We start from the raw sequence: 57,671 nt of genomic DNA on the forward strand, positions 1-57,671 counted from the left end.
ATGGCCGCCATCGAACGCGTGGGGCTGCTGACGCAGCGCACCGGCATCGTCGTGCTGATCACCGATTGCTACGAGCGTCCTGAGGCACTCGGCCGGGCCATTGATGCGCTTCGCACGCGTGGCCATGATGTCATCGTGTTTCATATCGTCGACCCGGCGGAGCTGGAACTGCCCGGCGACTTGCCGGCCACCTTTGAAGACGCCGAGAGTGGCGCACTGCTGCCGCTCAAACCGGGAGAACTGCGCGGGAAATATCAGGCGTTGCTGACAGCCCACCATGACGCACTGACGCGACGCATCGCGGCAGCCGGCGCGGATTACGTGCGCCTGGACACCAGCGAACCGCTGGACCGTGCCCTTCACGCCTATCTCGACGCACGCCTTACGCGCAGTCGGGTGCGCTGAGGCGCCCGCCACATGGGTCTCGGATTCCTCGTTCCCGCATTTCTGGCCGGGCTGGCCGTGCTGGTCATCCCGCTGCTGGTCCACCTGCGACATCGCGACAAGGAACGGCCGTATCGCTTTCCCTCGCTGATGTTCCTGGAGCAGCTGCCGATTCGCACGGCGCGACGTCAACGCGTGACCGATTGGCCGTTGCTGCTGCTGCGCGCCTTGGCCATTGCGCTGCTGGCACTGGCCTTTGCCCGCCCGGTGTTCACGAAACGTTCGGCGGCGTCAGCGGACACGCGCACGCGCGCCGTGGTCATCGCGCTCGATCGCTCGCTCAGCATGAGTCACGCGGCCATCTGGCCGGCGGCGCTCGACTCGGCGCGCGCGGTGGTGCGCGCCCTGGGCGCTCGCGACCGGGTGGGTGTGGTGCTGTTCGACGACGCCGCCGAGATCGCGCAGCGCCTCACCGACGACAAGGCGGCCGCCGTCGCCGTGTTGTCCAGCGCGAAGACCACTGTGCGCGGTACGCGATTCGCCCCGGCCATTCGGACGGCACGCCAGATGCTGCTGGACGCCCCCTATGCGGCCGCCGAGATCGTGTTGATTTCCGATCTGCAGCGCGTGGGCACCACGGGTGTTGCAGGACTTGATCTGCCGTCGGGTGTGACCTTGCGCGCGGTCGCGGTGGTACCGCCTTCGCGCGCCAACAGCACGATACGCGCGGTGGAAGCGCGTCGGGTGGTGGAGAACAACCGGTCGATGCTGGCGGTGAAAGCGCGGGTTCTTTCGCGCGAGTTGGGCACGCCGCGCACGATCACGGCCACGCTCACGCTGAGCGGTCGCGCGGCGGGCACGCAACGCGTCACGCTCGTTGCCGATGGCGAGACGGTGGTGACCTTTGCGCCCGTCGCGGCGCCGGATGGCGCGGTGGAAGGCACCGTCACGCTGGACGCGGACGCGCTGGCCGCCGATGATCGATTTGCGTTCGTCGTGCCGCGCGACGATGTGCTGCGTGTGGCGTTGGTGCTGCCCGACGACGCCGTCAACGACGAGACTCTGTTTCTCGAACGCGCGCTGGCCATCGGACGCGCCCCCGAAGTGCGCCTTGACCGGGTGCGCGCGTCGGCGGTCACCAGTCTGGTCCTCAGGCAGCACGATGTGGTGTTCTACTGGGATGCCACGCCAACCGACGCCGCCACGGCGTTGCTTACCCCGTATGTGACGGAAGGCCGCGGCGTGATCCTGCTGGCCGGCCGTCGGACCGCATCGCGCGCGACGATGTCGGCGCTGCTGCCGGCAAAATCGAGCGGCATGGCGGACCGTCTGGTCGATCGCGGTGGCTCGTTGCGCGACTTCCGGTTTGAGCACGCGCTGTTCGCACCGTTCCGCGAAGTGGAGGATGCCTTTGCCGGTACGCGACTGCTGCGCTATGTGCGCCTCGACGCACCGCGCGATGTCGATGTCCTGGCGCGATTCGACGACGGGCTGCCGGCGGTGATGGAGCGGCGACTCGGCACGGGACATGTGCTGGCCCTGGCGGTTCCGCTTGACGCCCAGAACGGCGACTTGCCGTTGCAGCCGGCGTTCCTGCCGTTTGTGCGTCAGCTGTTGCTGCACACGTCGGGACGTGACGCGGTGCCGCTGTGGCGTACGACGGCGGAAAGCTGGTCGTTGCCCGACAGCCTGCGTGATCCGGTGGTGCGTACGCCCGATGGATCGCTGCTGCGCCCCAAGGGCGATTCGCTGGGCCGCGCGGTCCCGCTGGCCGACGCGGGACTGTATGCGGCATTCTCGGGAAGCGTGACGGGGGCGCCGGAAGCACTGGCCGCCGTCAACGTGCCGCCTGGCGAGTCCGACCTCACGCCCATTGATCCCAAGGAACTGCTGCTTGGGGTACGCGAGTCGGCCCCGTCGGCGGCCGCCGCGGCGGCGCCGCCCACACCGACCGAGCTCGAGCGTCGCCAGAATCCGTGGCGCGTGTTTTTGATCATTGTCGCTCTCGCACTTATTGGCGAGACTTTCATGGCCACTCGCGGTTGGCGCGCCATCGCCCGACGCACCCGCCCGGTTACCCCGGATCCGGCATTGCCGGACAGGAGTCCACGATGAGTCCAGATCGTCAGTTGCTCACGACACTCGGCGTGCTCCGACGCCAGTGGCGGCAGCGCGTGCTGCTGGAGTCGCTGGTGTGGATCGTCATTGCGGTCATCCTCGCGGTCCTGGCGACCATCATCGTGCTGCGGACCTTCAGCACCAACGATGCGGACAACGCCCGGGTGCTGCTGGCGGCCCGTGTCACCGGCTACGGACTCATCGTGGCGGCCATCGTTCGCGGATTGATCTTGCCCCTGTTGAAACGCGCCAGCGATGAACGATTTGCGCTGTACGTGGAGGAACACGCTCCGCAGTTGCGGCAGGCCCTGCTCACCGCGGTGCAGGAAGCGCACCGTCCGGAAGCGGAACGTGTGTCCGCATCACTGTCCGCGCGATTGATGACGCGCGCCACCGCGGCCATCCGGCCGCTGCAAGAGCGTGCGGCACTGGAACGGCCGCGCATGGCGCGCGCCGGCAAATTGCTGGGCGGACTCGGAGTCGTCGCCGCGCTGCTGTTCATACTTGGTCCGGCCGCGATTCGTGATGGGGCGCGGTTGCTGTTCGTGCCGTGGGCCACGGCCGAAGCGGCGGTTCCGCGACGGCTGGTAACCGTCGAGCCGGGAAACGCCACGGTCCCGCGAGGCGGCGCCATCGAAGTGCATGCCGCGCTGGTGGGTTTTGCCGCCGACGCGGCCGACCTGGTGTTTCGCAGCGATTCGGGGGCCGAGTGGACGCGACTGCCCATGAGCCGCGACGCGGACTCCAGCGGCTTTCGTTCACGGATATTCGACCTGACCAGTCCGACCGAGTATTACGTCGAATCAGCCGACATTCGATCACCGATGTTTCGATTGAAGGTGAGCGATTTGCCGGCGGTGTCGCACATGGCGCTCGATCTCCGCTTCCCGGCGTATAGCGGGTTGCCGACGGAGCACATCGAGGATGGTGGCGATGTCGCAGCCGTGGTCGGCACCACCGTCGTGGTGCATGCCAGCATTACCCGCGCCGTGAAGAGCGGACAACTGCATTTCGATGATGGCACGGTCGTGCCGCTCGTGGCGCAGGGCGACTCGGTGGTCAGCGGCTCGTTTGTGGTGCGCAAGAGTGGATTCTATCGCGTCGATCTCGAGACCCTCGACGGCACGATGGTTGCCGGCTCGGTGCAGTATGTCGTTGATGCCATCCCGGATCGCGCGCCATCCGTGCGTATCGAGGAGCCGGGGCGCGACACCAAGGTCTCGAACACCGATGAAGTGACGGTGGCGGTGCAGGCCAGTGACGATCTCGGAGTCACCAAGCTCGAACTGCGCTATCGCGTCAATGGCGGTGACGAGAAGCGTGTCCCGATTCAGGACAGCCCCCAGCGCCTACCGCGACACGCGCGGGGCGAGCATATGACTCTGCTGGAGGAGTTGGACCTGTCACCGGGTGATCTGTTGGCCTACCACGCGGTCGCGCGCGACGGCGCCGGGCATGAGGGCAGCAGCGACGTGTATTTCCTCGAAGTCCGCCCGTTCTCCAAGAACTACAAGCAGTCGGAACAGCAGGGTGGCGGCGGTGGCGGGGGCGGCGGACAGCAGCCCGACTCACCAGACGGATTCGTGCAGCGTCAGCGCGAGGTGGTGGCCGGCACCTTCAATTGGCTGCGTGACAGCAGCACGACGCCGGCCAAGAAGCGTCGCGAGGATGTCACCACGCTGACCATCGCCCAGGGTCGGTTGCGCGAAGACGTTGCGGCGCTGGCCAAGCGACTGGTGGATCGTGGCGTCGCGGCCACCGACACCACGTTTGCGAAGATCCAGAAGGAACTGGAGTCTGCCACCGTTGAAATGAAGGCGTCGGAAGAGCAACTCGGACGTGGACTGGGCGGAACAGCGTTGCCACCGGAGCAGCGAGCGCTGCAGCACCTGCAGCGGGCCGAAGCCATGTATCGCGACGTGCAGGTTCAGATGGGCGGCGGTGGTGGCGGCGGCGGCGGTGGCGGCGGTCAACAGGGACAGAAGCCGGAAGACCTCGCGGACCTTTTCGAACTGCAAACCGACAAGCTGCGCAATCAGTACGAGGCCGTGCAGCAACAGTCGTCGCAGGCGCAGCCGCAACGCGAAGTGGACGAGACGTTGGAACGGCTCAAGCAGTTGGCCAATCGCCAACAGCAGGAAAACGAGCGCATGCAGCGCATGGCGGAAGCGCTGCGCCAGCGCATGGGGCAGAACTCCAGCGGTGGAGCGAGCAGCGGCAGCAGTGGAAGTGCCAGCGCCGGCGGCGCAAACGGAGGAAATAGCGGCGGCAACAGCGGCGCCCAACGTGACCTTGCCAAGCAGGCCGAGGAAGAGGCGCGTCGTCTTGAGCGACTGTCCCGCGAACAGAACAATCCGGAACTCGCGGATGCGGCGCGTCAAATGCAGCAGGCAGCAGACGCGATGCGTCGCGCGGCAACGGGATCGTCAGCCCAGGGCAGCAAGGCCCTCGAGGAACTCAACCGCGCTGCACGCAACCTGGAAGGCAGCAAGACAGACGCCACCAATCAGGGCATTCAGAAACTCGCGCAGCAAGCCAAAGAGATGGAATCGCGTCAGCGCGAGATCGCCAATGATGTGGAGGCCGCGCAGGCAGCGTCCGGCGAGCAGCGCTCGCAGCAGATGCAGAAACTGATGGATCGCAAAGACGCCTTGGCGAACGACGTGGGCAAACTCGAGGCCGAAGCGGACCGCCTGTCGCGGGACGGACGTCGGGATCAGCCAAAGGCGGCGGGCAAATTGAGCGAAGCCGCCGAGGCGATACGTGACACGCGCCTCAAGGACAAGATCGATTTCTCCAAGAACGTCATGCGCGCCGGTTCCGGTGAGTATGCCAAGTCGTTCGAAGGCCAGATCTCGGAAAATCTCAAGGATGTCGCCGAGCGGATGAGTCAGGCCGCGGGTTCCATGCAAGGGGAATCGGCGTCTCGACAGCAAGAACGCGCATTGGGTCAAACGCGCGAATTGGTGCAGAATCTCGAGTCATTGCGCCAGCGTGTTGCGGACAAACAGCAGGCGGGTCAAGGGCAGCAAGGGCAGCAAGGGCAGCAAGGACAGCAGGGACAGCAGGGACAGCAGGGACAGCAGGGGCAGCAGGGGCAGCAGGGACAGCAGGGACAGCAGGGACAGCAGGGCCAGCAGGGACAACAGGGGCGGCAAGGACAGCAAGGCCAGCAAGGCCAGCAAGGCCAGCAAGGCCAGCAAGGCCAGCAAGGCCAGCAAGGCCAGCAAGGCCAGCAAGGCCAGCAAGGCCAGCAAGGCCAGCAAGGCCAGCAAGGCCAGCAAGGCCAAGGGCAGGGCCAGAATCAAGGCGGACAGCCAGGTGGTCGCGGCAACAACAGCAACACCCCTCGGCCCGGTGGCACGCCCAACAATCAGTTCGGCGGCGGCAACCCCAACGGTGCGCCCCGAGCCGGACAGCAGATGCCGGCAGGAGATATCCAACAGTTCACGCGCGAATTCCGCCTGCGGCGCGAAAACGCCGAAGGATTGCGACGTGAACTCGCGCAGCAGGGCGTGAACACGCGAGAGCTCGATCAGGCCATCGAGAACTTGCGACAGTTGGAGAATTCACGTGCGTTCAACGACCCCAAAGCTCTGACGCAGCTGCAGGGCGCGATGATCGAAGGACTCAAGACCTTCGAGTTCGGTCTCTACCGATCGCTCGGGCTAGGCAACGATGGGCGTCCCGCCCTTGGCTCCAATGCCCCCGTCCCCGCGGAATACCGCGCGATGATCGAGGAGTATTACCGGAGTCTGGCCGGCAGCACGAAGAAGAAGCCGTGACGCAGAAACGGGAAACGAGAGACGGTTCCCGTCTCCCGTCTCCCGTCTCCCGTCTCCCGTCTGCCACATCACGTCCCGCCAAACCACTCGTACCCTTTGTCGCTCCAGTAGCCACCGTTGCGCTCGGCCATGAACACCACCTTGGTCAGGTACTTGGTGTTCTTGTAGCCCAGCTTGATCGGGGAGTGCAACCGCGCCGGCGCGCCATATGCCGGCGTGAGCGCCACGCCATCCTTGGCGTACACCACCATCGTTTGCGGATGCATCGTGCTCTCGATGTCCCAGCTTTCGTGGTAGCCGTCGTCAAACGACTGGAAATCCACCACGCTCGCCCCGGGCTGCGCGCCGACCACCTTCGCAATCTCGCGCATCGACACGCCGGCAAACTGCGCCACCGCGTTCCATCCTTCCACGCAGAAATGATTCACACGCTGCTCGACCCGCGGCAGGGCCATGAGCTGGGGCAGCGTGAGCTTCACCGGGTTCCGCACCATCCCGCTGACTTCCAGGGTCCATGGTCCGCTCAGCGCCTCGTTATAACTCGGCACCACATCGGAAATGAAGTACGACGGGAATCGTCCTCCCGCCACGACTGCGCCCGGCGATCCGTGATCCATGGTCGTATGACGCAGCAGCCACTTCTCCACCGACTCGTTCTTGCGCGTCGCGTACGCCAGCGCTTTCTCCGCGCTGCGTGGTCCTGATGAGTTGCAGGCGGCCAGCCAGGCCAACGCCAATGATGACGCGCTCGCCTTGACGAACGCGCGTCGATCAACGGCGGGCGACACACCGCGCACGGCCCCATCGTCGCGACCGGATTCCAGCGCACTGACCGATTGATCGATCAGCGCAATGGCCTTGAGGCGCACTACACGCGACGTCATGATCCCGCCTCCTCGGTGGTCGTGGCGGCCACCGCGTGCACGGAGGCCGGAACCACTGCCTCGCGCACCCGCTTTGGCAGCAAGCCCTGGAACGGACGCGCATTCCGCGCAATCGGCGAGAATCGCTCGTCGTGCCCGCCGGTGATCATGCTGCGCAAACTGTAGGGGTCGACGCTGATCACCATGAACACGTGGGCCACCGACAGTGCCACCAGCGCCACCATGGCCGAGAAGTGCCAGTATCTGGCCCAGACATAGCCGCCCAGCAGGTTGGTCAGCCAGCCCAACGACACCGGCTTCCAGATGGCGATGCCGGACACGACAATCATCGCCGCCAGGATCGGCATCACGAAGTAGGTGGCCTTCTGCATGGCATTGTGCTTGCCATGCGGGGGGTGGTCTTTGCGCCGGTAGAGATAGAACCGGATCATCTCCCACGCGTCGCGCGCGTCGCCGCGACGCGGCACGAGGTCCCGCCATTCCCCATGCAGGTGGACGAAGCCGACATACACGAGCCCCGTGGCTACCAGCACCCACATCATGGCGAAATGCCAATGGCGCGCGCCGCCCAGCCATCCACCAAACGTGAGCCAATCCGGAATGCGTCGACCTTCGAACGGATAGCAACAAAAGGTCTCGCCCTTTCTCGCGAACGCCGGATAGGCGTTGAAGATGCGCAGGCCGCTTCCCACCATGATCGTAAACGCGAGCGCGTTGATCCAGTGGGTCGACCGCACAATCCAGTGGTGCCGTGGGGCGTCACTCATCTCGAGTTCCCAGGGCTCTGCAGTTCACCTTTCGTCACCAGCATCGCCACCACGTGCTCGCGCAGCGCCTGTGACTGTGCCGCATCCGGTGTCAGTGTGAGATCGCGGGCTGCGCGCACGGTTTCCAGAAAACGCCGCTCGAACTCGAAGTGCGGCGGGCAGCGATCGCAATCGGCGAGATGCGCGTCCACCGCACGCCGGTCGACTGATCCGAGTTGACCGTCGAGATAGTCCCACAGCCGCCTGACCGTCTGTTCGCAATCGAACACCGGGATGCCCGGGGGAACCGCAGGGGACGTCTCGTGCATCATGCACCTCGTGGGGCGGCGGACGGGAGCAATCCGGCGTCACGGCCGAATTGCATCAGGGATTCCTGCAGCACGCGTCGCGCGCGAAACAGCCGCGAACGGACTGTGCCAATGGGGACCTGCATGATCTCGGCGGCGTCCGCATAGTCGTAACCCTCGAGATCAACCAGCACGACGGCCATCCGCAAAGGCAGACTCAACGCGGTCAGCGCGGTCGCCACCGCGGGGGCCAGATCGAGGCGGTCGAGCAACTGGACATCGTCCGACGCGACCAGCTGATTGTGCAGCCGCACCGCGGCCAGCGTTTCGTCCGTCGGATCGCCGTCCAGGGAAACCATCTCACGCGCGTTCCGCTCACGATCGCGCAGGAACGCGTGCTTGCAGATGGTGAAGAGCCAACGACGCATATCCCCGTCGGGTTGGAACGTGTGTCGACTGCGGAACGCACGGAGATACGTCTCCTGCACGAGATCATCCGCATCCGACTCGTCACGGGCGAGCGACCTGGCGAACCGCGCGACATGGTCGAGGCACGCCAGCGCGGCCGTGTCGAACTGGGAGCCTGCTTCGGCATCGGTCACGTCACGAAACTCCGTCCATGGGCTATCGCGGTGACCGAATTCGAGGGGTTGGCCTGCGGGTCGCCCAAGCGGTGAAGCCGTTAGGGGGCCGGTGAGGGACGTATCCGTGGCGAGGGAAATCAGTTCCCGGGTTCACTCCCCCAATCCGCTGTCGCGCCGCCAGTCGGCGACGAGTTCCAGCCACCCCTCAAGTCCGCAGTGGGCCAATCCGAACCTTAATACTCGGACGTCTGCCGACCTCGAAGCCGGGGATGGCCGTCCAGGCCCGAAAGGTCGCGTCATGTCCCTCGAGACCACCACCCGGATGCTGGCACCCTTCCTCGACCGATTCTCGGACGAGGAACTGGACGCGATCCCCTACGGAGTGGTCCAGTTGGACCCCGAGGGGCGGGTGCTCTCGTTCAACCTCGCCGAGGCGTACGAACTGGGGTGGGCGGAGGGGCGTCCCATCGGACGCGACTTCTTCAATGAGGTGGCGCCGTCGGCGTTCGTGGCCGACGTCTACGGGCGATATGTCGAGGCGTTGGCCTCGCGTCATCTCGACGACGTATTCCGGTTCACGTTCTCGCACCTGTTCATGCCGCGCACGGTGTTGATGCGCATGTACTACTCCATCCGCACCGGCACGGTGTGGATCTTCACCGCCAACCCAGACGGTTCGGCCATTGGCACCAATGCGCCGGTGTGCGACGTACGCGACGGGCCGCAACACCGGGTGGCCTGACACACAGCCCCTGCGGTACGTCGGTGGTCCGGTCATGAATCACGACGCGTAGCAAAGCACTTCGCGTACGCGCTCGCCCCACCCGTCGACGGTCGTCCACCTGGCCACCACGGCCGCATCAATGGCGTCGGGCGTTGACTCGAAGACCGCACGGATATCGCGCCGCCCGACCAGCCGTTCGAAGTGCCCGGTGCCGCCGGGATTGGCGGCAGTCGGATACGCAGCCCACTGAAACTGCCCGTCGTGAGTGCTGGCGATTGCCGCCATCAGCAACAGACCCAGCGCCACAATGCCAGGCCTACTCGCCGTCGCCCGGTTGACCTGAATGCTCTGGCACAATTCGCCCTTGTACGGTGCCATGGTCGGCGTGAAGTGCTGCGCGGTGCACCCAGTGTTCGGCGACAACCGGGCAATTGCCTGCAGCACACGTGCGCTATCCAGCCACGGGGCACCCACCCACTGAAACGGTCCATCGGTGCCGCGACCAACGCTGAGGTTCGTGGCCTCGAAAAGACACAGTCCGGGGTAGCATCGGGCGCTGTCGTACGTGGGCATGGCCGGGGACGTCGGCACCCAGGTCAATCCGGTGTCCGTCCAGTGCATCGCCCGACGCCAGCCAGCACATCGCACCACGGTGAGCGCGACCGCCGGAAACCGTTCGCGTTGCCACAATCGCGCGAGTTCCCCGAGCGTGAGTTGATGTCGCACGGGGATGACGTCCTCGCCGACGAATGAGCGGGTGGCGAGATCCAGCATCGGCCCCTCCGCCTGCGACAGCTCACCACCCAGCGGATTTGGCCGATCAAGCACCACCACTGGCACACCGGCGTCTTCGCAGGCCGCCAGCACGTGGTACAGCGTCCAGGTATAGGTATAGAACCGGGCACCGACGTCCGGAATGTCATAGAGCACGGCATCCACGTCACGGAGCGATTCTGCAGTAGGGCGCATATGGTGGCCGTACAACGACACCACCGGAAGCCCGGTGCGTGTGTCGAAGTCATCAGGCACCGCCGCGCCATCGGCGGCCGTTGCCGACAGCCCGTGCTCCGGACCGAAGAGTCGCACCAGCGGAACGCCGGCGTCGAGCATGGCCACGCGCGACAGCGCCGTCGTGTCGGCGGCCAGGCGGGCGGCGTCGTTGGTCACCAGTGCGACCCGTCGCGCGCCGGCCAAAAGCGACGGGTTACCGCACAGTCGATCGACCCCGAATTGGACGTGAGTGGACACGTGACAATGTTGTTCACATCCGATCGCCCTCGCCATGCCGCCGTCCGCAGTCCTCCTTGCCGGAACCGTCCGGGCACCGCACGTTCTCCTTGCGTGAGCGAAACTCCCCGCGCGTCGGGTTGGCGCGTCCTAATTGGCCGAGGATGAATCCATGGGTCTCATTTGGACACTGTGCATCGGTTTGGTCGCGGGTGCGATTGCCAAGTTCCTCATGCCGGGGAAGGATCCCGGCGGCTTCATCATCACGATTGTCCTCGGTGTGGCCGGTGCGTTTGTCGGCACCTGGCTGGGTCAGATGCTGGGGTGGTATGACCAGGGCGCGCAGGCGGGGCTGATCGCCAGCGTCATCGGCGCCATGATCCTGCTGTTCGTGTACCGACTGATCAAAGGCAAGCAGACCCCGTAGCGATCTCGGCACCGAACTGGGCCAGGCGCAGCGGTGGTACGGCTACACAATCAAGGGCATTATCTGGGACCTCAGTGACCAGATAATGCCCTTGTATGCGGCGCTGTTCTTCACGTTTTTTCGCGTCAAGCGGCTGATGTGACCGCCGTATACTGAATGGTGTAGAACATGACCCCCTGCGGTGAGATGATCCCGCAGAAGCGACCAACGCCTGGAATGTCGCGCACCGGCACGCAGATCGAACCACCGCGTGCCACCGCGTCGCCTGCGGTCGCGTCGATGTCGTTCACGGTGAAGTACACTGCCCAGTGCGGCGGCATGGAACCCATTTCCGGCGTGATCTGCATCATGCCCGCGACCGCCTCGTTCCCCAGCTTGAAACTCGTATAGGGCGCGCCCGGCATGGACATGACCTCGGTGGTCCAACCGAACAGCTGTGTATAGAACGCGGCCGCACCGTCGACATTGGTGGTCCTGGCTTCAAACCAGCTTGGCGCGCCGTGGAGCGTGCTGTCCGCCTCCATACCCGGTGACTGGCTGGGCTGCCACAGGTCGATATTGGCCCCGTTTGGGTCGCGACAGTCGGCCATGCGGCCTTGGGGGCCAATGTCGAAGGCCGGTTGCGCCGTCCCGCCGAGGGCATTGACGCTGGCCACCATCGCGTCGGCGTTGTCGACCCTGACCATGACGCCGATCCCGGGCGGCGTGCCGGGAGGCGTATTGGGGCCGTCCAGGTCGAACATGCCCCCAATGTCTCGCCCACTCACCTGGACGCGGTGTCCCATGCCTGGGATCTCAAGGTAGGTCCAACCGAGCAGTGCACCGAAGAACTCGCGCGCGGCGCCTGGGTGCGGCGTGAGGATATTGATCCAGCAGAAATCGCCCGTCTTTCGAGCGCCCGTCGTCATGTCGTCCTCCTCCATGTGGAAGGGGGAAATCGTCGCCTTGCCCAACGATGGCGTCAAGGCGCGCCAATCACGCGAGCTGCCCGACGTAGATGGTGTGTCGGGGACCCGATGTCGCATGGGCCCGCACCTTGGTCTCCGACACCGTGAGGCCCGCGTCACGGAGCGATTCCGCGAACGTCGGGTCGTCGTTGGACGACCAGTAGGCCAACCGACCTCCCTGCCGGAGGGCCGCCACGGCCTGGAAGATCCCCACCGACCGATACAAATGGGCGTTGCCGGCGGTCGTGAGGGGTTCGGCGCCATTGTCCACGTCCAGCATGATGGCGTCGAAGGCGCCGCGATGGCGCTTGAGCACGCGGGCCACGTCGTCGTGCAGCAACTCCACCCGCGGATCACGCAGCGCGGTGTCGGCCAGGGGATAGTCCGGGTTGCGATTCCAGTCGATCACCGCGTCCAGCAGCTCAACCACAACCACCTGCGCATCACCAGCCAGGACGCTCAGGGCCTTTTTGAGGGTGAAACCCAACCCCAGGCCACCAATCAGCACCCGCGCGCGGCGCTGAGCGGCCAGCGGTGCGCACACCAGCTCAGCCAAGGCGTCCTCGGAATGATGTCGCCGAGTGGACATGAGCTCGACGCCGTTGACGCGAATCACATAGGCGCCATCGTGCTCGAACAGCGCGAGCACGGTGCCATCGGGGGCGGTTGCTTCCCCCAAACGCCGGAAGGGTTTCATGCCGCAAGCTAGCGCGGGAGCGCGCGTCGGCGGAGGAGAATTCCGCCACAATCGATTGCTCTCGCAACCCCGGCTTGCCGCGCCGCGTTCTCTTAGCGATCCTTGCTTAAACCATTCCAGGAACCATCGCATCATGGCCGTTACAGACGTCTCAGATCCGCGGTATTACCACAAGGTGGTGGACTGTCAGTGGGCGTGTCCGGCTCACACCAACGTCCCCGGCTACCTCCGCCTGATCGCCCAAGGGCGGTACGATGATTCGTACCTGCTCAACCGCGAGTCGAACGTCTTTCCGGGCATCCTCGGGCGGACTTGCGACCGTCCCTGCGAGCCGGCCTGCCGGCGTGGGCGAGTCGAGGACACACCGGTCGCCATTTGTCGGCTCAAGCGCGTGGCCGCCGACCATCGCGGCGACATCTCCGACCGCCTGCCCAAGGCTCCGCTGATCAAGAACGGCAAGCGGGTGGCGCTGGTGGGTGCCGGGCCGTCGGCGCTGACCGTGGCCAACGACCTGCTGCCGTTGGGCTACGACGTCACCATCTACGAGAAGAACGTCCAGCCGGGCGGGCTGATGCGGGTGAACATCCCGGCGTTTCGCCTGCCGGCCCAGGTGCTGGACGAAGAGTGCGGCTATATCATCGACATGGGTGCCACGGTGAAGTACGGCACCACGGTCGAGAGCCTGTCGTCACTGCTGGGCGAAGGCTACGACGCGGTGTACGTGGGCAGTGGCGCCCCCAAGGGGAAGGAGCTCGATATCCCGGGCCGCTGGGACGCGCCCGATCAGGTCCACATCGGCATCGAGTGGCTGGCCAACATCCACTTCAAGCACAGCGAGACCATCGAGCCGCGGGTGATCATCATTGGCGTGGGCAATACGGCCATGGACTGTTGCCGCACGGCCAAGCGCGTTGGCGCCAAGGATGTGAAGGTGATTGCGCGTCGTGGCCGGAAGCATTTCAAGGCCTCCCCGTGGGAACTCGAGGACGCCGAGGAAGAGCACGTCGAGATCATCGAGAATCATGCGCCCAAGCGCTTCGTGGTCGAGCACGGCAAGCTGGTGGGCATGGAATTCGAGCGCCTGCAGTGGACGACCGACGCCACGGGCCGCGAGACGAGCACGGTGCTGGAAACGCGCCTCATCCCCTGCGACACGGTGATTCTCGCGATCGGGCAGGACAACGCGTTCCCGTTCATCGAGCGCGACATCGGCATGGCATTTGACGCGAAGGGCATGCCGGTGGTGGACAAGACCACCCATCAGAGCACGCGCCCCGAGGTGTTCTTTGGCGGCGACGCGGCGTGGGGACCCCAGAACATCATCTGGGCCGTCGCGCACGGACACGCGGCGGCGATCTCCATCGATGCGCACTGTCAGGGGCGTTCGGTGAGCGAGCGTCCGCCGGTGGGCATGACGCTGGTGAGCGCCAAGGTGGGGATGCACAGCTGGGCGTACGAGAACGACTACGACGCGTCCAAGCGCTCGAAGATGCAGCACGAGGATCTCACGAAGCGCTTCAGCGGGATCGGCGTGGAAGTCGAACTCGGGTTCACCGCCGAACAGGCGGCGACGGAAGTGCAACGCTGCCTGAATTGCGACATCCAGACGCACTTCACCGCGCCGTTGTGCATTGAATGCGACGCCTGCGTGGATGTGTGTCCCACCAATTGCCTCACCATCACCACCAACAGCAGCCCCATCGACGAGTTGCGCACGCGACTCTCGGCGCCGGCGTTGAATCTGGCGCAGGAGATCTTCGTGTCCCCCGCCCTCCCGCAAACCAAGCGCGTGATGGTGAAGGACGAAGATGTGTGCCTGCACTGCGGCCTCTGCGCCGAACGCTGTCCCACCGCGGCGTGGGATATGCGCACGTTCGACCTCAAGCTCGCGTACGCCGGACTAATTGACGGACAGGTGACCCGATGAGCGGCATCAACGATTTCGCGTTCAAGATGGGCACCGTGAACGGCACGGGCTCGGCCAGCGCCAACAGCTTGTTGATGCAGGCGATCTTTCGCATGGGCATCCCGGTCACAGGGAAGAACGTCTTCCCGTCCAACATTCAGGGCCTGCCCACGTGGTACGAAATCCGGGTCAGCAAGGACGGCTACACGGCGCGTCCATCGGCGGTGGACATGGTGGTGGCGCTCAATCCGTCCACGTACGCCAAGGACGTGGCCACGGTGCGCCCCGGCGGCTATCTGCTGTACGACTCCACCTGGCCGCTCGACCCCGATCTGGTGCGCGAAGGCATCACGATTCTGGGGATTCCGTTCGGTGGCATGTGCGTGGAAGCGTTCCAGAAGGACCGCGATCGCACGCTGCTGCGCAATATCGCCTATGTGGGCGCGTTGGCCGCGCTGCTCGACATCGACATGGATATCGTGGGGCAGATGCTCACCGAGAAGTACGGCAAGAAGCCGCAACTGCTTGATGCGAATCACAAGGCCATCAAGCTGGGCTACGACTACGCCAAGGCCAACTACACCTGTCCGCTGCCCTTCCGGTTGGAGAAGATGGACGCGACCGGCGATTCCATTTTGATGGACGGCAACACGGCCTGCGCGCTGGGCGCGTTGTACGCGGGAGCGACCGTTGGTGCGTGGTATCCCATCACCCCGGCCACGGCGTTGATGGAAGCGTTCAAGAGCTTCTGCGAGAAGTACCGCGTGGACAAGGACACAGGGCTCAACAACTACGCCATTCTGCAGGCGGAAGACGAACTCGCGGCGGCCGGCATCACCATCGGCGCCGGATGGGCGGGGGCGCGCGCGTTCACGAACACGTCGGGGCCCGGCATCTCGCTGATGCAGGAGTTCATCGGGCTGGCGTACTACACGGAAATTCCGTCGGTGTTTTTCGACGTGCAGCGCTGCGGGCCGGCCACGGGCATGCCCACGCGCACGCAGCAGGCCGACCTGATGTCGCTGGCGTATGCGTCACACGGCGATACCAAGCATATCGTGCTGTTCCCCGCCAACCCGAAAGAGTGCTTCGAGATGTCGGTGGAGTCATTCGACATTGCCGAACGGTTCCAGACGCCCGTGTTCGTGGCGTCCGATCTCGACATCGGCATGAACGACTGGATGGTGAAGCGCCTGGAATGGGATGACAGCTATCGCCCCGATCGCGGCAAGGTGCTGGACGCGGCGGCGCTGGAGAAGATCCAGAAATTCTCGCGCTATCTCGATGTGGACGGTGATGGCATTGCGGCGCGTACACTACCGGGTGTGGGTGGCAAGGGTGCGTATTTCGTGCGCGGATCGGGCCACGACAAGCATGCGGCGTACACCGAGGACTCCGACGCGTATCAGGAAGTGGTGGACCGTCTCACGCGCAAGTTTGCGCACGCGGCCACCCAGATGCCCAAGCCGGCCATTCATCGCCAGGACGGCGCCGAGGTGGGGTTGGTGACCGTTGGTGGCTGTGACGCGGCGGTGCGCGAGGCGGCCGACCTGTTGCACGCGCAGGGCATTCCGGTGGACGTGATGCGCATTCGCGCGTTCCCGTTTGGCGTGGAAGTGAGCGATTTCCTGGCGCAACACGAGCGGACGTTCGTGATTGAGCAGAATCGCGACGGCCAGCTGCGCTCGATGATTGGCATCGAGCTGGGTGTCGCGCGTGACAGCCTGATCCCCATTCTCGATTACGGCGGTATGCCGCTCACCGCGAAGGTCGTGGTGGACGCCGTGACCGCGCATTTCGCCGGAGTGACCGTATGACGTCGATTGCGAAGCCTCCCGTTCGTCACCCCAGTTCGCGCACCAATGGCCTGGGATTCGTGCTCCGCGACTACGAAGGTGCGATGTCCACGTTGTGCGCCGGCTGCGGCCACGACTCGGTCACGGCGGCGCTCGTGCAGACCGCGTGGGAACTCGATCTGGAACCGCATCGCGTGGCCAAGATGAGCGGCATCGGGTGCTCATCGAAGACTACGGCGTATTTCATGAAGCAGTCGCACGGATTCAACTCCGTGCACGGACGCATGCCCTCGGTGACGTCCGGCGCCGCCGCGGCCAATCGTGATCTCACCTATATCGGCATTTCCGGCGACGGCGATTCGCTGTCCATTGGCCTGGGCCAGATGTCGCACGCCATCCGGCGTGGCGTGAACATGCTGTACGTGCTGGAGAACAACGGCGTGTACGGACTCACCAAGGGCCAGTTCTCTGCCGCGGCCGATATCGGGTCGACGTCCAAGAAGGGCGAAGCCAACCAACAGCCTCCGATTGATCCGGTGCTGCTGGCGCTCACGTTGGGCGTCTCGTTTGTGGCCCGTTCGTTCTCGGGCGACAAGAAGCAGCTCGTGCCTATCCTGAAGGCCGGCATCTCGCACAAGGGATTTGCGCTGGTGGATGTGATCTCTCCGTGCGTGTCGTTCAACGACCACGAAGGGTCCACCAAGAGCTACAAGTTCACGCGCGAGCATGAGGTGGAATCGGTGCACACCGATTTTGTGGCCCTGCGGCGCGAGATCACCATTCCCGAGACGCAGGAAGACGTGTCGGTGGTGCAGATGCATGACGGCACGAGCGTGCGCCTGCGCGCCACGGCGCCGGATTACGATCCCACCGATCGCGAGTCGGCGTACGCGCACGTGCGCGCGTGTCAGGCCCGCGGCGAGATCGCCACGGGATTGCTGTTCATCGATGAAAGCAAGCGCGACATGCACGACTTCATGAACACGATCCCGACGCCGCTGGTGGACGTGCCGTTCGAGAAGCTGAGTCCGGGCAAAGCGGCACTGGAGAAGCTGATGGATCGCTATCGGTAGGCCTTACGGCCGACACAGATGGCCGACGCTGCGGGCCGACGCCGCGATCACTCGTCGACAATTCGTCGCGCACTCGACATTCTGCGCGACGAAGGCGTCATCCCGCTGATCTTCAGGATCCTCGGGGAGACCGTGTACCGGCGGATGCTGGTGTTCGAGACTGACCTTGTGGGGCAGGTGTTTGCGCCCGACGAACACTGCCGATGGTTGCGCACCGACGAGGTGGGGGCGTACGCACGGTTTCACCCGGCGCTCTCCGAGGACGAGGTCAAGCGCCGCCGGCAGGCGGGCCATCGGTGCTGGGTGTATGCGGACGATGACGGCCGCATCGTGCACGGGTTCTGGTTCGCTGCCCAGGGCGCGTGGCTGGAGTATCTGCAAATGGAACTGCGACTCGAGCCCGGGCAGGTGTATTTGTATCAGTCCTGGACTGCCCCGGAGCACCGCGGGCGGGGCCTGGCACCCACGACGGCGCGGGCATTGAAGCACGTGTTGAAAGCCGAGGGCATCGCGCGCACCGTGGCCTGCGTGCAGCCCGACCGCGCCGTCGTCTACTCAACCCATGCTCGCAGCGGCGCCACACCCACCGCGTACATTGGATGGTTCCGGATCGGGCCGTGGCGCTGGACGTTCCGCCGAACGACCGATCACCTGCCTTTCTACGCCCCCGCGCCACGCACCCAAACGCCGACGACGGCGTGAAGGCCAGTCTGCCATCGCGGATCGCGTGGTCGGCGTACACGTTCGCGCAGGCGCGTCGGGAAACGCGCATTCCCTGGCTGCCGACCGAGCGACTGCTGACAATCCAGCGCCGCCGGGTGCAGCACATCGTCCGTTACGCGCAGCGACACGTGCCATTCTACCGCGACGCGATGGCGACGCTGGGACTTCGGCCCGACGAGTTCCGCGACGCCGACGACCTCGCCCGGTTGCCCTTGATTGACGGCGCAACCTACGGCGCGGATCCCGCGCGTTTCCAGTCGACGGACGAGCGCCTCGGCGATGTCCTGACGATCAGTTCCAGTGGTACGACCGGCCGCACGAAGGCCTTCCGCTATGACGGCCGGGCCCTCGTGCTGGCCCTGGCGCACGGGCATCGTCAGCGGCATGTGCTCGCGCATTTCACTGGCCGCCTCGCAGGGTACCGCGAGCTCAACCTGCAGCGGGACGGATCGGTCTCCACCCAGATCCGGAACTACTACGAGGAGCACCTGTGGACACCGCGGCGTGTCGACCTGACGCGCGAGTCGCTGACCCCCGGGGAGTTGCCGCTTGCGGCGGAAGTGGCGCGGATCAATGCGTTTCGCCCCGATGTCATCATCGGCTACGGTTCGTATCTGGGCGCTCTCTACCGGTCGATCAACGCTCGCGGGCTGACGATGCACACGCCCACGGTGCTCGTGTATGGCGCCGACGGCATGGCCGCCGCCGACCGTCGCTACATCGAACAGCAGCTCGGGATTCCCGTGGTGTCGATGTACCAGTCCACCGAATCGCTGCGCATCGGATTCCAATGCGAACGGCGACAGGGACTGCATCTGAGCATCGATGCGGTCGCCGTGCGCGTCGTCGATACGGACGGTCGCACGGTGGCGCCTGGCGAGGCGGGGCACGTGGTGCTCTCCAATCTCACCAATCGCGCGACGGTGCTGCTCAACTATCGGCTGGGCGACGTGGCCGTGCGCGGTACCGAAGCCTGCGCGTGCGGTCGCACGCTGCCGTTGCTTGAATCGCTGGAAGGCCGGTCCGACGACCTGATCCGCCTTGAGGACGGCCGGACGCTGCACGCGCTCCAGGTTTTGCGGCGGCTGCGCGACGCGGCGGGCGAGGACCGGGTGCAGCTCGTTCAACAGGCGCCGCGACGTTTCCTCGTGCGCGTGGTCAACGACAGCGGCGGCGAGCGGGAGGCGGTGGCCGGCCGGCTGACGGTGGAGATTGGCGCGCTGATCGGTGAGCGATGTGACGTCGCGATCGAGTGGGTTGACGTGCTGCCAACCGAGGCCAATGGCAAGACGCGCATGGTCATCTCGCACGTCTCGCCGTGATCGGCCGACTGCGCACACTCGGCACGCTCTGGCGCAACCGGACACTGGCACCCGAACAGTTGGAGGCGCTGCAGCTGCGCAAGTTCCAGGCGGTCGTCGAGGCGGCGCGGCGCGAGGTGCCATTCTACCGCGACCTGTACGCGGCGGCGGGCATCGAGCCGGGTATGCCGCGCACGATCAACGACGTGCGTGGGCTTCCCATCGTGACCAAGGCACAGATGCGTGCGGCGGGTCCGGAAGCGCTGGTATCGACCCGGCCGGCCTCACCGCGTCGCGTGACCATGCACACCAGCGGCACGACGGGCGAGCCCCTCAACATTCCCCTGGCCCCCGCGGATGCGCAGATACGCAGCCTCGTGGATTTCCGCGGATTGCTCTCGCTGGGATTTCGTCCGTGGGACACACTGGTGACAGTCGGCCCAGGCTACCAGCGCGCAACGGCATGGCAGGAGCGGCTGGGAGTGTTTCGCACCATTGTGATTCCCGGTGCACTGCCCCTCGACGAACAGGTGCAACGCCTTCGTCTCGCGCGGCCAACGGTTCTTTGGTGCTACGCATCGGAGCTGGGCGCCCTGCTGCGCCATCCGGACCGGCCCCTGCGGGACGTAACGCCACGGTTCGTGATCGTCTCCGGGGCGTCGCTGGACGCATCCGTTCGGCGTGCCGCAGAGACCGAGCTGTCCTGCGAGGTGTTCGTATCCTATGCCTGCATGGAGGCGGGGCGCATCGCGATCCAGTGCCCTTCGAATAACGATCTACACGTCAATGCCGACCACCTGTTCATGGAGATCAGGCAGGGAAATCAGGCGGCGCCGTGGGGTGAGGTTGGCGAGGTCGTCCTCACCACGCTCAACCAGTCGACCATGCCGTTCATTCGATACCACGTGGGTGATCGCACCGCATGGACGCGCGCGGCGTGTACCTGCGGGAGCACACTGCCGACGATTCGCGCCCCCGAGGGTCGTCAGGAGACGCTGTTGCGGTTCCCCGGTGGCGAGGTACAGTCACCAACGCGCTGGTTCCTCATCCTGCGGGAACTGGACGTCGTCGGCCGCTACGTCGTCATCCAGGAGGCGCTCGACTGGATGCGTGTGGAGATCGTGCCCACGCGACCGTGGAACGCGGGCGAACAAGACGCGCTGAACCAACGACTGCGGGTCGGGCTTCCGTCGTCGGTGCGCCTGGATCTCGACACCGTTGAGCGATTGCATGAGCAGCCCGGTAAGTTGCGCCAGATGATCTCAAAGCTTCCAGTACCCTGACGCATGGATGCCGTATGGGAACGCATGGCGGCAGCCGACACGCCATCCTGGTACCTGCATCCTCTGGTCGCGCAACAGAAGCGCGAGGTGCACCTGGCCTGGATACGGCGGTGGCAGTGGCAGCTCCGGCCAGGGCTGGTGCTCAAGACAGACCTGTTCGAGGATGCGTTCGGCGACGACACGCTGCTGCCGGCATTGCTCGCTGATGGCCAGCGCATCGTGGGCATCGACTGGTTGCCGCCGGTCGTTCGTCGCGCGGCGCAGCGGTTTCGCGGCGCGGCGCTGCTGCCACTCGCGGCGGACTGTCGATCACTGCCCCTGGCGTCCGCCTCGGTCGCGGCCGTGCTGTCACCGTCCACGCTCGATCACTTTCCGTCGCCTGCCGATTTCGACCAGTCCATAGCGGAACTCGCGCGCGTGATCGAGCCGGGCGGCCTGCTGCTCATCACGCTCGACAATCCGCATAACCCGCTGTACTGGGCGTTGCGCCTGCTCAGTCGCGCGGGATGGACGCCCTTTCCGATCGGCTACACGCCCGCTCCCTCCACGCTCGATCGGCGGCTGCAAGCGGAAGGCTTCGAAGTGCTGGGACGTGAGTGGCTGGTGCACAATCCGCGGCTGGTGACGACGGCCCTGTTTGTCACGCTGCAGAAGCTGCTGGGGCGGCGTGCCGACCCGCTGGTAGCGATGCTGCTGTCGTTGTTCGACATGTTGGGCGGGTTGCCGACGAGGTCGATCACGGCGTGCTTCGTAGCCACCTGCGCGCGAGCGCGTGACACAGGGAATCGTTAGCCGCAATCGCGAAGGATCAGACCACCGCCCCAGCCGGACTGCTCAGCCGCCGATCACGAAGCACGTGCTGTCGGACTTGATGGCACTCAGCTTCGTCTGCATGGATCGATCGCGTCCCTGAAACTGGACGTACGCCTTCAGTCGGATCATGCCCGTGCCGCAGTTGCCGGCGTTGGTGCTGAGGCTACCCGGTGGTGTCAGGAACCCGGTGATCCACGTGGTGCTGCCTTCTACGGCCGACTTTGTCGAGCCTTCCGTGAACGGTACCCACGACGCGCCCCTGAATCCCTCGTTGGTGCTGATGCGCACTTCGAGGGGCTTGAGCCCGGCGCGCTCATACTTGATGCGCACTGCGCTCGCGGTGGCATCGAACTTGACCGACCGCAGGGTGATCACTTCGATCACGCTGGCCGGATCTGACCGCGGCTGAAGCACCTGCGCGGCAGTGAGGCGGGGGGCAACGATCGCGATGATCGCGAGGGCGAGCCGGCGAATTCTCGGCATGTTGTGGCTCCTGAAAGATAGAGGGTGGCGGTTGGTGGCATGAGGCAACGACGACAGCGATGGGCGCACGGATGTCACTGATATTTCGTGGTAAACGTGAGGCTCGACGTTGGCGAAGGTTCGCCACAGTTTTTCGCGCGCAAATCAATGGTTACCGTCGCGCCGATGGGCACGGTCACGACAGCGCTCAGCCCGGTGACCGTCCGGGCCTCCAACGTCCGACCGCCGCTGTGTCTCACCGTGAGCAGGTATTCATTGAGAGGTGCCCCCTGCTGTCCGCTTCGGTCCGCCAACGACCACCGAACGGTGATGCCGGTTGGCGACGTTGATGCGGCGGCGAAGCTGATCGTACTCCCGTTGACCGGCGCGGTCATCGCGGGTGCCCCGATGGAAGGGTTACTCACGCACGTCACGCCGGTTGGAGGCGCAGCGGCATAGTGGAAATCCCAGGTGCCATCAGCGTTGGACTGTGTGTACGTGTTGGGATCACTGGACGCGGTGGATTCGATGCCGAAGAGGTACGTCGATGGATTGGTTGAACAGCTGCTGCTCCTCGTCAGCGTCGCCGTGAACGTCGCATTCGCCTGGGTACCACCTCGCGAGACATTGGTCACCGTGTGACAGGCGAGTCGCACGACGTTCGGTGTGCCGAAGTCGACACCAGTCGCGGTCATCACGATTGGCGCGCCAACCTGCACGGTCGATGGGACGGGGTTGAACGTCACGTTCTCGATGAGTCCCTTACGCACCACTTTGAATGTGAACTTGTCTGAGAATCCCACCGCGATCTGTACGGTGCCACCAGCACTCGCACTGGACGGGACGTTCACATTCATTTCGATATACCCCACCTGTCGCCCGCCACTTCCGGTGGTACGACCATTCGAGATTGCGGAGAGGCTCGCGCCAGTCGCTTTCACCTGATCGAACGGGACCAGATCGATCAAGTCCTTGATGATCCGTACGGTCGACGTGTGTTGGCGGCGCAGTTCCGGGCTCCCGGAAAGCTCATAGAATGCGTCACCGGTTCCCGTTGCGAAATCGTGGACCTTGATGCCTTGCGCCGGTGATACCGCAGGTGCGAACAACACAACGGCAAACGCGGATACGGTGAGGAGGTGACGGACGTGGGACATGGTGACTTGCTCCGAAAGCGAGGATCGGTGGAACGCGGCGGCACGCAATAGACGCGACTCCCGCCACGGGATTCTCAGTGACGCCAGGTCACGGCGGATTGACCAACAGCGTCACGGCGCGTCGCTCGGTGCCGATGCTCACCACAACGGTCAGCGTCACCGGCGTCGACACACGCGCCGCGATCACCCTCACTTGCGCGGTGCGTCCAGGTTCCAGCGTGACCGAGGCCGGCATCACCACCAGATCCGGTCGACTGCACACCATCTGCACGACGACGGCGGCCGTCAGGGCACTGGTGGGCACGATGGACAAGAGGACGGCCGAACCGCCGGCCACCTGTACTGACGAGAGGGTGGCCGATGCAATGACGCCCGCCGAGCGCGCGACTGGGGTCACGGTCAGGTCGGCGAACGCGCCATGCGTCGATTCCCCCGTGATGACCGTGTTGGCCGACCCATCGACAACGCCGCCAAGCGGTGCGGGAGCGCGCGGCAGATCGGCGGTCACGGCAGACGCGCTGATCCGTGCCGCCAACGGCGCATCAACCACCGACGTCGAGATCGCTGCATTCACACGATTGCTACCCGCGGGAACGCGCACACTCGACGGCACCGTCACTCCAGGCACCGACGAGACCATGGTGACCTCGAGTGGGTTTCCGGCCACCGGGAGATTGAGTGTGATCGTGGCCGTCGACGGCGCGCCGCCGGCAACCGTCGCCGGTGCAAGCGTCACCGAGGTCACGCGTAGTGCCAGAAGACTCACGGACGCGTTGATTGGCGGCGAGACCGGCGCGTCGCTCATTTGCACCGTCGTGCCTGCCACCAGCCGGATGTCCACGTCCTGCGACACGGCGCGCGTGGCAAGCGGAATCACGACGCTTTCGCTTCCCGCCGCCACCACCGCGCCGCCGGTCACTGTCGCCAACGCATTCGATACGGACAGGGCCACACCCATTCCGGATGCCGGCGCCGGTCCGGACAATTGCACGCGAACGGTGGCGGTGGCGCCACCCACCAGACGCGTGGCCGACGGTGTGAGGGCGACGACGACGGGCGCGAGGACCGTGAGTGGCGCGACTACCCGCATCGCCATTCCCGCAGGCGGCGTGATCACCGCCGTAATCAGCGCCGCCGCGTCGGTCGCCACAGGCGTCGTCGCGATTCGAAACGTGGCGCGCTTGCTCCCTGCTGCAATCGTAACGGTTGAGGGCACCGTGATGCCGGTGACAACCGCCCCGCGCGCGCCCGGCGCCACGGCGATCGCGACCGTGACGCCGCCGGTCGGCGCCTCGGCAGCGAGCACAATCGTTGCCAGAGCGGACTGACCGCCCGGCATCGAGCGGGGGACCACCACCAGCGAATCGCCGGACGCGGAGTGCCGGACGGAGGGCGCGCGCGCATGGGCGCCTGTCGCCGCGTTGAGCCCGGCGACAGTGGCCAAGGTGATGAGCAAGTTCGTGCGCATGGATATCGGACGGGTGGAGGCCGGTAGCTGAAACCGTTGTCGGGAAAAGAGACGTGTCAGGACCACATCCGTTCTCACGTTCGACCAAACGGGACTCCGGCGCGGACGGCGACCTGAGAAGGATCCGGCCATGGCCGCGTCCATTCGTCACGCTATGCTGCCGGCCTCCAACGTCCTCCGCTCCCATTTCGCCAACCGTCGTCGGCTCGCGTCCGTCGCGGCCATCTCACTCAGTGCATCCGTCTCGGCGGCGCAATCCGTCAATCCGGCACCGATTGCAGTCGTGCCGATGATCGACACCGCACGCGCGCTGTCCGCGATGAGCACGCTCGAGTTCGCGCTCAATCGTCCGCTTGGCGCCGACGATGGTGAACTGGTGCTCACGGTGGGTGGCGTCGACGTCACGGCATTTGTTGAGCGCACCGGACAGGGGCTCGCATATCGCCCCACCTTCGCGCCGATTCCCGCCGGCACCACCGAGGTCGTGCTCTTTCAGAAACGGGGTGCCCGGTGGACCGAGTTGCGCCGCCTGTTGCTCACCGTGCGTACCGTGTCCGGTTTCACGCACATCGTGGCAACGCCGTCTGCCACGTTCGGCAACAAGGGGCAGGTGGCCGAAGGCCGATCGCGTGGCATTCCCGAACCAGAACGTCCGATCTATCAGGATGTCGTGTTCAACGGGTCCCTTCAGACTGTCCACGAGCGATCGCGCTTCACCCTCGAGACGTCGTCCGCATACGTCGGGTCCTCACGCCGCGAGGAGGCCTTGCGGTTCAATCAGCAGCAGGAGCGCGCCCCACGCCTTGACCTGTCGGATTTTCGGATCGTGCTGCGCGCCGGCGCCGGCCGTCTCACCATCGGACAGACGTCGTTCGGTGAAAGCCGCCAACTGATCAACGGATTCTCCTCTCGCGGAGCGTCGCTGGCCTGGGCACGCGGCGGCACGCGGCTGGTCGTTGGGGCGCTCAACGCCGCGCCGCTCGTGGGGTGGGACCACCTGATCGGCATGGATCACGCCAATCACCGGGTACTCGGCGCCTCGATCGCACGCGAGTTGATTGCGCGCCGCCCCGGTGCCCTCACGCTGGACGTCACCGTGCTCAATGCGTCCATGCTGCCACTGAATGGCTTTCGCCAGGGGGCGGTGCTGGATGCAGAACAGAGCGCCGGGAGTTCGGTGCAACTATCCATGACGACACCCGGACAGCGTATGCGCTTTGCGGGCGGCGTATCGCGCAGCCGGTTCGACAACCCGCCACTGGATCCGCAACTCACGGGCGACACCATTGTGCGGGCCGTGGAGCGTGAATCGCGCGGCGCGCGTTTTGTCGAATCGAACGTTTCCGTACTGCAGAATCGGACGGTGCGCGGCGTCGGCGTCGTCAATCTGGGACTTGGCTATCGGCATGAGCGCGTCGATCCGTTGTATCGCAGCGTCGCGGCTCCGTTACAGGCCGACCGACAGATCCATGGCAGCGATGCCACGTTTGCCGTGGGCGTGATATCCGGACAAGCGGGATGGTCGTGGTCGCGAGACAATCTCGGGCGCATCAGCACCATTCTCACCACACGCGATCAGTCGAACTCGATGAATTTTGCGGTGCCGGTCGCGCAGCTGTTTCGCGTCAAACGTGCCACCACCGCGTGGCCGACGATCACGCTGGCGTTCAACCAAGTCCACCAACGCGCCGACGGCGAGCCTTCAGGCGGCACCTTCCGCCCGCAGGATCTGCCCGATCAACTCAGCACCAACCGCGACCTCGGCGCCCAATGGCAGTTCGGACGCTGGCACGTTGCCGCCCGCCGGAACCGCAGTCATCAGGACAACCGCCAGATCGACCGCGAACGAGCCGACTTCGCGGCCGGCTCCGATGCGTTGTCGGTCGGCACGGAGCTGGGGGCCACGGCCGATATGGCACTCGACCTCGGCGACGATTTCCAGCGGTCAGAGGAACGTGCCGAGCGCACGGACACGCGTCGCGTCACACTCAATACCAATTTGCGACGCGGGCAGGGCGCGTCGCTCGTGCTGGCGGTGTCGCTGCTGCACACGCGGCCACCCGCAGGGCCGACCACCATCAACAGCGAACAGCGCATCGAACTCACGCAGCCCCTGGCGATGTGGCGCGACGCTACCGGCGGCGCGCGGGGACAGCTCTTCGTGCGCTTCGCCCGCTCAACGGCGCGATTGCCGGACTTCCTGCTCGCCGACACCAATCCGATGGCGCGCATCTCGCAACGGCAGTGGGCGGTCTCGTCGGGTCTCAACCTGCGGGTGTTCTGATGACACGTCCCGCTCACGTCGCGGCCTGCGCCCTGGTCACCCTGACAATCAGTGCAACGTTGTCGCAAGGCTTGTCGGCACAAGTGCGCGTGAACCCTACCGGCGTCAGCGTCAACGCGATGAACGCCACCACGGTCTTCCTCACGTTTGGTGGCGTATCGGCAAATCTGCGACCTGCGGAGGCATTCTGGTGCGGTGAACTGGTGAGCGCGGCACCGGACCGCGGGAGCCGCTGCAGCCCCAGCACCATCTTCGGACGACTCCCCGCGCGATACGATCTCGCCCGGCGCAGTGGTCAGAATGCGTTCACCGACATCATGTCCATTCCCGCGTCAGTCAGTCGGCGCGCCTATCAGGACGCGCGCCGGGGCGCAGTCGCGACGTTCTTCTATGTGCGCCGGTTCGAGAGTCTCGTTGGTGGCGCCGATGAATTTGTCGCGGTCACCTGTCGGCTGACCGGTGGCGAGGCGAAAGTACCGTTCGCCCTGACCGATGTGCGGGTGTCGTTCGACGGGGGCGACCAGGTGCAGTTTCTGCGTGCCGGCGACACGCCGCCGCCGTTCGCCGCGCGGATCACCCACAATGGAACCGGTCGTCTGGTGGGTCGCTGGGAAGTGGTCATGCCTGGCGAGGAAACGCCGTCGACAGACGATTTGCTCACGGAGGCCAGTTTGCCGCTCGAGCAACGTACCCAGCAGCGCCGCTTTTCGCCGGTGCAGCGGTTCAATCTGTTCGCTCCGCCGGGTGGCACCATCGTGTTGCCGGGACCCGATCCGAAACGGCTGCCAACCTCGGCGGAAGGATCATATCTCGTGTTGTTGCGCATCGAGGCCAGCGACGATCGCGAAGGCGACTCGGATCTGGGCGCCACCGGCGGCGGATCCGGCATCGTGCACTCGGCGGCCGTCGCGGGTTTTCCGATGCCGGTCTTGCGGTATGTGGTGATGGGTGACGGTGCCCCGATCGCGCGAGATGGCGCGACTCGACTCGCGTTGCTCGAACCCGCCGATGGTGGCGCGGCCCGCGCCGACTCGTCCTTCCGGTTGCGGTGGAGCGCGGAACCACGTGCGAACGCCTATCGCGTTGACCTGCAGTCGGTCTCGGGCACTCCGGTGCTGAGCGCGCTCGTGCCCCGTGGGACGACGCTCTATGAGGCACCGACGCTGGTCTGGCAGCGCGCGAACTCCGGACGTCTTCGCTGGCGTGTGACCGCGCTGGACGGGGTCGGAAGGGCAATTCGGCAGAGTGGCTGGCGCGGCGTCGTTACCGGCGTCAAATCTGGTGATGTGCGTCCCGACGTGGAGTCCCTTCACCCATGACGTCACCGTTTCGATCCCTCCGTATCGTACGTGACGAGTCCCCGGCAAGCGAGCCGCCAGCGCGCGAACCAGATGCGTCGATACCTGACGCCGAGGTCTCGCGAGCACTCAGCGACCTGCTGGCGCGTTTCGACGCCTTCATTCGGCGCACCGCGTCGCGACACGGACTGGCCGGCCAGGACGTCGACGATGTGGTTCAGGATTTGCGCGTGCGCGTCTGGAAGTCATTCGGAACGGCCGAACTGATTCGCCGCGCGAAGCCCACGTACATGTATCGCGTGGCCGTTTCGGCATCACTGGACATCATCCGTCGGCGGCGCGCCGTGAAGTCGTCGGCCACGGCACTCGATGACGTCCATCCGTCAGCGCTGGTGGACGATCGGGCTTCGGCCGACGCGCGCCTCGCGGCCAGTGAATTGGGCCGCGCAGTACACGAGGCCCTTGGCATGCTGGCCGAGTCGCGCCGCGGTGTGGTGCGCATGTATTTGTCCGGGTATGACCGTTTCGAGATCGCCGACCTTCTCGGGTGGACGGAAGGAAAGACCCGCAACCTGTTGTATCGTGGTCTCGACGACCTGCGCCACGTGCTGGCGTCGCGCGGGATCACCAGGGAGAGCCTGTGATGAGCGACGAACGATTGCGCGAAGCCTACGAACAGGGATTACCACGGGGTGACGTGCGCCCCGCCCTCGATGACGTGGCTGCCGAGCGGCTCCGCAAGCTGGTGGAGCGCGAAGGGAGTGACGACGATAGACTGCACACCCTCGACACGCAGCTCGCGAGCGCCGAGGGACGTCGTGAACTGGAGATCGTGTGGGCGGCAGCCCGCGCGGCGCGGCCCCGTCGTGCGCGTGGAACAACGTGGGCAACGGCCGCCGGTGTGCTGCTGGCTGTTGGTATCACCGGCACGTGGCTCGCCGATCGCCGCGAAGCGCCGGCGCTGCGTGCTGAGGCGTCACCGATCACTCTGGTGGCCCCGGTCGGTGCACGCGACGCCGCCAACGCCTCCCGATTCGTGTGGCGCTCGCTGCGCGATGCCGATCGCTACACACTCGTGGTCGTCGACACCGCCGGCAACGAAGTGTTCGCGGCCGAGACGCGCGACACCGCGATCACCATGCCGGACTCGGTGCACTTGCTGGCAGGACGCGAATACCTCTGGTGGGTGCAAGCGACCACTCGCGCAGGCGCGTCGGTCACTGCCGTCACGCAACGCCTGGTAATTACCGCGCCGTAGCGTCGCGCAACGACGGTCTGGCGCTGCGCAGCCACGCAATCGGTGACAGCAACGGCTGCGAGAGCGGGACGCGCATGGACCCGTCGCCGATGATCGAGTAGCTCCCCCAATCCGCAATGCTGACGCCGTCACGGATCGCGGCGAGTTTTGCCTGACGCAGCGCATCATCGACGCGCAGACCGGTGGCCATCGCCGCGTAGAACCGATCGATGAAGGGCACGACGCTGCGATCACCAATGGACCAGTGCGTAGCGACCACCGCCCGCGCGCCCGCCTCGAGAAACGGGGCGGTCAGTCCGCGCAGCCCCTCGCCGCCCAGCACTTGCCCCCCTGACGACCGGCAGGCTGACAAGACGACCAACGGGCCGTGCAAGTCCAGTTGGGCGACCTCCCCCGGCGACATGAATCCGTCAGACGTCCCACTGGGCGTAAGCGCCAGTGCCGTACCGGTCTGGCTTTCCGGATCCACCAAAGCGTGCGCCGCCACATGCAGCACCGCGACACGACGCCAGTCCATTCCCTGCAGGGCGTCCTCGCTCGCCTCGCCAGCCAGCAGCAGGGTACTGTGCACCCCGTATCGTGCGACGCGTCGCGCTTCATCCCCGGAGAACGGCAGTCGGGCCAGCGTGATGCCATCGAACGGAACGGCAGCGGGTGCCCGAAGGGACACGTTGCGCGCGTTGCGTGTCGGCCGGGATACCGGATAGCGCGGATTGCCGAACGCGATCAGTCGATCGCCGGACGCACTGGCGATCGTGCGGAGTGCCAGCCATGCAGTGGCCGACGGCGCGGTGGAGATCGTGGCGCGTTCCACCGCGAAGCGTCCATCGGGCAGACGCAGGGCATCGAACGGAATGCGATTCAATTCGCCGTCTGGCGACACGGTGAACCGCGTCACGCTGGCCGGCACGGCAGAAAAGATTGGCGCCAACAGCGCCGTCCCCAGTCGCTTGCTCGGCGCAATGGCCTCGGTTCCCGCGACCGCCAGTTGCGCAAAGACCTGGATATCCGGCAGGAGCGCCCGTCGTCCCGGAAGGGCTCGACTCACGACGGAGTCGCGGGTGACGACGATGGCGGTGGTCGCCGATTCGTCGAGCCCCAGCATGAACGACACATAGGCCTCATCAGCCGCAAGGACGCGCTGCAATTCTGTCAGCGTGACGATCGGTGCGGCATCGCGTTCGGGGCGCAACGCGCGCGCTGCGGCGCTGGTGTCACGCAGTTGCGCTGCCGCGCGCAGGGATCGTTCCACAATGTCACGCGCACGAATGTGTTCGATGAAGTCGAAGGCTACGGCGTTTCGGCCGCGGCCGGCGAGTTGGGCAACGAGATCCGGGTACACATCCGCCAATCCGCCCCAGTTGTTCCGCAGCTGCGCCATCGACGCCGTGATGCCCTTGTTCATCGGGTACCGACGCCACTGATCAAGGGCGTTGGTGATCGCGCCCAGTGCCGAATCGGCCATCGCGGCTCGATCGCGACGCAGCGCGACCTGTGCTTCGCGCGCCGCGACCGTGATCGCCGCGAGCCGCAGATCGGCGCGTCGCCACTCGCGCGACGTGGTGGTGGTACGAAGCAACGAGTCAGCCACGCCCAACTGTCCTCGGCGCATCGCCACGCCGGCGCGCAGCACGGTCTGCTCGTTGCGAGCGCCCTCGTTCGTCCGGCCAAGGCTTGCCGCCGTCGCCATCGTACGCTCGGCACTGTCAAGTTGACCCAGACGCATCTGCGCGCTGGCGCGTGCCGAGAGCGCGGGCAGTGCGTTGAGCGGCAGACCCGCAGCGACATAGGCATCATACGCCTCCGCGTATCTCCCGATTGCGCTCGGCAAATCACCTGACGCTTGCAGCGCGTCAGCCTCGAAGCGTCGGGAATTGGCAACGCCCCACCGGTCGTTGCGGGCGGCGTGCGAGATCGCCGCCAAGGACGCGTGCTGACGGGCCTGTCCCACGTCGCCCAATGCCAGATGCAACTCGGCCAAACCCGAGTGCGCCCAGGCCTCCACCGACTCGAAACGTGTCACGCGCGCCGCAATGATGGCCTGCTCGAGCAGCACACGCGCGTTGGCGAACACGTTCGTCTGGACGAGGACGTACCCGTACCACTGACTGGCCAGCGCGGTCCCCACGTCATAGCGAATGCGCGCGAAGTGTGCGAGCGCCATTCGTGCCTGTATACCCGCGCCGACGAAGTATCCCCGGCGCTCCGCAGACTGCGCGAGCGACAAACGGCAGTTCCCGGCGACGCGCCACAGTCTGAGTCGTTCGGCGTTTTCGGCGCCGGCTTCGATGCGGTGCCGACCCGTGGTATCCCCCAGCTGCTCATCGATGGCACCGATGACGCACAGTCGCTGCGCGCTGTCCTGTGCGCTTGGCCGTTCCAGCAACGCCCACCATGCATCGAGGAGTGCCCGTCCCGCCTTCACGCCGTGCGATCGCTGCCGCAACTGCGCCAATCCCAGGACGGCTTCCGCCTCTACGAGCGGCGAGTCGGCGCGCTGCGCCGTCGCGCGTGCCTCACCGAACAAGCTGTCGGCGCGCGCCGATTCGCTGCCAAGTGCGCGCCATTGCGCCATCCCGACTTGTGCCATGGCGCGCCACACCAGACCCACCTCCGTACCGCGAGCATCGAGGAGCCGGTACAGGGAGTCGGCACGCTCGTAGCGGTAGCGTGCGCGCGCATAGCTGGCCACCGCCAGCATGGCTTGCGGTTGGCGTGGGCGGCTGGCCAGTGTCAACTGCCACGCGCGCTCCAACGATTGTCCACCATCCCGATCGATGGCGACCTGAATCTCGCGCACGATGCGAACGGGTTCGGGCAGCGCCGCACCCTGCATGAGCGCGCCCGTCAGCATCAACGCAAGGATCATCGGGCGGCGTGGGCGAAACGTATGAGTGGGTCGCGGACTCTGCTGCGCAGTATCAGGCGTGCGGTGAGGATGGTCAAGCGCGCGTCGTCACTCAGGCTTCGTCGCGACAAGGCAGATGCTGTCGGCCAGGACGTTGCTCTCAGCAACGACCGGCGTGAGGCTGCGTTGGCCGTTCACGATGCGCACCTCGTCACCCAGCGTTGAGCGCACCTGCAGGAACAGGCGCAGTCGGCGCACCGAACCCGGCACATCGCAGCCCAGCGTAGAAAGCCCCGCGACATTCACCAGTTCAGGGCGTCGGGTGTAGGGGAGCCAGGCGGCGCCGGCAAAGTCCGCTCGCGAGCTCACCCGATAGGATGTGGGAACAGTCCCCACCACCGTATGCGAGAGCACGATGGTGGCATCTGGAGACGACGTCGCGGCGCCGTCGTTGAGCGCGAACACCGTCAGGACCGGCGGCTGACGTACGGCCCCGGGCTGTACCGTGGCCGACTGACTGACGGCTGCGGCCACCGCCAACGACAAGAAGCGAAACGCTCGATTGATCACGAAGAGAATGGACGCATGGATGCCAGGATATGCTCAGTCGGCCTTGACACGATATATCGCAAGCACTATCGTACGATATAACGTACGATCTATCGTGCGCTATATCGTCACGGACTTCTCGGATACGATCCATGACTACTCGGCTGCTCGTTGCGTTCGCCTTGGTGGGTTTCCTCTCTGCACCCGGCTCGGCTCAGGCTCCCGATCCGACCAAAATGGTCGGTCACTGGACCGGAACCGGCACGTTCTTCGATGCCGACCTGCTGAAGCGCGTGGGGCCGTTGGCGATCGAGTTGACCATGCGGCCTGACGGGACGGGATCGGGTCAGTTGGGTGGCGCCGCGATTCGGGTCCTTCACTCGCGGCCGACGCGCGATGTGCTGCAGGTCCGTGCCGACCTCGCGGGTTCACCGGCGCAGGATGCAGCGCTCCGGAAGCCGTACCTGTTTTTCGTGATCACGGCCGCCAGCGACAGCACGTTGCAGGGCGAGTTCCATCTCAAGTCGAACCGCTTCTACGATCCGTGGATGCGAGAGGGGCGACTGCGCCTCACCCGCGTGCCCTAGGCGTCACGCGTGGTCAGCGATTCATCTACTTCCGGAGCACATCATGTGGCATGAACCATTCAGGAGTTGTGACGGGCGAGCGCGCCGCGGCTGGACAGGATTCGACGCCGATTTCAGCGCATTCTTTGGCGGCGGCGGACCCAAGCGTCGTGGACCGTTCGGGAGCGGCCGGATGTTCGAACAGGGCGACCTGAAGCTGGTCATCCTTCGGTTGCTGGATGAGAAGCCGCGTCACGGCTACGACATCATCAAGGAACTGGAAGAGCGTTCAGGCGGTCGCTACACGCCCAGTGCCGGCGCGATCTATCCCACGCTGACCATGCTTGAAGATCTCGGCTACGCCGTGACGACGCCGGAAGAGGGCGGCAAGAAGGTGTACTCGATTACCGACGCCGGGCGAGCGCATCTGGCCGAACATCGTCCAGTGGTCGATGAGTTGTTCGAGCGCGTCAACCACATTGGCGATGCGGTGTTTGGCGACGGCGTGCGACCGGCTCGCGACGCGATGATCGGTCTGGCCAAGGAATTCGGTGCGGCGATGATGAACGGGAAGCGCAGTCCGGAGCAGGTGGCGGCGATCACGGACATTCTCGAGCGGGCGGCGGCCGAGCTACGACGCGCCGCGTCGTAGCACCAGACCGAACGCCCACGCCAACACCGCGCCGGCGGTTATCCACCGACGCGTGCGCCGGTGCGGCACACCCGATGGATTACCGCGCACTGCCCGCCGTATTCGGCTTGCTGTTCGCCGGGTCTGTCTTCCGGCGCTCATAGCTCACATACACCGGCTCGTACATCGCCGCCTTGACCGCGGCCGAAAGGTCGGACGGCTCTGGACACCGCGCCAAACCGCGCCGAAACGCGATGGCGGCAACATCCACTGCAATGGCGTGCGAAACTTCGCGGATGCGTGGCAGATCGGGATAGATGCGGCCCATGGCCAGATCCTCGTCGGTCACCATGGCGGCCAACTTTTTCGCCGCCGCCGCGAACATCTCGTCAGTGACGCGCGATGCTTCACTGACCAGAATGCCCAGTCCCACACCAGGGAAGATGTAGGCGTTGTTGCCCTGCCCCGGCACATGCGTTCTCCCGGCGTGCGTCACCGGCGCAAACGGGCTGCCACTGGCAAACACGGCGCGACCATCGGTGGCGGCATAGGCCTGTTCGGCCGTGCACTCCGCCTTCGACGTGGGGTTTGACAACGCGAGCACGATCGGCCGCTCGTTCAGCCGCGCCATTGCGTGGAGCACCTCGGTGGAAAACATGCCGGGCGTACCCGATACGCCAATGATCGCATGCGGCTTGAGGGTCTCGACCGCCGACAGCAGGTCGTGGACGGGCGGATGCACGTGCGCGTACCGCTGCTTGTGTTCGGCGAGATCGGTCCGCGACTGCACCACTAATCCCTGCGAGTCCACGAACCAGCATTGCTGCCGCGCCTTGGCTTCGGAAACACCTGCTTCCATGAGCGCTTCCACGACCAGGTCGCCGATGCCGATCCCCGCCTCGCCGGCCCCGACGAACAACAGGCGCATCTCCGTGAGTGGCGTGCCCGTGATCCGCGTGGCGGAGAACAGGCCAGCGAGCGCCACGGCTGCGGTGCCTTGCATGTCGTCGTTGAAGGTGCAAATACGATTCCGCCAGCGGGCCAGCAACCGGAAGGCGTTATGATTGCCGAAGTCCTCGAACTGCAGGCAGGCGCGCGGATACCGCGCTTGCACCGCTTCGACGAACTCGTCCACCAGCGCATCGTACTCCGGGCCGCGCAAGCGAGGGGTGTTGCGCCCGACGTACTGCGGATCGTCGCGCAACGTCATGTTCTCGGTGCCGACGTCCAGCGTGATCGGCAAGCACTGCGACGGCGGCATACCGGCACAGGCCGTATACAGGGTGAGTTTCCCAATGGGGATGCCCATGCCGTTCGCGCCCAGATCACCCAGCCCAAGAATGCGCTCGCCGTCGGTCACCACAATCATGCGCACATCGTCCTGCGGCCAGTTGCTGAGCACTTCAGCAATCTTGCCCTTGTCTTCCGGCGTGATGTACAGGCCGCGACTGCGGCGGAAAATGCGTCCCCACTCCTGACAGGCCAGCCCCACGGTTGGCGTGTAGAGGATCGGCATGAACTCTTCCAGATGCTCGGTGACGAGACGGTAGAAGAGCGTCACATTCCGGTCGTGCAGCGACACGAGGTAGCTGTATTGCTCAAGCGGCGTCGCTTTGGAGCGAACGCCGGGGAGCAGGCGCGCGAGCTGCTCTTCCATGGTCATCACGCGCGCCGGCAGCAACCCGCGCAGGCCCAGCGCATCGCGCTCGACATCGGTGAACGCCGTGCCCTTGTTGAGCACCGGATCGTGGAGGATGTCGGCGCCGCGCTTGGGCCGGGTCAAATCGTTCAAAACGACTCCTGGTAACGCTGGTGAAGGGGTTTTGCCGTACGTGCGAAACCCTCTCAATCGACGCCTCGGCCATCGGGCCCACAGGCGGTGAACCATGGAATCTCTCTGAACACTGGCGCAGATCAAGCGCTGGGGCATCATTCGGCATGTTTGCCTCCATCCACCCGATCGTGCTGGTTGGCGGTCAGAGCCTGCGCTTTGGCCGGGACAAGCTACGCGAGCCTGTCGGCCCGAGCGGGACCGACTGGCTGGTCGACCGACCGGTTCGCACCTTGCGCGAGGTGTTTGGTGCGCGTGTGACCATGGTCGGGGACTGCGATCCGGAGGTGGCCGCGCGCGCCGATCTGCAGCGTCCCGATCGGTATCCGGGCTCAGGGCCGGCCGGTGGGATTCTCGCGGCCCTCGAGCAATCGGCGGGCGACGTGTTTGTACTGGCGGGCGATTTGCCAGACATCACGTCGGCAAGCGTCCGGGCCATTCTTGACGCCGCGTCTGGATCGGACGCCTGGGTGGTGCTGGGCGAGTCTGGCGGTGTGCAACCGTGCATCGGGCTGTATCGCCAGGTAGTGCGGCCGCTGCTGGCCGAGCGACTGCTGGCGGGTCGGCGCAGTTTGCATGATCTCGTGCCGATGGAGCGTTTGCTGCTGGTGCCGATTGACGCGGGCGAGGCACGCAATGTGAACACGCCAGAGAGACTCACTCCTTAGCGGTGCCGCAAAACATCCCCCAAAGCGTTCTACCGCCAAGTGCGCCAAGTACGCGAAGGACAGGGTGTTTGTTCAAGTACTACCCTCCTTCAGGGCTTCAGCTGACACGCGGTTTTCATGTTACGCGCTGTCCTTTGCGAACTTGGCGCACTTGGCGGTGGAATTCGCCGTTGTCGCCCGCACCCAACGGTGCTACCCCGCGCCCGCTGGTGCGCCCAGTAACCGCACCGCGTCCCGCGCGATCGGATCAAGCCCCGCGCCACCAGCCTCGGCGTGCGCCATGATACTCGCGCGCATGCCCGGGGTCCAGAAACTCCGCACATGCTCCGCCGTGGCCACTCGGGGCTCGTCGCCCGGCAACGATCGCAGATTGCGCGCAATCTCGTTGGCCATGCGCACCAGCGTCTCCACTTTCATGTGACACCATCTCCCGCGGCGCCAACGGCCGCCGCTCCCGCATGAACGAATTCCGCGCCGTGAAACACCAGTGCACTGTCGCGTCGCGCCACCGCCAGCAATGTCATGCCGTGCAGTACCGCCCGCTCGACGGCCAGTGACGTGGGCGCCGAGATGGCCACGATCGTGGACGCACCGTAGACCGCCGCCTTCTCCACCATTTCGAACGAGCATCGACTGGTGATGAGGAGGAAACCGTCGGCCGCGTGGTGACCGGCGCGCAGGAGCGCGCCCAGGAGTTTGTCGAGCGCGTTGTGACGACCGACGTCCTCCCGCACCGCAACGATATCACCGTTGGCCGAACACCAGGCCGCCGCATGCACCGCGTGTGTGAGCCGATTGAGGGCCTGCTGTTGCTCCAGCGCGTCGAGTCCGCGACGAATCGCCGACAACTCCACGTGATGGCGTGCGCGTGTGCGAACCGCCGCCATCGGCAGCGCGTCCAATTGATCGATGCCGCAGAGGCCGCATCCGGTGCGACCGGCCGTGTTTCGTTCCCGACTCACCGCGCGTGGCGAGATACCGGGCGCCAACGACACCCGCAGCGCCAACCCCCGCTCCTGCGGCTGGCATTCCACCCGCCGAATGTCGCTGGCGACGGCAATCACGCCTTCCGTCAGGCTGAACCCGTAGGCGAAGTCTTCAAGGTCCTGTGGCGTGGCCATCATCACCGCAAACGGCGCGCCATCATACACGATATTGACCGGGGTCTCCACCGGAATCTCGCGCGTGCTCTCCGCGTCGGCACGTCCGTCAAACCAGACCGTGCGTGCCGGCGACGCTGCCGAGGCGGGGAGATCAGCGAGCGACACCGGGCTCCACCCGCTCGATGCGGCGCAGGAACGACTCCCGCCTGAGCTCTTCCTGCTGCCACTCAGTAATGCCCGTGGTGCGCGACACCTGCACCGCGGTCACCTTGTACTCCGGACAATTCGTCGCCCAGTCGGAATAATCGGTGGTGACGACGTTGGCGCCCGTTCGCGCATGATGGAACGTGGTGTACACGACGCCAGGCTGCATGCGCTCGGACACCACGGCCCGCAGTGACGTTTCCCCCGAACGACTCTGCAGCAACACGCGATCACCCGTATTGATACCGCGATTCTCGGCGTCGAACGGGTGGACTTCCAGCACATCCTCGTTGTGCCATTCGTTGTTGGGGGTGCGCGCCGTCTGCGCCCCCACGTTGTACTGCGACAGAATGCGACCCGTCGTAAGCAACAGCGGAAAGCGTGCACCGGTGCGTTCGTCCGTGGGAATGAACTCGGTGAGCATGAAACGCCCCTTGCCGCGCACGAAATGATCGACGTGCATGACAGGTGTGCCATCGGGCGCGGCCGCATTGCACGGCCATTGCAGCGAGCCCATGGCGTCGAGCTTGTCGTACGACACACCCGTGAAGCTTGGCGTGAGCGGGCAATCTCGTCCATCACCTGCGACGGATGGGAGTAGTGCATGGGATAGCCCAGCGCGTCGGCGAACCGCAACGTCACTTCCCAGTCGGCCAGTCCCGCCATGGGTGGCATGACCTTGCGCACGCGACTGATGCGCCGCTCGGCGTTGGTGAACGTGCCGTCCTTCTCCAGGAACGACGAGCCCGGGAAGAACACGTGCGCGTACATAGCCGTTTCGTTCAGGAACAGATCGTGCACCACCACGCACTCCATGGCCTGCAGTCCCGCCACCACGTGCTGCGTGTCCGGGTCGGACTGCGCGATGTCCTCGCCCTGGATGTACAGCCCCTTGAAGCCACCCGACACCGCTTCATCCAGCATGTTGGGAATGCGCAGTCCGGGTTCCCTGGACAGCGGCACGCCCCACAGATGTTCGAACATCTCCCGCGTGGCGTCGTCGCTGACATGGCGATAGCCGGAGTACTCGTGCGGGAACGAGCCCATGTCGCAGGCGCCTTGCACGTTGTTCTGCCCGCGCAGCGGATTCACGCCCACGCCTTCGCGACCGATGTTCCCGGTGGCCATGGCCAGATTGGCCATGCCCATGACCATCGTGGACCCCTGGCTGTGTTCGGTGACGCCGAGTCCGTAGTAGATGGCGCCGTTGCCGGCGGTTGCGAACAGGCGCGCGGCCGCCCGCACGTCGGATGCGGGAACGCCAGTAATCGACTCCATCGCTTCCGGCGAATTCTGCTCCCCGGCAATGAAGCGCGCCCACGACTCAAACGCGGCCAGATCGCACCGCTCACGCACATAGTCTTCCTTCTCCAATCCCTCGGTGACCACCACGTGCGCGATGGAGTTGATCAGCGCGACATTCGTCCCTGGCAGCAGCGCCAGATGGTGCGCGGCCTCCACGTGCGCCGAACGCACCAGATCGATGCGGCGCGGATCGGCCACGATGAGTTTCGCGCCGTCGCGCAGCCGACGCTTCATGCGCGACGCGAACACCGGATGCGCGTCGGTGGGATTGGCGCCGATCAGGAGGATGACATCGGTGAGCGCGACCGATTTGAAGTCCTGCGTGCCGGCCGACGTGCCGAAGGTGTTCTTGAGCCCGTATCCCGTGGGCGAGTGGCAGACCCGGGCGCAGGTATCGACGTTGTTGTTGCCGAAACCGGCGCTGACCAGCTTCTGCACCAGGAAGGTTTCCTCGTTCGTGCAGCGCGACGACGTGATGCCGCCCACGGCGTCGCGTCCGTACGTGGCCTGCAGGCGCTTGAACTCCGACGCGGCGTAGGCGAATGCTTCTTCCCAGGACACTTCGCGCCACGGATCGGTGATCCTGGAGCGAATCATCGGTTTCGTGACACGGTCCTTGTGCGTGGCGTAGCCCCAGGCAAACCGGCCTTTCACGCACGAGTGACCCTCGTTGGCCTTGCCCTCCTTCCACGGCACCATCCGCACGACCTTGTCGCCCTGCGTTTCCGCACGGAAGCCGCACCCCACGCCGCAGTACGCGCACGTGGTGGTGGTCACGCCGGTTGGCGTGCCCTGCTCGATGACGGTCTTCTCGTTGAGCGTGGCCGTGGGACACGCCTGCACACACGCGCCGCAGGACACACACTCGGATGAGAGAAAGTCCGCCGTGCCGGTGGCCACCTTGGACGACAGGCCGCGCCCCAGGATCGTGAGCGCGAACGTCCCCTGCACTTCCTCGCACGCGCGCACGCACCGCGAGCACACGATGCACTTGGAGGAATCGAAGGTGAAGTACGGGTTGCTCTCGTCCTTCGCCTCGGTGCGATGCTTCTCGCCGTCGTAGCCGTAGCGCACATCGCGCAGGCCCACCGCGCCCGCCATGTCCTGCAACTCGCAATCGCCATTCGCCGAACAGGTGAGGCAATCGAGTGGATGATCGGAGATGTACAACTCCATGACCCCCTTGCGCAGCGCCGCCAGCCGCGGCGTCTGCGTGTGCACCACCAACCCGTCTTCGGCCAATGTGGTGCACGAGGCCGGCGTGCCGCGACGGCCATCGATTTCCACGAGACACAGTCGGCACGAGCCAAAGGCCTCCAGCGAATCGGTGGCGCACAGTTTGGGGATGGCGGTGCCTTGGATACGCGCCGCCGCCATGATGGATGTGCCCTTGGGCACCTGCACCGGCACGCCGTCAATCGTCAGCGACACCTGCTGCGTGTGCGGTCGGACAGGCGTTCCGAAATCCGCTTCCTTGAGCAACGTCATGTCGGGTTTCTCGAATCAGGCCGTCGCGCGGGGACCGAAGTCCTCGCGAAAATGCGTCAGTGCACTCATGACCGGCAGCGGCGTGAGGCCGCCCAGTGCGCACAGCGAAGCGTCCGTCAACAGCGTGCACAGATCCTGCACCAACTCGAGGTTGCGCGCCGGCTCGATACCGTGCGCCACCTTGTCCAGTGTCTCGACGCCACGCGTCGATCCGATGCGACACGGCGTGCACTTGCCGCAGCTTTCGATGGCGCAGAACTCGAAGGCAAAGCGCGCTTGCCTGGCCATATCGACCGTGTCGTCGAAGACGACAATGCCGCCATGCCCCACCAGACCACCGGCGGCGGCCATCGCTTCGTAATCCATCGGTGTGTCCAGCAACGAGTCCGGGAAGTACGCACCCAGTGGACCGCCCACCTGCACCGCGCGCACCGGTCGCCCGCTGTACGTACCACCGCCCAGGTCGTACACCAGTTCGCGCAGCGTGATGCCAAACGCACACTCGAACACCCCGCCGTGGCGGACGTTGCCGGCGATCTGCATCGGCATCGAACCGCGGGAGCGGCCCATGCCATAGTCGGCGTACGCCTGTCCCCCGTGTTCGAGAATCCACGGAACCGCGGCCAGCGACAACACATTGTTCACCACCGTCGGTCGACCGAAGAGCCCGTGATGGGCGGGCAGCGGCGGTTTCGCCCGCACCTGCCCGCGTCGCCCCTCGATGCTCTCCAGCAGCGAGGTTTCCTCACCGCAGACATACGCGCCACCGCCCACGCGCACGTCGACATCGAACGCCTCGTTCAGCACGTCGTGTTCGCGGGCGATGGCAATGGCGCGTCGCATGGTCGCGATGGCGTGCGGATACTCCGAACGCAGGTAGACGACGCCGCGCGTCGCGCCGACAGCGAGCCCCGCAATCAGCATGCCCTCCAGCAGCAAAAACGGATCGCCCTCGATCAGCATGCGATCGGCGAATGTGCCACTATCGCCCTCATCGGCGTTGCAGACGATGTACTTCCGTACGGCCTCGGCCTGGCGCACGGTGCGCCACTTGATGCCGGTGGGGAATCCGGCGCCGCCACGACCCCGCAACCCTGAGGTCACGATCTCCTGCAGCAGCGCCTCGTTCGACAGCGCGCGTGCGCGCTCCAGGCCGACCATGCCACCGTGCGCCCGGTAGTCCTCCAACGACAACGGATCGATGACGCCCACCCGCGCAAACATCAATCGCTGCTGCCGCTTGAGCCACGGCATGTCGTCGGTGCCTCCGTGCCCGAGCGTGTGCGCACCACCGTCGAGGAACCCGGCCGCGAACAACGAGGGCACATCATCGGGGGTCACCGGTCCGTACGCCACGCGACCAGTGGATGTCTGCACCTCGACCAGTGGCTCAAGCCACAGCATGCCACGGGTGCCGGTGCGCACGATGGATACGTCGCGACCAAGCTGTCGGGCCTGCTCGGCGATGGCCTGCACGGTGCGATCCGCGCCCACGGACCGTGACGCCGCATCGCCGGACACGAAAACCTTCACCGGCGCACTCACTTCGGCGCCTGTTGCAGTCGTGCAACCAGCAGGTCGGCCGCACGCTCGTCCAGCCCTGCCAGGAGGTCGTCATCAACCAGGGCTGCCGGACCCAGGGCGCAATTGCCAAGGCAGTAGACGTTTTGCAGCGTCACGTGGCCCGTGGTGGTGCCCGGATGCAAGGCGTGGTGTGCCGCCAGATGGGCGGCGATCCGTTCCGAGCCGTTGGCCTGGCAGGCTTCGGCGCGACAGAGCTTCACCACGTGACGGCCGGGCGCCTCGTGCAGAAAGTCATGGTAGAAACTGATCACGCCGCGCACGTCGGCCTTGGACACGTTGAGCGACGCCGCCATCAGCGGCACCGCGTCGGACGGCACGTATCCGAAGGTGCGCTGCAGCCCATGCAGGATGGGCAGCATGGCCGTGGCGCCCACTCCGTCATCGCCGTAGAACGCGCGGGCGCTCGCCAACTCCGCCGAGATGATCTCGAGGGCCGCGCTGGTGCTCCATGGTACCACACCCGACATCCCGGAAACTCCTCTGCTCAAGGTCGATGGAAGCTAGTCAACGCGCCTCGATATGCGCCCGGGTGATCTTCGCCAGCGTCGTGGTGCCGCTTTGCTTCATGGCCAATTCGAATTCCTTTCGCAACAGCGCCAGCACGGTTTCCACGCCTTCCTGTCCGAACGCGCCCAACCCCCAGATGTACGGTCGACCGATGCCGATTGCGGTGGCCCCGAGCGCCATCGCCTTGAAGATATCAGTGCCACGCCGGAAGCCGCCGTCACAAATAACCGGGATCTTGCCCAGTGTCCCCTGCAGCACGTCGGGGAGCGACGTGATCGTGGCGCGCATAGAGTTCTCCGCTCGGCCACCATGGTTGGACACGAACAGGCCGTCCACACCGCGCTTCACCGCGATCTGGGCGTCTTCCTTCGTCACGATGCCCTTGATGAGCACCTTCATGCGGGTCGCGTTCTTGAGCCGGTCGATGAACTCCCAGCTGGGCGTACCCACTTCGGGAATGGGCGTGAGCTGCTGATAGCCCACCAGGTTGGGCTTGCGACGATTATCGCGATCATCCACCCGGCCGCTCACGCCGGGCAGCGGCGCGCCGCCCAGATGACACTTGATGCACTCGCGCGTGTCCTTCCGCGCCTCGCGCACCATGGTCTCGCGATTGCTGCCCCCGAGCAGGTCGACCGTGAACACAATGGCCGGCGCACCGGCCCGTTCGGCGCGCTGCACCATCTGCCTGGTGATGGCCCAATCCTGCTGGTGATAGAGCTGGAACCACACCGGTCCGCCGCGCGCGGCAATGGCGTCTTCAATGGACGTCGTGGCGACGGTGGACAGCACCTGCAGGTGATCACGGGCCTTGGCCGCACGCGCCACCGCGATTTCTCCCTCGGGATGAAACGCCTTCTGACTGCCGACCGGATTGATGATGATGGGCGTGGGATAGCGCGTCCCGTACAGCGAGACACTCGCATCGATCATGCTGACATCAATCAGTCGACGCGGCCGCAGGGCCCAGTGATCGAATCCGTCGCGGTTGGCTTGAATGGTCCGATCGTCATCGGTGCCGGTGGCCAGGTACCCCCAATGCGCGATGGGAATCTTCTGCTTGGCGACGGATTCAAAATCAAACACACTGAGGGCATCCTTGGCGGCCTTGATGCCGGCGGCCGACAGCGTGTCCTGCTGTGCGGCGTGTTGCGCCAGTCCCAGAACGCGTTCGGCCCCGTGCGGTGATTCATCAACGAGCCGCTTGAGGGCCTCGGTATCGAAACCCGCGGCGGCCAGCAATGGGCTGGCGGCCAGGAAGGCCAGGAATTGGCGACGAGATGGCTCAAGGTTTGGCATGCGGGTAAGAGGCTTGCCGGACGCCGGATTGTCCAGTCGGGGACGTATGTCAGCTCGGTGGCATCGGGTCAGGGAATCCACCGCGTCATGGCCCGCATCTCCTGACAGCGGCCGTGCCCGGCACCCCCGATCATCGTCGATACGCCATTACCGGAGGAGCGCGCCGATGACCGAAATGACGACCAAGTGGCTGGGCCTCACGCTGACCTCGCCCATTGTCGTCGGCGCGGGTCCGTTGTCGCATGATGAGGAGGCCATTGCCAGCGCTGTCGACCACGGGGCCGGAGCGGTGGTGATGTACTCGCTGTTCGAGGAGCAGGTCGCGCATGAGCACCTCGCGGCGCACCACTTCGTGGATGCACGCGCCGACCGTGACGCCGAGGCTCGCCAGACGGGCTCGGACGTCGACGTGTTTGCGATGGGGGCTGACGCGTACCTCAAGCAACTGGAGCGGTTGCGCCGGCGCGTCAACGTACCGGTGGTGGCATCGCTCAACGGCACCACGCCTGGGGGATGGACCGAATATGCGCGCGCCTGCTCGGTGCGCGGGGCCAGCGCCATCGAACTCAATCTGTATGACGTCGTCACGGCGACCGACGAGAACAGCCGGTTCGTGGAGGAGCGACAGTTGGCGATCGTGGACGATGTCTTGCGCACGGTCGACATTCCGGTGGCGGTGAAGATCAGCCCGTTCTACACGTCGATTCCGGCGTTTGTCCGCCGTCTGGAGAAGGCAGGTGCCGCGGGGGTCACACTGTTCAATCGGTTCTGCCAACCGGACATCGATCTTGACACCCTGACCGTTGACCGGCGGCTTACGCTGTCGCACCCACACGAACTGCCGTTGCGACTGCACGCGCTGGCCATCCTGTCACCGGCCATCTCGATGTCGCTCGCCTGCAGCGGCGGTGTGCACACGGGTCGCGACGCAGCGAAGGCCCTCCTGTGCGGGGCCGACGTGATGCAGTTGACGTCGGCGCTGCTCCAGCACGGTCCGTCGCACGTAGGCGTCGTCCTTGGCGAACTGACGGCCTGGTTGACGGCGTCGGGCTATGCATCGAGTGACGACGCACGCGGGGCGCTGGCACTCAGCACCACGCCCGACGCGTACCTGTGGGAACGCGTGAACTATATCCGGGTGCTGGACGGATGGCGGCCGCGCGTGCCGCGGCACTGAAGGCCAGAACGGGCGTCTGTCGGATGACAGGCGCCCGTGTGGTTCATTGGTTCACGACGGGACGTCAGGTGAAGATGATCTGTCCGCCCGCCGCCATTTGATAGAATTCGCCGACGGTGATGATGCTGTCCATCGCGTCGATGAAGTCGTCACGCTTGAGGTCGAACATGTCCACCGACGCCTTGCACAGGAACAGCTTGGCGCCGGAGTCGGCCAGCAATTGAATGAATTCCGGAATAGGCGGAATGTCGAGCGTCGCCATTTTCTTTTCCATTTGCGCAGTCACAAACGACGACATGCCCGGCAGCCCACCCAGCATGGTGGGGATGTGCAGCCCCGGGTTGCCGACCGTCGCCACCTTGATGTGCTCCATGCGGGACTTGGTCACCGCATCCATTCCAAAGAAGGTGAAGAAGACATTGGCTTCAATACCTTCCATTCGCGCGCCATTGGCCATGATGAGCGCCGGGTAGATCCCTTCCAGGGATCCTTTGGACACGATGATGGAAACCTTCTCGATGGGGGCCGGCATGGTGGCCGCGTCCATCGGTGCGTGCATGGTGTCAGTCATCAGATGCACCCATGGGGTTTGGGGATGCCGCAGATCTTGGCGGCCAGTTTTGCGGGGCCCTTGGGGAAGAGCTTGTACAATTCCTTCACCTCGACGCCCGACTCTTTGCCCAGGCTGCGAATGGTTGGCGCGGTGCCCGTGGTGAGAAACGTGTCACGCATGAAGTGCAGCACCAGCCAGTGGCGATCGGTCAGCTCTGGAATGCCGTTGGCTGCCGCGATCGCTTCCGCGATTTCCTTCGTCCATTGTGCCGGGTCCTGCAGGAAGCCTTCGCTATCGACTTCGACGGTCGCGCCGGCAAACATCGTCGTAGACACTTTATAGATCCTTGCCCGAGAGGGACATGTGCGTGGGGACACCCGGCAGGTCGTAGCCGGGCAACAGCGCGTGCCAGTACACGTACTTGAACGCCATCTTGCCCAGGTGATTGAGCCGACTCTCCTTGAGCAGCGTCAACGGACCGACGCTGAACGGGAAGTGACCGGACACCGGGTCGGTGTCGTAGTTGAAGTCAATGAGCAATGCCTTGTGAAATCCGGTCTCGATGAAGCAATTGGCATGTCCATCAAACGTGTCCGTGAACGGCTTGCCGTCGAGAAAACGAATCACGTTCTGCTCCAACACTTCGGCCTCGAAGTGCGCCACCGAACCGGCCTTGGACGCCGGTACGTCGGTGGCATCACCCAGGGCGAAAATATTGGGTTGGTGCTGCGACTGCAGGGTGGCGGGATCCGTCTTCACGAAACCCATGGCATTGGCCAGCCCTGGCGTCTTCGTGAGGAACTCCGCGCCGGCGTGCACCGGCACCACCGCCAGCAGGTCGAACGGCACTTCCCGCTCGTCGAACGACACCAGCTTGCCCGCGGCGCCATCAATGCTGCCGGTGGCGAACTCCGTGACCAGCTGGATGCCCTTCTCTTCGAGCAGATGCGCGAGCGCGGCCGCCGCGGCCTTCTTGGTGAATGCCGCGTCCAACGGCGTCACATAGGAAATCGTGACTTTGTCGCGAATACCGCGCTCCTGCAGATACCAATCGGCCAGAAAGGCGAATTCCAACGGAGCCACCGGGCACTTGATGGGCATGTCCGTAATGGAAATCACCAGATTGCCGCCTTCGAACGTGGACAGTGCCTTGGCCAGGGCGCGCGACCCTTCCAGCGTGTACCAATCGAAGACCTTTTCCTGCCAGCCAGGGCCCGTCATGCCTTCGGTTTCTTCGGGCGCCGTGCGCGTGCCGGTGGCAATGATGAGCACGTCATACGGCAGCGCGGTGCCGTTCTCCAGCAGCACCCGCGACTGGGCGCTGTCCACCTGCGCAATCCGGGCTTGCAGATAGTGCGCCGACGACGGCAGCTGCTTGCCACGCGGCTTCACGATGTCGTCGGCGTCATACATGCCAAACGGGAGGAACAACAGCCCGGGCTGGTACACATGCACGTCGTTTTCATCAACGACGGTGATATCGATCTCGCCGGACTTGATGTCGCCGGCGTAATGTCGCGCAAGACGGTTGGCCATGATGGTCCCGGCGGTGCCACCGCCGAGAATCACGATATGCCGCGTGGTTGGTTGCATCTGCCTCTCCGAAACCCGATCTAAAATATCTCTGTATAACCTTACAGTTATATGGTATCCTGACCGCTCGGCCGTCGCGTCGGGAAAGGCTGGAGATTGAGTGCGGGTTTCCCTGAGGGGCGGAGGGTGCCCGCCGGCCTACGCGTGCTCGTGACCGGTCTCACCAGGTGGTTTCTCCACCCGCACCGCGAGGTAGTACCCGGTGCGATAGCGCAACACGGTCGACTCCAACCGGTCCCACGTCCGAAACAGGCGCAACAGCGTGGCCGAGACGCCACGGCGTCCAAGACGCTCGCGCAGCACGCTGATCCAGATGGCGGGCGCCCGCGGCACATGCACGATGGCCGACTCGTCCGTGATGCGGAGGCCCAGCGCGGTCAGCGTCCGCCGCACCTCCGTGCGGGTGTAGGTCGCGCCGACGAAGTACGGGACCAGTTTCACGGCCGCCATCCAGCGGAATGGCAGGCCGTTTCGCAGGCGCACCACCGGATTGTGCGGGTTGTCAAACGTCACCACCAGTACGCCGCCCGGGGCCAGACAGCGCTCCAGTTCGGCGAGCGCCACCGCGATGTCGCGCTTGTGCTCGAAGTGATCCAGCGACGATCCCGAGAGAATGCGTTGGAGACATCCATCCGCCAGCGGCACATGGCGGAGATCGGCAACCAGCAGCGGCGCCGACCGAACGCTTGCGTCGAGGCTGAGACGACGCGCGGCCGAATGCACGACACCGGGCGACACATCCAGGCCGATCCCCTGCGTGCCCAGATCGTGAAACAGGTGATGCGGCGTGACCGCCTCCTCGAAGAGGTCGGTCTTGAGCGTCGGACCGGGGTGCGTGCCCGCGAACCACCGGGTGAGCAGATCGCGATAGGCGGCCTGCATGTAGGCGCGCCAGGTTGCGGACGGATCGTGCTGGCCGACGGCAATGGCGATGTCATCCCAGTACGCGCCATTGGGTGGCGTTGCCAGGCTCATGGGGTGTCGGCCAACTCTTCACCCGGGTTCACGAATCGGTTGCGCGCCGTGCATTGCTGTTGATCGTACAGGCGCGCATAGCGCCCACCATGCGCGAGCAGTGCCGCATGGGTACCGCGTTCGATCACCTGTCCACCGTCGAGCACGAGGATCTGGTCGGCGCTCAGAATGGTGGACAATCGATGGGCAATGACAAACGTCGTGCGCCCCCGGCGCAGCGCATCGAGGCCCTGCTGGATCAACGCCTCGCTTTCGCTGTCCAGGCTCGATGTCGCCTCGTCCAGCAGCAGGATGGACGGGTCGGCCAGGAGCGCGCGCGCGATCGCCACGCGCTGACGTTGGCCTCCCGACAGCTTGACGCCCCGTTCCCCGACGATGGTCTCGTAGGCGTCCGGCAGGCGGGCAATGAACTCGTCGCAGTGCGCCACGGCGGCCACCTGTCGCACGGCCTCGAGTGTCGTGTCAGGTCGCGCAAAGCGGATGTTGTCCAGAATCGTCCCGTCAAACAGGAACGTGTCCTGCAACACCAGACCCAGCTGCGCGCGGTACGAATGCAAATCGTAGGCGGTGATATCCGAACCATCGATGACGATGCGCCCGGCCGTGGGTCGATAGAACGCCGCCAGCAGTCCCAGCAGCGTGCTCTTGCCCGAACCGCTGGTGCCCACCAGCGCCGTAGTGGAGCCCGCTGGCGCCTCGAACGAGAGATCACGCAGCACCGCCACATCCGCCCGATAGTGAAAGTCGACATGCTCGAATGTCACGGCGCCACGGAATTTCGGCGCGGACGCGCGCCCCGCCGCCCACCCGTCTTCCGTATCCTGATCGAGCAGGTCGCGCGCACGTTCCAGACCCGCCAGCGCATCCGACAGCTGTGTGCCAACTTGTGCCACCTGAATGAGCGGCGCCGCCACCAATCCGGTGAACAGCGCATACATGGCCAGGTCGCCCAGCGTGCGCGTACCATTCAATACCGACTGGCCACCCATCAGAATGAGCGTCGCCGCGATACCGCCGACGACCAGCGCGGTCAGTGCGCCGACGACCGACCATCCGGAGATCGTCGTCGCCGACAGCCTGACGATGCGGTGGACACCGCGTGCGAACACCAGGTTCTCACGGCGTTCGGCGATGTACGCCTTCACAATGCGGATGCCACTCAGCGACTCCGCCAGGCGACCCGTTACGCGCGCATACTCCTGGCTGCGCTCGCGATTGACGGGTCGCAGTGTTGAAAACGCGTACGCAACGCCACCACCCATCGCCGCCAGCCAGAGCATCATGACACCCGTCATGCGCCAGTCAATCCAGAGGAGCACCCCCAATGCCGCACTGGCGGTCACCAATCCGCCCAGCAGTTGCACAAACCCCGAGCCCAGCAGATTCCGGATGCCTTCCGGATCGCTCATGATGCGTGAGATAAGCACGCCGGTTTGCGTGGCGTCGAATTGCGACACCGGCAGGCGCAGCACATGCGCCGACAGCCGGCGGCGCATCTCACCGACCGCACGCTGCGCCGCCTCACCCAGCACTCGGGCCACGGCGTAGCCACTCGCGGCCTGGACCAGCGTCGCCAGCATCACCAGCCCCGCCAGCGGCAGGAGCTGGTCGCGGCGACCATCCACCAGCACCCGGTCGATGAAATACTTTGAACTCGCCGGCAAGACGAGTCCGGCGAGACGGCTGATCAGCGTGAGCACCACACCCAGGACCACATGACGACGATGTCGTGTCATCAGGTTGCGCGCCTCGCGCCAGACGGACCCGGACGCGCGTCGCGCGGGCGGGTCCGCAACAGGTCCTCGGCGCGCGTGGGTCGGTCGCCGCGCGGGAACATCCGCAACGGCGCGGTCACCCGGCAATCCGGCGGTCCACCAACCACGGCATGAGGCGCGCGGACAGGGCGCGAATCAGCAGCGACAGCACAATGCCGATGGTGGCGATCACGATCAGCAACGCATACAGCTGATTGATGTGAAACGTCTGCCACGACAGCCACAACATCGACCCGATGCCGTTTCGGGAACCGATCATCTCGACGCCCACCGTAGCGTGGAAGGCCACGTTGGCGGACAGCCGCACACCGGTCAGGATGAGCGGCATGCTGCCGGGCACCAGGATGCGCGTGAACATCTGCCACCGGTTGGCGCCATAGCAGCGCGCCAACTCGAGGTGCACCGGGTTGAGCCCACGAATGCCGGCCAGCGTGTTGAGCAGCATCGGGAAGAACGCGCCAAGCGACACGGCCGCCACCTTTGAATACTCACCGATGCCGAAGATCACGATGAGCAGCGGGAAGAAGGCCAGGCGCGGAATGGGGTGCAGGGCGGCAATCACGGGGTCCATGGCATGTCGCAGACGCCTCGACGTTCCCATGCCGAGACCAAGCGCCAGTCCCGCACTCCCACCAACCGCCAGGCCGAGCGCGATGCGGCCCAGTGTGGCGGACAGATGCCCGAACAAGGTGCCATTGCCGATCATCCGACCCAAGGACATGACAATGCTGGATGGCGGCGGCATGAACAGGCCCGTGCGCAGTCCGGTCCGCACGACGAGTTCCCAGACGACGATAAGCACCAGCCACACGCCGAAAAATCGCGCGGACCACTGCCACGACGTCGCGGCCGGCGATGCGTCCGACGAGACGTCCGGTGCGGCACCCTGCGGTGGGGTGGAGCGAATGACCGACACTAGGCGACCGCCGGCGACGGCGAGGCATCGAGCAGGCGCCAGATTTCGTCGACAATGGCGCGCGACTCGACCACGTCGCGTCGCAGGTCGCGTGGACGCGCAAACGGCACCGGAATGTCGGCCAGCACGCGACCCGGCCGACCGGACATGACAATGACCCGATCACCGAGCAGCACCGCCTCCTCGATGTCGTGCGTGACGAACAACGCCGTGCGTCGGTCGGCCGCCCAGATGCCCAGCAGTTCGTCCTGCATGCGACGGCGTGTTTGCGCATCCAGCGCCCCGAACGGCTCATCCATGAGCAGCAGCGGCGCGTCGGTGACCATGGCCCGCCCGATACCCAGACGTTGCCGCATGCCAACCGACAGTTCGTGCGGATAGTGATCGGCAAACGCGGACAACCCGACGCGTTCGAGATACGCCATCGCCAGCAGTCGACGCGGCCCACGCGCCATGCCCTGCATCTCGAGTCCGAACGCGACGTTGTCGATGACCGTCATCCACGGAAAGGTGCCATGCTCCTGCACCACCAGTCCGCCGCGTACGCCACCATGCGTCGTGGACGTGGCGCTCGCATCACGAAAGATCACGCGGCCGCTCGATGGCGCTTGCAGGCCGGCAATGATGCGCAGCAACGTCGACTTGCCGCAGCCGCTTGGTCCCACCACGCATACGAATTCGTGTTCCTTCACCGTCAGCGATAGCGCCGCCAGCGCTTCCACCGCGCCACGGTCGCCAAAAAACGTGTGCCCGACCCGCTCACACGCGAAGTGCGTGTCGGGGCGCGCAGGGCGCGTCGCGGTTACCACGCCGCGCGCACACCCGCCGTAATCCAGCGCGGCGCGCCGATATCCACCAGCCCCGCGCGCGTGCGCGTGGTCTGGAACTGCTGATTGAACAGATTCTCGACTTTCACATGCGCCGACATGCCCTTGCCCAGCGCGCGGTTGACGCGCAGTCCGACGAGGTAGACCTCGGGCAATTCGATGGTGTTGAGGTCGTCGACGAATCGCGAACCCAGATAGCGCGCCTCCATCGACACATCGGCCCAGCGCGGCGAACGGTACGCCATCGTTGCCGTGGCCATGTGCTTCATGGAGCGAAGGGCCTGCTTCCGATCGGCCGGCTGGCCCGGGGCACTGACCGTGGTGGGACTGTAGCTATAACCGGTTCCGAGTGACCACGCGGCCGTCGGGCGCCAGGTCAGCTCCGTCTCCACGCCGCTGCTGTGCAGTCCATCCACATTGCGCCGTTGCGCGCAACTCTGATTGGCCGCCACCACGCCGCACGGGATGAGCGGGGTGGCCTTGGTGCCGGCCACGCCGAGCGTGACGTCCATGATGGGCGAATCCACGCGCGTGATGTAGGCCGTCACGCGGCCCACGAACGACGGTCCGAGTGTCACGTCGGCACCGAATTCCGTGCCCCGCAACGTCTCCGCCTCCAATTGGGGATTGGACTCGGTCACCGAACCGCGACTCGAATACAACGGCTGGTACATCTCGAACAGGCTGGGCGTGCGAAACGCCTCGTACGCGCTGGTGCGCAACCCCAGCCATTCGGACGGCTGCCAACGCAGCCCCAGCGAATAGGTGAGGCGATTGACGCGGCGATCGGCGAACGAACTGTCAAACAGCACGGCTCGCGTGGGCAGGGTCAACTCGGTGCGTCGGCCATGGTCGCTGCGCACGGCGTCTGCGCGCGCGCTGGCCACCAGACGCACGCCGTGTCCGAGATCGGCGGCGTCCTGCACAAAGACGCCGCCAATCTGCTGGCCGCCGCCCACGTTGCGTTGACGAGTGGCGACACCACTGGCAAAGGTGTGGTCCTCTGACAGCTTGCCGGTGGTGGACGTGAGATCGGCCCCAATCGACAACTCGTGCGTGGAGAACGCCATCTGCGTCCACTGCAGCGTCAGTCCGGTGGAGGCCGCCGGCGAACGATTCTGTCGCGCCAGCGTTTCCACCGTGCGCGCGGTGTTGAACGACGTGCTGTTCCCGATGCCAGTGCGGCGATTGGCAAAGACCGATATCGTGGCGATGCCGCCCGTGGCGCGCGCCCATCGGAGGCCGAGTCGCGCATCGTCGAATCGCTGCTCTTCGTCTTCACCGACGGGCAGAATGCCGCTGTTGAATGTCGATCCCCCGGCCCAGGTCTGCAGCGTCTTGGAGGCGTCGTAGATGACCTTGCCCGTGACCGTATAGCTGCGCACCGGTTCGGGTGAATCGGCCGGACCCGATTGATCCTTGCGGATGATCAGGAAGCCGTCGGTGTTCACGTAGTCGCCGGCGAGCGACGCGCCCAGCTTGCCGCGTCGCACCGTGGCCGCGCCGCTGCCGCGCTTCGTGCCGAAGCTCCCGCCTTCCAACAGGAGTCGCGCGCCATCTCGCGTGGGCGAGAGGGTGCGCAGATTGACGACGCCTCCCAATGCGCGGCTGCCCCAGATGGGTGAGCCGCCGCCGCGCACCACTTCGGCCGATTCCAGCAGTGGCAGCGGAATGCGGCCCCAGTCCAGCCATCCGGAGAACGGATCGCCGGCGGGAAGGCCGTCCAGCAGGATGAGCGTACGACCCGCCGTCGAACCGCCCAGGCCGCGAAACGACACCACCGATTGACTTGGCGACATGACCAGCGCCGACTGCGGTTCTCGAGTGGCGAAGCCGGGGATCATGCGCAGCAGATCGGGCACACTCTGCGCCGCGGATGCGGCCACGTCTTGTGACCCGACCACGACCACATGCGTTGGCAACGACTTGAGCGACTGTTCCGTGCGCGTCGCCGATACGACGACAGCCCCCAGTGGACTGGCACGTTCCGCCGAATCGGGTTTCACTTGCGCCGACGCGCGGCATATCGGCACCACGCCGGCGATGAGCGACGACGAGGCGTGAGACGGGCAGGACGCGTATCATGGGCTTCACGAATGGCCGTTGAGGTGGCGGCTACGGCGTCTTCGACGCGCGTGTGCTGTCGCTGGCGCTGACAAACGTCGAGTCCCAGACGTCGGACTGCTGAATGGTCTTGACCATGAGCTTTTCTCGCTGCGCAAACGTTTGGAATGCGTCAATGCTGCTCCAGTTGATCCGGGAATCGTCTTGGAAGGACACCCAGCAGGCGTCCCGAATGATCTCGGGAGATTCGCCGGTCGCTTTCGCGATGATGGCCACATTCCGCGCCGTCTTGCCCTGATTGTACTGGGCGATGCCGCGACGGTACGCCCGGAGAAATCGGACACCCGCGTCACGATCACGGTGCAACAGGCGGTCTCCGAAGGTAATGACCGCCCACTGAAAATCGGGCGCCGCATCCTGACCGGACAGCCATCGCGTGCCGGACTTGGCGATGCGGGACAGCGCGGGCTCCGATGCCGCCGCGGCATCGATGGCCCCGGTCTTCATCGAACTCTCAATGACCGCTTCGGGGAGGCGCACGGACTCCACCGACGTGAGGCTCAGCGCGCGTTGCGCCAGCATGGCGTCGGTCACGTAGCGTTGTGCGCCATCCAGACTGGTGCGAATGCGTTTCACCTGCGCTGAATGCGCGTCATCCAGTCCGGATCGCAGCACCGCCCCATAGAACGTGCAGCCGTCGCGCGCGAGATATCCCATGCCGGCGGTGATGCGGATCTTCGCGCCTTGCGCCACGGCCGAGAGGAATCCGACCGACACGGGCCCCGGCCTCACGTCGAGATCGCCGGACACCAGCGCCACCAGTGATTCGTCATGCGGAAGCCCCGGCAGGAATTCAATGTCCAGACGCTCGTCGCGAAAGAAGCCCTCGTCCTGGGCAATCATCAGCGGCGCGGCGCTCAGGTGCAGCGGCAACGACACACGCAGTTTTGTGGGCGTGGCGCTCCCGGCAGCCGTCTTGTTCGCATCAGTGCACCCCGTGCAAGACAGCGCCGTGGCGGCCATCAGGACGCCGACGGAAAGTGCATGGCGTCGCATCACGTGCGGCCCGCGCGGCTGGTCAGCGGCATCAACTTGCCTCGTCCGGTGATGGTGGGTGCTTCACGACGAATGCGCAACGTGCCCGCCTGGCGCCAGATGGATGTCGCCAACGCGCCGCCGGCGCCCGCGTGCTCAAGCGCCTGCAACACAAACTCCATGGCAACCGCCTCATCTTCGATGGACACCGTTGGTGCGATCAGCAGGGTCAGACGGGTGAATCCGCGTTCGTCTTCTTCTTCCGCAAACTGGTAGTCGAGCGCACTGCCACCGAAGCGCGCCGGCAGCAGGTCATCGAGAATCCGTTCCATGTCGCTGCCCACCAGCGTGATCCCCTCGCCGGTCAGCTTGCGGAAACTGCGAATGTCGCGAATGTGCGTGGTGAAGCCAAGGGTCTCCCATCGGCAACCGCAGGGTGTGGTGTCCACGGTCCCGTAGTCGTCCGATTCGACATTGAGCAGGAACTTGGGCGCCGTGGACAACAGCGTGGTGAAGCAGAAGGCGGGGACTTCGAGGGCAAAACCCGGCACCGGCCGCGACGCCTGCACCAGCGCCAGATGATCCTGCATGAAATGCTGATCGTTGGGGCCGTCACTGGTGAGGCAGGACGATCCTACCGGGCCGACTTCGCTGAAGGAGTACCCGGAACGAAAGGTGGCGCCGGTCCTGGTGATCTGTGCAACCTTGGCCGACGTGGACGGCTCGCCGCTGCCGCGCAGCACAACACCGGTCAGGTCGATGCCGGCCTCGGTAGCCGCCACCGCGATGCGCAGAATACGACTCACCGAGCCGTGAATGGTGCATGCGCCCACCCGTTGCACTTGATCACGGGCCCAGCGCGCGAGCACCACCGCCTGATCGAACGGCAAGTAGCGAGGCCATGCCACCGCGGCGCCAGCCGCGCGCGCCACCGACAGCGCGGCGTACGTCGCCAGGCGAAATCGCAATGGTGCGCCGTCGGGACCGCTGAGGCGGGCAGTGAACCACTCCATGGCCGGTTCACCCGCCGCCGCCTGCAGCAGTGCGGCCTTGAGCCCGCCGCCCGGCGGAATATCTGACCAGTTCGCGGCAGGAACGCCGGTGACACCCTGGACATGCCGAATCAAAATGCGACCGGGAAGCAGCGTCTCGAAATGCTCGAGATCAAGCAGGATGCGACGTCCCGGTCCGGTGCTGCCACCAGTGGTCGTCGCGTAGTACCGCCCATTGGTGGGATTGTCGAAGTCGGCCGGGGTGGCGTGAATCGTCTGACTTCCGCGCACGATGGGCTCGAGCCCTTTGAACTCCTCAAAGCGCACGTACACGCCATCGCGTCGGAGTCGCAGCAACGTCGCTTCCAGCCCGTCGCTGGCCACCAAGGCGCGCAGGTCGCCCATCGTGCAGCCCGCCATGTCCAACAGCGCCCGGTACGGACTGCGCGGATTGCCATAGGCGCCGCGCTCAACCACCGACAGGAAGTTGGCTTCGCGGTGGCGCAGTCGCTCCTGCACAATGGCCAGAGCCTGCGGGACCGTCATCCGTCGCCGAACCAGTCGAGGCAGACCGCTCAGAAAGCCGGCGTACGCTCGCAGTTCGGACGCCACATCATCTCGGCCTACAGCCACCGCAGCACTCGACAGTTCATCCTGCCGAATATGAACCGAACGGGCGCGGCGCACCACCCAACGCGAACATCGATGATCGTCCCGGCTCGCTATCTTCCGAGACACCATGGCGGCCTATTGTCCTGGTGGCCGCGCACACCAATCCACCCCTCCAGGAACTCGTCTTGGTGCTACTCGCACTCGCGCATGTGATGCTGACGCTGGGCGGCAAACCCCTGCCCCCCGACTCGACGCATTGCACCGCCGCCACGCGATTTCTGCGCGACGAGCAGCGCATGGTCGCGGCCATCGACGCCGACACCATAGATGATTGGCGCACGAAGCAGCGTCTCGCGGGGTGCCGCATCACGGCAGCCGGTGGTTCACCGATTGGCGTGGCCAAGGAGGCGGTGCGCCTGTACGAGCGCCTGCGTGCCGTCGGTTGGGTCCGCACACCCGATCCGCGTGACGCGCCCAACGAAGCGTCGCTGCGTTTCCGACTGGCGCAGTCCGACTGCCTGTTCAACGTGAACGCCGAGGCGATGCTCAACACCGAGTCGGAGGGTCGCGTCAACGACGCGCTGGTCCTCAGGGCCGGCGAGACGCGCTATCAGGTGTTCGTGCTGTGCCTGCCGGCCATGGCGGCGGCGCCGAGATAAGAAAGGCCCTTATGACTATTTGCCACCCGACGGTGCCTTCGATCCACCAGGCACACGCGGATTCCGCGTGAACGGCACGGCGCTCACGCCACGATGTCCGCGACTGTCGGTGGCGGTAATCACCAGGGCATACGGTCCGAATGGCAGCGAAGAGAGATCGAGGATTGCCGACCAACCCATGGGGGGTGGGCCTTCGGCCTTGGGACCCACGCTGCTGATTTCCCCGTACAGCAGCGTCGTCGGCTGACCGCCCACCA

At 65.4% G+C, this 57,671-nt stretch carries 50 protein-coding genes and 1 pseudogene (2 of these 51 running past the window's edge); 21 read left to right on the forward strand and 30 right to left on the reverse strand.

Going from position 1 to position 57,671, the window contains the following annotated elements; all coding sequences use genetic code 11:
* The 3 genes in view from IPP90_04040 to IPP90_04050 are tightly spaced (at most 12 nt apart) and all read left to right on the forward strand, a layout consistent with a single transcriptional unit that may run on beyond the window.
* Positions 1-405: the 3' portion of a DUF58 domain-containing protein gene (locus tag IPP90_04040; protein ID MBL0169893.1), read on the forward strand. It extends 495 nt beyond the left edge of the window; only the last 405 of its 900 coding nucleotides appear in the window; its start codon lies off the left edge, out of view; the stop codon is at positions 403-405.
* Positions 406-417: 12 nt separating this feature from the next.
* The gene (locus tag IPP90_04045) at positions 418-2,499 is read left to right on the forward strand and encodes a BatA and WFA domain-containing protein (protein MBL0169894.1); all 2,082 of its coding nucleotides are present in this window, start codon (positions 418-420) and stop codon (positions 2,497-2,499) included.
* Entirely contained in the window at positions 2,496-6,287 is a 3,792-nt protein-coding gene (locus tag IPP90_04050) for a DUF4175 family protein (GenBank protein MBL0169895.1), read from the forward strand. The genes IPP90_04045 and IPP90_04050 overlap by 4 nt, the downstream gene beginning before the upstream one ends.
* 68 nt (positions 6,288-6,355) lie before the next feature.
* On the opposite strand, the gene IPP90_04055 is transcribed toward IPP90_04050, so the two are convergent.
* From IPP90_04055 to IPP90_04070, 4 genes are read right to left on the reverse strand one after another with little or no spacing between them, the layout of a single operon-like run.
* Positions 6,356-7,171: a molybdopterin-dependent oxidoreductase gene (locus IPP90_04055; protein ID MBL0169896.1), complete on the reverse strand. Its 816-nt coding sequence runs from the start codon at positions 7,169-7,171 to the stop codon at positions 6,356-6,358.
* Positions 7,168-7,938 carry a cytochrome b/b6 domain-containing protein gene (locus IPP90_04060; protein MBL0169897.1) on the reverse strand — a complete coding sequence of 257 codons (771 nt, stop codon included), beginning with the start codon at positions 7,936-7,938 and terminating at the stop codon, positions 7,168-7,170. Before IPP90_04060 ends, IPP90_04055 begins: the two co-directional genes overlap by 4 nt.
* Positions 7,935-8,246 (reverse strand): zf-HC2 domain-containing protein, encoded by a 312-nt coding sequence (locus IPP90_04065; GenBank protein MBL0169898.1) that lies wholly within the window; start codon positions 8,244-8,246, stop codon positions 7,935-7,937. Before IPP90_04065 ends, IPP90_04060 begins: the two co-directional genes overlap by 4 nt.
* Positions 8,246-8,827: a sigma-70 family RNA polymerase sigma factor gene (locus IPP90_04070; GenBank protein MBL0169899.1), complete on the reverse strand. Its 582-nt coding sequence runs from the start codon at positions 8,825-8,827 to the stop codon at positions 8,246-8,248. The genes IPP90_04065 and IPP90_04070 overlap by 1 nt, the downstream gene beginning before the upstream one ends.
* A 280-nt stretch (positions 8,828-9,107) precedes the next feature.
* Between IPP90_04070 and IPP90_04075 the strand changes: the two genes are divergently transcribed.
* Entirely contained in the window at positions 9,108-9,551 is a 444-nt protein-coding gene (locus tag IPP90_04075) for a hypothetical protein (GenBank protein ID MBL0169900.1), read from the forward strand.
* A 39-nt stretch (positions 9,552-9,590) separates the two neighbouring features.
* Here IPP90_04075 and IPP90_04080 read toward each other — a convergent pair whose 3' ends face one another.
* A complete protein-coding gene (locus IPP90_04080; protein ID MBL0169901.1) occupies positions 9,591-10,781 on the reverse strand; it encodes a DUF1343 domain-containing protein in 1,191 nt (396 codons plus the stop codon).
* Between the two features lie 151 nt (positions 10,782-10,932).
* Here IPP90_04080 and IPP90_04085 point away from each other — a divergent pair, with 151 nt between their 5' ends.
* Positions 10,933-11,187 carry a GlsB/YeaQ/YmgE family stress response membrane protein gene (locus IPP90_04085; protein MBL0169902.1) on the forward strand — a complete coding sequence of 85 codons (255 nt, stop codon included), beginning with the start codon at positions 10,933-10,935 and terminating at the stop codon, positions 11,185-11,187.
* Positions 11,188-11,312: 125 nt separating this feature from the next.
* Here IPP90_04085 and IPP90_04090 read toward each other — a convergent pair whose 3' ends face one another.
* Complete coding sequence (locus IPP90_04090) at positions 11,313-12,095, reverse strand: VOC family protein (GenBank protein ID MBL0169903.1); 783 nt, start codon at positions 12,093-12,095, stop codon at positions 11,313-11,315.
* Between the two features lie 67 nt (positions 12,096-12,162).
* Entirely contained in the window at positions 12,163-12,831 is a 669-nt protein-coding gene (locus IPP90_04095; GenBank protein ID MBL0169904.1) for a hypothetical protein, read from the reverse strand.
* A gap of 133 nt (positions 12,832-12,964) precedes the next feature.
* On the opposite strand from IPP90_04095, the gene IPP90_04100 reads away from it, so the two are divergent.
* The 7 genes from IPP90_04100 to IPP90_04130 are packed head-to-tail and all read left to right on the forward strand — an operon-like array spanning position 12,965 to position 21,705.
* Positions 12,965-14,758, forward strand: coding sequence for an FAD-dependent oxidoreductase (locus tag IPP90_04100; GenBank protein ID MBL0169905.1), 1,794 nt, complete (start codon positions 12,965-12,967; stop codon positions 14,756-14,758).
* Positions 14,755-16,554: a 2-oxoacid:acceptor oxidoreductase subunit alpha gene (locus tag IPP90_04105; GenBank protein ID MBL0169906.1), complete on the forward strand. Its 1,800-nt coding sequence runs from the start codon at positions 14,755-14,757 to the stop codon at positions 16,552-16,554. Before IPP90_04100 ends, IPP90_04105 begins: the two co-directional genes overlap by 4 nt.
* Positions 16,551-17,606, forward strand: a complete 1,056-nt coding sequence (locus tag IPP90_04110) for a 2-oxoacid:ferredoxin oxidoreductase subunit beta (protein MBL0169907.1) — start codon at positions 16,551-16,553, stop codon at positions 17,604-17,606. Before IPP90_04105 ends, IPP90_04110 begins: the two co-directional genes overlap by 4 nt.
* A gap of 18 nt (positions 17,607-17,624) precedes the next feature.
* Positions 17,625-18,308 (forward strand): GNAT family N-acetyltransferase, encoded by a 684-nt coding sequence (locus IPP90_04115; protein ID MBL0169908.1) that lies wholly within the window; start codon positions 17,625-17,627, stop codon positions 18,306-18,308.
* Positions 18,305-19,651, forward strand: a complete 1,347-nt coding sequence (locus IPP90_04120; protein ID MBL0169909.1) for a phenylacetate--CoA ligase family protein — start codon at positions 18,305-18,307, stop codon at positions 19,649-19,651. Before IPP90_04115 ends, IPP90_04120 begins: the two co-directional genes overlap by 4 nt.
* Positions 19,648-20,913: a phenylacetate--CoA ligase family protein gene (locus IPP90_04125; protein ID MBL0169910.1), complete on the forward strand. Its 1,266-nt coding sequence runs from the start codon at positions 19,648-19,650 to the stop codon at positions 20,911-20,913. Before IPP90_04120 ends, IPP90_04125 begins: the two co-directional genes overlap by 4 nt.
* Before the next feature lie 3 nt (positions 20,914-20,916).
* Complete coding sequence (locus tag IPP90_04130; protein ID MBL0169911.1) at positions 20,917-21,705, forward strand: class I SAM-dependent methyltransferase; 789 nt, start codon at positions 20,917-20,919, stop codon at positions 21,703-21,705.
* 42 nt (positions 21,706-21,747) lie between these two features.
* Here the strand turns inward: IPP90_04130 and IPP90_04135 are convergent, their stop codons facing one another.
* The 3 genes from IPP90_04135 to IPP90_04145 form a co-directional block, all read right to left on the reverse strand.
* Positions 21,748-22,209: a hypothetical protein gene (locus tag IPP90_04135; protein ID MBL0169912.1), complete on the reverse strand. Its 462-nt coding sequence runs from the start codon at positions 22,207-22,209 to the stop codon at positions 21,748-21,750.
* Positions 22,210-22,283: 74 nt separating this feature from the next.
* Positions 22,284-23,345, reverse strand: coding sequence for a hypothetical protein (locus tag IPP90_04140; GenBank protein ID MBL0169913.1), 1,062 nt, complete (start codon positions 23,343-23,345; stop codon positions 22,284-22,286).
* A gap of 88 nt (positions 23,346-23,433) precedes the next feature.
* Positions 23,434-24,813, reverse strand: a complete 1,380-nt coding sequence (locus IPP90_04145) for a hypothetical protein (GenBank protein ID MBL0169914.1) — start codon at positions 24,811-24,813, stop codon at positions 23,434-23,436.
* A 130-nt stretch (positions 24,814-24,943) separates the two neighbouring features.
* Here IPP90_04145 and IPP90_04150 point away from each other — a divergent pair, with 130 nt between their 5' ends.
* Genes IPP90_04150 through IPP90_04165 form a run of 4 tightly spaced genes read left to right on the forward strand, consistent with a single transcriptional unit; the run spans position 24,944 to position 29,653 of the window.
* Entirely contained in the window at positions 24,944-27,097 is a 2,154-nt protein-coding gene (locus tag IPP90_04150) for a hypothetical protein (GenBank protein MBL0169915.1), read from the forward strand.
* Positions 27,097-28,416: a hypothetical protein gene (locus IPP90_04155; protein MBL0169916.1), complete on the forward strand. Its 1,320-nt coding sequence runs from the start codon at positions 27,097-27,099 to the stop codon at positions 28,414-28,416. The genes IPP90_04150 and IPP90_04155 overlap by 1 nt, the downstream gene beginning before the upstream one ends.
* A complete protein-coding gene (locus tag IPP90_04160) occupies positions 28,413-29,039 on the forward strand; it encodes a sigma-70 family RNA polymerase sigma factor (GenBank protein ID MBL0169917.1) in 627 nt (208 codons plus the stop codon). Before IPP90_04155 ends, IPP90_04160 begins: the two co-directional genes overlap by 4 nt.
* Complete coding sequence (locus tag IPP90_04165; protein ID MBL0169918.1) at positions 29,039-29,653, forward strand: hypothetical protein; 615 nt, start codon at positions 29,039-29,041, stop codon at positions 29,651-29,653. Before IPP90_04160 ends, IPP90_04165 begins: the two co-directional genes overlap by 1 nt.
* Here IPP90_04165 and IPP90_04170 read toward each other — a convergent pair.
* The gene (locus IPP90_04170; GenBank protein MBL0169919.1) at positions 29,640-32,522 is read right to left on the reverse strand and encodes a CHAT domain-containing protein; all 2,883 of its coding nucleotides are present in this window, start codon (positions 32,520-32,522) and stop codon (positions 29,640-29,642) included. The genes IPP90_04165 and IPP90_04170 overlap by 14 nt on opposite strands.
* An 87-nt stretch (positions 32,523-32,609) precedes the next feature.
* Positions 32,610-33,071, reverse strand: coding sequence for a hypothetical protein (locus tag IPP90_04175; GenBank protein MBL0169920.1), 462 nt, complete (start codon positions 33,069-33,071; stop codon positions 32,610-32,612).
* A 131-nt stretch (positions 33,072-33,202) separates the two neighbouring features.
* Here IPP90_04175 and IPP90_04180 point away from each other — a divergent pair, with 131 nt between their 5' ends.
* Positions 33,203-33,637: a hypothetical protein gene (locus IPP90_04180; protein MBL0169921.1), complete on the forward strand. Its 435-nt coding sequence runs from the start codon at positions 33,203-33,205 to the stop codon at positions 33,635-33,637.
* 43 nt (positions 33,638-33,680) lie between these two features.
* Positions 33,681-34,268, forward strand: coding sequence for a PadR family transcriptional regulator (locus IPP90_04185; GenBank protein MBL0169922.1), 588 nt, complete (start codon positions 33,681-33,683; stop codon positions 34,266-34,268).
* A gap of 79 nt (positions 34,269-34,347) precedes the next feature.
* Here IPP90_04185 and IPP90_04190 read toward each other — a convergent pair whose 3' ends face one another.
* Positions 34,348-36,135 (reverse strand): NAD-dependent malic enzyme, encoded by a 1,788-nt coding sequence (locus tag IPP90_04190; GenBank protein ID MBL0169923.1) that lies wholly within the window; start codon positions 36,133-36,135, stop codon positions 34,348-34,350.
* Positions 36,136-36,185: 50 nt separating this feature from the next.
* Between IPP90_04190 and IPP90_04195 the strand changes: the two genes are divergently transcribed.
* Positions 36,186-36,746 carry a molybdenum cofactor guanylyltransferase gene (locus IPP90_04195; GenBank protein MBL0169924.1) on the forward strand — a complete coding sequence of 187 codons (561 nt, stop codon included), beginning with the start codon at positions 36,186-36,188 and terminating at the stop codon, positions 36,744-36,746.
* Positions 36,747-36,938: 192 nt separating this feature from the next.
* Here IPP90_04195 and IPP90_04200 read toward each other — a convergent pair whose 3' ends face one another.
* From IPP90_04200 to IPP90_04225, 6 genes and pseudogenes are all read right to left on the reverse strand, one after another.
* Entirely contained in the window at positions 36,939-37,163 is a 225-nt protein-coding gene (locus IPP90_04200) for a formate dehydrogenase subunit delta (GenBank protein ID MBL0169925.1), read from the reverse strand.
* Entirely contained in the window at positions 37,160-38,014 is an 855-nt protein-coding gene (fdhD, locus tag IPP90_04205) for a formate dehydrogenase accessory sulfurtransferase FdhD (protein MBL0169926.1), read from the reverse strand. The genes IPP90_04200 and fdhD overlap by 4 nt, the downstream gene beginning before the upstream one ends.
* Positions 38,001-40,846: pseudogene (gene fdhF / locus IPP90_04210) on the reverse strand (formate dehydrogenase subunit alpha). Before fdhF ends, fdhD begins: the two are co-directional and overlap by 14 nt.
* A 15-nt stretch (positions 40,847-40,861) precedes the next feature.
* Positions 40,862-42,379: a formate dehydrogenase gene (locus IPP90_04215; GenBank protein ID MBL0169927.1), complete on the reverse strand. Its 1,518-nt coding sequence runs from the start codon at positions 42,377-42,379 to the stop codon at positions 40,862-40,864.
* Between the two features lie 8 nt (positions 42,380-42,387).
* Positions 42,388-42,897 (reverse strand): NAD(P)H-dependent oxidoreductase subunit E, encoded by a 510-nt coding sequence (locus IPP90_04220; GenBank protein ID MBL0169928.1) that lies wholly within the window; start codon positions 42,895-42,897, stop codon positions 42,388-42,390.
* A 37-nt stretch (positions 42,898-42,934) separates the two neighbouring features.
* Positions 42,935-44,236, reverse strand: coding sequence for an alpha-hydroxy-acid oxidizing protein (locus IPP90_04225; protein ID MBL0169929.1), 1,302 nt, complete (start codon positions 44,234-44,236; stop codon positions 42,935-42,937).
* Positions 44,237-44,402: 166 nt separating this feature from the next.
* Between IPP90_04225 and IPP90_04230 the strand changes: the two genes are divergently transcribed.
* A complete protein-coding gene (locus IPP90_04230) occupies positions 44,403-45,413 on the forward strand; it encodes a dihydroorotate dehydrogenase-like protein (protein ID MBL0169930.1) in 1,011 nt (336 codons plus the stop codon).
* A gap of 64 nt (positions 45,414-45,477) precedes the next feature.
* Here IPP90_04230 and IPP90_04235 read toward each other — a convergent pair whose 3' ends face one another.
* From IPP90_04235 to IPP90_04280, 10 genes are all read right to left on the reverse strand, one after another.
* The gene (locus IPP90_04235; GenBank protein MBL0169931.1) at positions 45,478-45,945 is read right to left on the reverse strand and encodes a DsrE/DsrF/DrsH-like family protein; all 468 of its coding nucleotides are present in this window, start codon (positions 45,943-45,945) and stop codon (positions 45,478-45,480) included.
* A gap of 38 nt (positions 45,946-45,983) precedes the next feature.
* The gene (locus IPP90_04240) at positions 45,984-46,289 is read right to left on the reverse strand and encodes a TusE/DsrC/DsvC family sulfur relay protein (GenBank protein ID MBL0169932.1); all 306 of its coding nucleotides are present in this window, start codon (positions 46,287-46,289) and stop codon (positions 45,984-45,986) included.
* A gap of 13 nt (positions 46,290-46,302) precedes the next feature.
* A complete protein-coding gene (locus tag IPP90_04245) occupies positions 46,303-47,559 on the reverse strand; it encodes an NAD(P)/FAD-dependent oxidoreductase (GenBank protein MBL0169933.1) in 1,257 nt (418 codons plus the stop codon).
* A gap of 138 nt (positions 47,560-47,697) precedes the next feature.
* Positions 47,698-48,534 (reverse strand): class I SAM-dependent methyltransferase, encoded by an 837-nt coding sequence (locus IPP90_04250; protein MBL0169934.1) that lies wholly within the window; start codon positions 48,532-48,534, stop codon positions 47,698-47,700.
* On the reverse strand, positions 48,531-50,270 hold the full coding sequence (locus tag IPP90_04255; protein MBL0169935.1) for an ABC transporter ATP-binding protein: 1,740 nt from the start codon (positions 50,268-50,270) through the stop codon (positions 48,531-48,533). The genes IPP90_04250 and IPP90_04255 overlap by 4 nt, the downstream gene beginning before the upstream one ends.
* 115 nt (positions 50,271-50,385) lie before the next feature.
* A complete protein-coding gene (locus IPP90_04260; GenBank protein ID MBL0169936.1) occupies positions 50,386-51,225 on the reverse strand; it encodes an ABC transporter permease in 840 nt (279 codons plus the stop codon).
* The gene (locus tag IPP90_04265; protein MBL0169937.1) at positions 51,225-51,947 is read right to left on the reverse strand and encodes an ABC transporter ATP-binding protein; all 723 of its coding nucleotides are present in this window, start codon (positions 51,945-51,947) and stop codon (positions 51,225-51,227) included. The genes IPP90_04260 and IPP90_04265 overlap by 1 nt, the downstream gene beginning before the upstream one ends.
* An 80-nt stretch (positions 51,948-52,027) precedes the next feature.
* Complete coding sequence (locus tag IPP90_04270; GenBank protein MBL0169938.1) at positions 52,028-54,088, reverse strand: TonB-dependent receptor; 2,061 nt, start codon at positions 54,086-54,088, stop codon at positions 52,028-52,030.
* 79 nt (positions 54,089-54,167) lie between these two features.
* Positions 54,168-55,172 carry an ABC transporter substrate-binding protein gene (locus IPP90_04275; protein ID MBL0169939.1) on the reverse strand — a complete coding sequence of 335 codons (1,005 nt, stop codon included), beginning with the start codon at positions 55,170-55,172 and terminating at the stop codon, positions 54,168-54,170.
* A complete protein-coding gene (locus IPP90_04280) occupies positions 55,172-56,776 on the reverse strand; it encodes a hypothetical protein (GenBank protein ID MBL0169940.1) in 1,605 nt (534 codons plus the stop codon). The genes IPP90_04275 and IPP90_04280 overlap by 1 nt, the downstream gene beginning before the upstream one ends.
* 164 nt (positions 56,777-56,940) lie before the next feature.
* On the opposite strand from IPP90_04280, the gene IPP90_04285 reads away from it, so the two are divergent.
* Positions 56,941-57,414 (forward strand): hypothetical protein, encoded by a 474-nt coding sequence (locus tag IPP90_04285; GenBank protein ID MBL0169941.1) that lies wholly within the window; start codon positions 56,941-56,943, stop codon positions 57,412-57,414.
* Between the two features lie 15 nt (positions 57,415-57,429).
* Here the strand turns inward: IPP90_04285 and IPP90_04290 are convergent, their stop codons facing one another.
* Positions 57,430-57,671, reverse strand: partial view of an Ig-like domain-containing protein gene (locus IPP90_04290; GenBank protein MBL0169942.1) — the 3' portion only. 775 nt of this gene lie beyond the right edge of the window; 242 of the gene's 1,017 nt are visible here — the last part of the coding sequence; its start codon lies beyond the right edge, outside the window — the gene reads right to left on this strand; the stop codon is at positions 57,430-57,432.

This window comes from Gemmatimonadaceae bacterium (assembly GCA_016720905.1).
Lineage (GTDB): Bacteria > Gemmatimonadota > Gemmatimonadetes > Gemmatimonadales > Gemmatimonadaceae > Gemmatimonas.

What these genes read in the sequence shown, in the direction of transcription:
- IPP90_04110 (MBL0169907.1), top strand. Translation starts at nt 16,551, where the DNA reads ATGACGTCGATTGCGAAGCCTCCCGTTCGTCACCCCAGTTCGCGCACC.
- IPP90_04255 (MBL0169935.1), bottom strand. Translation starts at nt 50,270, where the DNA reads ATGACACGACATCGTCGTCATGTGGTCCTGGGTGTGGTGCTCACGCTG.
- IPP90_04115 (MBL0169908.1), top strand. Translation starts at nt 17,625, where the DNA reads ATGGCCGACGCTGCGGGCCGACGCCGCGATCACTCGTCGACAATTCGT.
- IPP90_04050 (MBL0169895.1), top strand. Translation starts at nt 2,496, where the DNA reads ATGAGTCCAGATCGTCAGTTGCTCACGACACTCGGCGTGCTCCGACGC.
- IPP90_04275 (MBL0169939.1), bottom strand. Translation starts at nt 55,172, where the DNA reads ATGCGACGCCATGCACTTTCCGTCGGCGTCCTGATGGCCGCCACGGCG.
- IPP90_04190 (MBL0169923.1), bottom strand. Translation starts at nt 36,135, where the DNA reads ATGGTTCACCGCCTGTGGGCCCGATGGCCGAGGCGTCGATTGAGAGGG.
- IPP90_04165 (MBL0169918.1), top strand. Translation starts at nt 29,039, where the DNA reads ATGAGCGACGAACGATTGCGCGAAGCCTACGAACAGGGATTACCACGG.
- IPP90_04045 (MBL0169894.1), top strand. Translation starts at nt 418, where the DNA reads ATGGGTCTCGGATTCCTCGTTCCCGCATTTCTGGCCGGGCTGGCCGTG.
- IPP90_04090 (MBL0169903.1), bottom strand. Translation starts at nt 12,095, where the DNA reads ATGACGACGGGCGCTCGAAAGACGGGCGATTTCTGCTGGATCAATATC.
- IPP90_04135 (MBL0169912.1), bottom strand. Translation starts at nt 22,209, where the DNA reads ATGCCGAGAATTCGCCGGCTCGCCCTCGCGATCATCGCGATCGTTGCC.
- IPP90_04250 (MBL0169934.1), bottom strand. Translation starts at nt 48,534, where the DNA reads ATGAGCCTGGCAACGCCACCCAATGGCGCGTACTGGGATGACATCGCC.
- IPP90_04245 (MBL0169933.1), bottom strand. Translation starts at nt 47,559, where the DNA reads ATGCAACCAACCACGCGGCATATCGTGATTCTCGGCGGTGGCACCGCC.
- IPP90_04225 (MBL0169929.1), bottom strand. Translation starts at nt 44,236, where the DNA reads ATGCCAAACCTTGAGCCATCTCGTCGCCAATTCCTGGCCTTCCTGGCC.
- IPP90_04150 (MBL0169915.1), top strand. Translation starts at nt 24,944, where the DNA reads ATGGCCGCGTCCATTCGTCACGCTATGCTGCCGGCCTCCAACGTCCTC.
- IPP90_04185 (MBL0169922.1), top strand. Translation starts at nt 33,681, where the DNA reads ATGTGGCATGAACCATTCAGGAGTTGTGACGGGCGAGCGCGCCGCGGC.
- IPP90_04240 (MBL0169932.1), bottom strand. Translation starts at nt 46,289, where the DNA reads ATGTTTGCCGGCGCGACCGTCGAAGTCGATAGCGAAGGCTTCCTGCAG.
- IPP90_04230 (MBL0169930.1), top strand. Translation starts at nt 44,403, where the DNA reads ATGACCGAAATGACGACCAAGTGGCTGGGCCTCACGCTGACCTCGCCC.
- IPP90_04140 (MBL0169913.1), bottom strand. Translation starts at nt 23,345, where the DNA reads ATGTCCCACGTCCGTCACCTCCTCACCGTATCCGCGTTTGCCGTTGTG.
- IPP90_04085 (MBL0169902.1), top strand. Translation starts at nt 10,933, where the DNA reads ATGGGTCTCATTTGGACACTGTGCATCGGTTTGGTCGCGGGTGCGATT.
- IPP90_04055 (MBL0169896.1), bottom strand. Translation starts at nt 7,171, where the DNA reads ATGACGTCGCGTGTAGTGCGCCTCAAGGCCATTGCGCTGATCGATCAA.
- IPP90_04100 (MBL0169905.1), top strand. Translation starts at nt 12,965, where the DNA reads ATGGCCGTTACAGACGTCTCAGATCCGCGGTATTACCACAAGGTGGTG.
- IPP90_04220 (MBL0169928.1), bottom strand. Translation starts at nt 42,897, where the DNA reads ATGTCGGGTGTGGTACCATGGAGCACCAGCGCGGCCCTCGAGATCATC.
- IPP90_04145 (MBL0169914.1), bottom strand. Translation starts at nt 24,813, where the DNA reads ATGCGCACGAACTTGCTCATCACCTTGGCCACTGTCGCCGGGCTCAAC.
- IPP90_04200 (MBL0169925.1), bottom strand. Translation starts at nt 37,163, where the DNA reads ATGAAAGTGGAGACGCTGGTGCGCATGGCCAACGAGATTGCGCGCAAT.
- IPP90_04235 (MBL0169931.1), bottom strand. Translation starts at nt 45,945, where the DNA reads ATGCCGGCCCCCATCGAGAAGGTTTCCATCATCGTGTCCAAAGGATCC.
- IPP90_04130 (MBL0169911.1), top strand. Translation starts at nt 20,917, where the DNA reads ATGGATGCCGTATGGGAACGCATGGCGGCAGCCGACACGCCATCCTGG.
- IPP90_04060 (MBL0169897.1), bottom strand. Translation starts at nt 7,938, where the DNA reads ATGAGTGACGCCCCACGGCACCACTGGATTGTGCGGTCGACCCACTGG.
- IPP90_04195 (MBL0169924.1), top strand. Translation starts at nt 36,186, where the DNA reads ATGTTTGCCTCCATCCACCCGATCGTGCTGGTTGGCGGTCAGAGCCTG.
- IPP90_04155 (MBL0169916.1), top strand. Translation starts at nt 27,097, where the DNA reads ATGACACGTCCCGCTCACGTCGCGGCCTGCGCCCTGGTCACCCTGACA.
- IPP90_04095 (MBL0169904.1), bottom strand. Translation starts at nt 12,831, where the DNA reads ATGAAACCCTTCCGGCGTTTGGGGGAAGCAACCGCCCCCGATGGCACC.
- IPP90_04065 (MBL0169898.1), bottom strand. Translation starts at nt 8,246, where the DNA reads ATGCACGAGACGTCCCCTGCGGTTCCCCCGGGCATCCCGGTGTTCGAT.
- IPP90_04170 (MBL0169919.1), bottom strand. Translation starts at nt 32,522, where the DNA reads ATGATCCTTGCGTTGATGCTGACGGGCGCGCTCATGCAGGGTGCGGCG.
- IPP90_04180 (MBL0169921.1), top strand. Translation starts at nt 33,203, where the DNA reads ATGACTACTCGGCTGCTCGTTGCGTTCGCCTTGGTGGGTTTCCTCTCT.
- IPP90_04075 (MBL0169900.1), top strand. Translation starts at nt 9,108, where the DNA reads ATGTCCCTCGAGACCACCACCCGGATGCTGGCACCCTTCCTCGACCGA.
- IPP90_04105 (MBL0169906.1), top strand. Translation starts at nt 14,755, where the DNA reads ATGAGCGGCATCAACGATTTCGCGTTCAAGATGGGCACCGTGAACGGC.
- IPP90_04160 (MBL0169917.1), top strand. Translation starts at nt 28,413, where the DNA reads ATGACGTCACCGTTTCGATCCCTCCGTATCGTACGTGACGAGTCCCCG.